The following is a 41,524-nucleotide window of genomic DNA, read 5'->3' as shown; positions in this document are numbered from 1 at the left end:
AACAAAAAAGCCCCTCGTCACAGCGAGGGGCCTTTCTTCCATCTCGATTTCCTAGGTGCAATGGCGACTACAGCTTGCGAATCTGCGAAGCTTGCAAACCTTTCGGGCCTTGCTTCGATTCAAATTGGACTTTGGCGCCTTCGTCAAGAGACCGGTATCCCGTGCCCTGGATTTCCGTGTGGTGCGCGAACAAATCCGCGCCACCGCCGTCCGGCGTAATGAATCCAAATCCCTTTTCGTTGTTGAACCACTTCACAATACCAGTCGCCATTTCATCCTCGGAGCAACGCGCATGCATACTGCATGCAGAAATAAAAATCCAATCTAGACCTACTACTGCACCCTGAGCATTTCGCCCTCGATTGCAGCAAAGTAATCGGAACCGCCAGCATAGCCGACCAGGCTGTTGTAGCCAAGATGGCATAGGGTTTACCACTGAGGGATCCATGGGTTCATGTTAGTTGACGACTAGGCACCGTTGGTTAATGCAGTTGCGAATCCGAGGGAGGAGAATTGCGCGTAATAAAATCCGCGACATACTAGTTGGGGGTGACCGTGCGTTTCGCTATCTGCCGAAAGAAGCTGGATGCTTAGAAGCAAACCGACCTGCCAGGCTCCGGCTTGTAGGAGGGCAGTGACGGACTCAGATTGTGCTGGTGAACGCCAGTCGTCGACGCTCCAGTCGAGCGTGGTGGCCTGCTGTAGCAAGGTGACAGCAACAGCGCGCAAGGCACTTGAAGACCGTGGATTGAATACAATCTGCATGATGTTTTGATGTCAGCCTAGTAGGCCTGCAGAGATAAGGGTTATCCGCGATGCTGTGTGACGTCAAATCACCGTCTGAGCACGCCGGTCTCATGGGCGGGCCACAATGCCAAAAAGTGGAACGAAAATGCTGCTTAAATCTGACATGAAAATATTTTAATTTCACGTAGACTGGTGGCGTAGTCCTTGCTACCACCCGCGTATCCTCCCTGGCGACGCGGGTTTCTTTTTTGTGCAACAGCGCACGGGTTTTTTTTCGATGTTTGACCTACACTTTCCAACCATACATTGCACTTAGTCCGGCAATTCTGCTGGGGCTGTATTGGCCATGGAAATCTACCAACTACATCTTGTTTCTTCGGGTGTAAACCTCCGATGTGTTGTTGAGGGACACAGAGTTCGCGTTCCTGTTGAAGGAAATCAAGTGAGCCTGGATGGGAAACAGCTCGAGGTTTACGGTTGCCGTACCGCAAGCGGAAGAGTGCGAACGGGACAGGTTGGACTTGTATCGGGAACCCTAGTCGAAGTCTGGTGCGATAACAACGGAATGCTCGTGTGTGCACGGGCTGATGATGTAGACCGGGTGCGTGCCGCGAAGGCGGCGCGAAAAGCGGCAGAGGAGGCCGCCTTACGGGAGCGCGAAGAGGACCTTCGCATTCGAGCACAGGCGTTTAACGCTAGCCTTGCTATTCCCATCAGGTGGGTACCCGGTGCAATCAAAAGTGAATCCAGTCGCCTGCTCGGAACGCCAGACGACGAGGGGCAGCTTTTGGCCAACAATGTTCATGTCTGGCTGAAGCAGGGCTTTCGCGACGGACGTCTGACGCGCAGCGCTGGTGATTTACTTTGCATGCGTTCGCGGCGAATCACCGAAAAGCATTTAAAGCTGCGAAAGGCGGAGGCGTATGCTGAGGTTACTTGCAGGGAATGCCTTACCGTCGCGAAGCGATGGGCGCAGCGACTGATTGATGTTACCGGGCTCGAACCGCACAACATCCAGGGCGCGCCCGTTGGGTAGTCACGCAATGTGCCGTCGCCCGCATTGACAACTGTGCGAACCAGCTCACTGCATGTCGACGGTCACCATCAAAGCAGTTTGCTTCCCACGCTGGTAGTAGACCTACAGAGCAGAATTGTCGTGGGCCCCGTCCTGTCGTTTGCGCTCTGGGCTTGCCTGCCAAGGAGAATTACCGCCCGTGCTGGTGGCTGGCAAGGACGAGCCGGTCGGTCGTGCGAACGAGGCTGCGCTAGATGAGGCACACGGACAGAAAATAGCCGGGGATTGTGTTCAAAATTCCTTCGGCGCGGCCGGAGAGATGTCTCTGCCGGAGAGGAGGGATGCATGTTGTGCTCCAATTAAATGTGCGCCATGGAACACACTTCGGGCGAGCGGCGGCCAAACGCTGAGATCATCGGTCGCAGTCTTGCATAGGGCGACCCGTTGTCAAGTAATTCGGCGGGCGCGATGTCGGCGCCAGACGTAGTTGACTGGCCGATGCCCGGCCTTGATCTGTCTGGGTCGTCGAGTAAATTGAATGCTCGGGCCAAGACCATGCCTACCGCACCGCGGCGCACACCGCAGCCAAGGTGGCCGCCGCCGGGATCTGGGCTGCGCTGCCGGTCGGAGCGCTCAATCTGATTGGACGCGCGTGATGATCGAGAGCGCGCTCTGTGTCCACCTTGGTAGAGGAGACTGTCCGTCATGATCGCGCCGCTTTTTGCTCACCGTCGTCCGCTCAGCCAACCATTCTCCGCAAGCCGATCATAGGCAAGTCAGCGGGGGTTTCCTCTGGCGCCCGCCACAGGGTGGGGCGAAGCCTATGGCTCGCTAAAGAGAGGTCCTGGCAAATAGTCGGCCCGAGGCCGGCCACCCTGCGATGCTCGCAGTAACTACTGGGTTTGACGGCGGGAAAGTGGCGAGGCCCTTGTCGCCTTCTTGGGGCGAAGTGTCCGCCCTGCCAGGTCAACCTGTGCACCTTTCGAGCGTTAAATAACAGGGGGAACGGCGCGTTCTCCCCTGTGGGTCAAAATGGCATGTCCAGGAGGAATCATGAATAAGTTCGCCGCTACCGCCATCGCCCTGTGCCTTGGCGCTGCATCCCTCGCCGCTCAGGCGCAAACCGCTGGCAAAGTCGACCCATATACGCAGGGCGCCAAGGCCGGGAAATTTGATCCCTACACCGAGGGCGCGAAGAAGGATACTGCCGAATCGCTGACCGACGCGTCCGCCCCGAAGGCCAAGCCGGCACACAAAAACAACGGGCAGACGAGCAAGAAGAGCAAGAAGGCTGCGCCGGCATCGGCAGCCGCTGCAAGCTGAGATCTCCCCGAAGCGCACGCCACTGTGCGCAGATGCTTAGGATAGGCCCGCAGCTTGCGGCCTATCCTTGTGCCTGCCTAGCCGCCCGGTAGAACTTGCTCGACCGGCGTCTACGCATGGTGTCGGGTAGTCAGTGCCAAGCCTGATCGTTCCTTGGGTCAGCCCGAGCAGCCCAACGACGGGTAGCTTCGATAACCTTACGAATAGCGCGCCGGCGGGTTCGGAAGTTCCCGTGAACGCACTAACTTCGGTAGTTACCGCCACCAACACGCTGTGCGAAGACAGTTTCCAGACGGCGAAGCAAACGGTCGAATTCGTCGAGCATAACTTCAATGGGGCAAGCAGCAGGGCATCGAAGCCGGCCAGCCAAGCCGTCGGGCATGCGTCGCGCGCCGCCAAGATATAAGGTGCACCCGTCGTCGCAACGCGGCGACACGGGTCGTTGGCAGCCACCGTGCGAACGACCTTTCAAGCCGTATCGGGGGACTGAATCCATCGAAAATTGATACATATACGACAATCATTCGAAGGGGGCACGGTGGCATCCGAAACCTACCAAGACTACACGTTACGAGGCCTCGCGAAGCCTCTCGCGGACGGAACGTTTGAAGCTTCTGGCGGCGTAGGGAAAGGCCGGCAATTGCTGCGGGACTCGGGGCCTCTCGGCTACTATCCGACCTTCGAGCTTGCTATACCCGGATGTGCGAATACGTCCCTTCACCAATGACAAAACGTAGGCCACTGATGCGCACCATAGTTGCCTTGCTCTCTCTTTGGTTGGCCGTTTTCAGTCCTGCTGCGTGGTCCGCCGCCAATAGTGTTTATCTTGAAGAGTTGACCTCGACCGAGGTCCGCGATGCCATCCACGCTGGCACGACGACGATCATCATCCCGGTCGGCGGCACAGAACAAAGCGGCCCGCACATGGCGCTGGGCAAGCACAATGTGCGGGTCAAGGTCCTGGCGGGCAGGATCGCCACATCGTTGGGCCATACACTGGTCGCGCCAGTGGTAGCCTATGTGCCCGAAGGCAGCATTACCCCACCCGTTGGGCACATGCGCTTTGCCGGCACAATTTCGGTACCGGACGACGCCTTTAAGAGCGTACTGGATGCCGCCGCGCGCAGCTTCAAGCAGAATGGTTTTGTCGACGTCGTGTTCATCGGTGATCACGGCGGCTACCAGGCCCAGCTCAAGGCAGTGGCGACGCGCCTGAATCACGATTGGGCGGCGACGCCCGCCCGTGCCCACTTCATCGGGGATTACTACCGGGTCACTCAAACCGACTACGTGCAGGCCCTCAAAGCCAAGGGGTTGAGCGATGCGCAGATCGGCGTGCATGCAGGCACGGCCGATACTTCGCTAATGATTGCCATCGACGCTACATTGGTTCGGACAGATCAAATGGCACACGATCCACGCGAAGGCGCGGCCAATGGCGTCGCTGGCGATCCGCGCGCTGCCAGTGCGGCGCTGGGTCAGTTGGGCGTCGATCTGATTGTGGCGAGAACGGTAGCCTCCATTCGCGCTGCACTGGGTGCTTCGCGCTGAGCGCGCTACTAGCATTCCATGATGTGTAGACCGAGAGATTGAGAGGTCAAGCATGCGCAAGAATCCCGTTGTCGTCGTTTCTGTCGTGGTCGCCTTATCGGCGACCGCTTGGTGGGTCGCAAACCACGCCATCGCAGCGCCGGCAAACGCATCGTCTCCACCTGGAACTTCTGCGCAGAACGACCGAGTGGCGACGGTGCCTGGCATGCCGGCCGTGCCTGACCGGAACAATCTTTACAGCGAGGCGGGCGCCGACCGCATGAGTCCGGCGGTTGCCGGTGCCCTGGAGCGCGTGTACGTGCCAAACCACACATCCAATACCGTGTCCGTGATCGATCCGGCCACGCTGAAGGTCATCGATACCTTCAAGGTGGGTATCAACCCGCAGCATGTGGTGCCCTCGTGGGACTTGCACACGCTGTGGGTAGCCAACAACGCCGAAGGTCGCCCCGATGGCAGTCTGACGCCGATCGATCCCAACACAGGCAAACCGCGACAATCGATTCGCGTGGACGACCCCTACAATATGTATTGGTCTCCGGATGGTCAATCGGCCATCGTGGTTGCCGAAGCATACAAGCGCCTAGACTTCCGTGACCCACGCAGCATGAAGCTGCAATATTCGATTGCTACGCAGCAATGCGGCGGAATCAATCACGCCGATTTCTCCATCGACGGCAAGTTCGCGCTGTTTACCTGCGAATTTGACGGGGCAGTCACCAAGATCGACCTGGTGAATCGCCGCGTCGAGGCCACCCTCAAGCTGAGCAAATACTTCGACCGGCCGGATGTCCTCGCGCTGATCGCCTCACCTGGCAAGAAGCCCGCCAAGATCCCTGACCCGAAAGAGTCTGGTGGCGAAATCTGCACCACCACGGGCATGCCGCAAGACGTGCGGGTATCGCCAGACGGCAAGGTGTTCTTCGTGGCGGACATGATGGCCGACGGCGTCCATGTGATCGATGGTGAATCGTTCAAGCAGATCGGCTTCATCGCCACCGGCATCGGCGCGCATGGCCTGTATCCCAGCCGCGATGGCAGAAGCCTTTATGTAGCCAACCGTGGCACCAACAAGATCCATGGCACGCCGGGCGGCAAAGGCAGTGTCTCGGTCATTGATTTTGCGACTCGTACCGTCACTAAGACCTGGCCCATTCCGGGGGGCGGCAGCCCTGATATGGGCAACGTCAGTGCCGATGGCCAGCACTTGTGGTTGTCCGGTCGGTTCGACGATGTGGTGTACCGCATCGACACCGCAACGGGCAGTGTCGACAAGATCAGGGTGGGTCGTGAACCGCATGGGCTGACGGTGTGGCCACAACCGGGCCGATACTCGTTGGGGCATACAGGGAACTTGCGCTAACCGGTGAGCGTGTCATGGTCAGGAGTGGATGCCGTCAGGCCCTTACGCTTACGGATTTGCTCTTTCCGCTCGTTCATGCTTTTCCTATTGCATGGGTTTCTTTCATGCGCACCGCCGCGACCACGCCTGAAAGCAAGGTCAGCACCGACACCGGCCAGATAGCCGTCGCACGCCGAAAATATCAGCGGTGATACCGACTAAGAGGGCTCTCACCGCGTAGCCAAGGTCTCGCCAGAGTCGGTAGACGCCCACTGCGGAAGCGCGCCAAGAAGGGGGGCCGCGTCGCCGATTGCGGCGAGCAAGGTCGGATAGACCATGGCCGTGCCGATTCCAAACAACACGGCACCCAGGCCAAAGACCAAGAAATCCGCTGCTACCGCGGTGACGGCAATACTCCCTGCCTGCAACCACATCCCCCACACGATCAGCCCCTGCGGCCGAGCCGGTGAGAATCTGCGAAGCGCCCCAGACTGCTGGATAGATTGCGGCGAGGATGCCGATTTGCGCCAGTGTTATTCCTGCTGCGGCAAAGACCAGCGGAGGCGCGTAGAAGAATGCGGTTCGCCGAGGTGGCGACGGCGCGCAAATGATGACAAATTGGAGGACAGGCATGAAAGTCACGACCAACGTATGCTGATCGACACCGTGCGTCGATTCATCCAGGAACGCGACAACGCCGTTCATTCAGTTGCCGTCAGTATTTAACTGAACCTTTATGCGGCGAAATTGACATGGCTCGTAGTGGCACAGTTGTAACGTCCGGAGCAAAATTCTGTCCTTGTCAACGCCATCTTTCGAAGCCTTCATCCATATCTTCGAGCGAAAGACCGAGCTGTAAGGAGGCGTGGAGCCAAGTCTTCCCGAGCGGGGCGATGCTACGGCGTCAAGATGCGGCTGTCCCCCCGTGACCGTTCGTGACAAGCCGGCTATATCCGGGCCGTAATTCGAGTGGACGCAGAACGCTTGAGGCTACCTAACCGATATCAGATCGGTATCTAAAAGATACCATTTGCCTTTCCGAGGCGGCCGGATAGGTTGCAGCGGGCGGTCCATGGCGAGAAGACGTGGAAGATTTCCAGGTAGTCACTCAACCACTGCCGTAGCGATGGCAATACATCGACGCCCGGGTTGCAAAGTCGCCGTACGCGCTCGGCGCAGCACGAGATTTTGTGACAAGCAGCGATGCCTGCTACGAAGAATTCGTGCCACGCTGATTGGGGTAGCTGCTATCATGCCGCGCATCGCGCGCGGGTGTAGCTCAATGGTAGAGCAGAAGCCTTCCAAGCTTATGACGAGGGTTCGATTCCCTTCACCCGCTCCATCGGGCCTCTAGCTCATGCTTGGTTAGAGCAGCGGACTCATAATCCGTTGGTGCCGTGTTCGACTCACGGGAGGCCCACCACCGCTTCCGTAAGATCTTCCGGCTTCCAGATGGAAATAGCGGAGGTGGATTCTGAATTAGCATGAAGCCGCCTCAGTCCTTTGCAGGCAACTCCACGCGTTCGATCTTACCCACGATCAGCCAGTAGCTCAGGATGGCCAGCAGTCCGTGGGCACCGACATATACCAGTGCGCCATTGAAGGAGTGTGTGTCAGCCACGATGTAGCCGATCACGATCGGCGTGACGATGCCGGCGATATTGCCCACCGCGTTGAACACGCCTCCGGTGCTGCCCACGATGGCGGCGGGTGCGGTGTCGGCCACCACGGTCCAGCCTAGCGAGCCGAAGCCCTTGCCGAAGAACGCCAGGCTCATCAGCGCGATCACGACCCAGTCGGTGTCCACGTAGTTGCAGGCGATCATGGTGGCGCTGAGCAACAGGCCGATGGTGATCGGCAACTTGCGCGCCATCGTCAGCGAGCCGGTGCGGCGCAGCAGCGCGTCCGACACGAAGCCGGTGGACACGCCGCCGATAAATCCGAAGATGGCTGGCACTGCGGCAACGAAGCCCGCTTGCAGGATAGTAAAGCCGCGCCCATTCACCAGGTAGCTGGGAAACCACGAGACAAAGAACCAGGTAATGGCGCTGATGCAGTACTGCGCCAGGAAGATGCCCACCAGCATGCGGCTCCGGAACAGCTGGCCGAGTTGCGCCAGCGTCGGGCCCTTGCTGCCCTTGGCGCTCCTGCCGCCGAGATGCACCAGCGCGCCGCCTTGCTCGATGTAGTCGATCTCCGCCGGCGTCACGCGCGGATGCGCGGCGGGTGCGTGATAAAGGCGATACCACGCCCATGCAAGCAGCAGCCCCAGCGCGCCCATTACCGAGAAGATATGCTGCCAGCCGAAGCGGTGATCGAGCCAGCCCATCAGCGGTGTGAACACCACCAGCGACAGGTACTGCGCACTGTTGAAGATCGCGCCGGCCACGCCGCGTTCCGTGGACGGGAACCATGCCGCGATCACGCGCCCGGACGAAGGGCCCACCGGCGACTCCATCGCACCCAGCAGGAAGCGCAGCACCAGTAGCGCCATGAAGGCAAAGGCAAACCAATGCACCATACTCATCAGCAGCGTGGTGAGCGACCACAGCACAAGCCCCAGGCCGATGGCCTGCTTGGCACCGATCTTGTCCACCAGCCAGCCGGCCGGTACCTGGCTCAGCACATAAGCCCATGCAAACGAAGAAAACAACCAGCCCATCCGCACGGCGTCCAGTCCCAGGTCCTTGCTCATATGCGGGCCTGCCACCGATAGCGTCGCGCGGTCACCGGTGCTCAGCGCCAGCACGATGGTGATCAGGGCCAGCATCAGGTAGCGGTAGCGTCCGCTGGCAACGGCGGCGACCGTCGGTTGTACAGGGGAGGTGAGTGCGGTGGCGGACGCAGGTGCCGCCGGGGTCGTGGGGGCGGATGTCATGACGACTGACATGGCGGTCTCCAATCTTGTTTGATGGCAATGGCGCCAGGCTCTATGTGCCGGCGCGTCCCGCGGCTAGGTGCTGCCGAGGCGTATTGCCTGCATGCTAGATAAGACGATCAGAAGAAGATAGCGACAGGGGGTGGCAGGGGTAGCTTGTGTCCCATTGCTTGGGAAATCTGGCGCAATTGTGCGGCTTGGGGCAGCAAATCGCCACTGCGCGCGTGACCCGAGTCACGATGTGGTAGTCGAGGAAGAGTACTGGCCACAAGGGTCAGGCTCGATGGGCTGGCTGTGATGGGTTTTCGTCGTAAGCGGCACACTTGGACGGTTCAACGCACGATTTTTTCCATATCCTGGGACGGCACGGAAGGTTTGCCGGTCTGCCCCGCATTCCACGCTTGCCGCCATCTCCCGCTTGCAGAAAAATGAACACGTGTTCATTGCGGTAGGACATACCGCGCCTCCAGCACTGAGCGACGTGGCGGCCAAGCCCCCGCACCACATACAACATCCTCATCCAAGCATTTCAGTATCCAGGAGACGCACTATGTACATCAGCGAACAGCTACTCAACCCCGACGAGCGCCGTCTGCGCCTTTCCACCCAACTCGGGGTAGAGAGCGTGGTGCTGGATAACCGCGGCACCGAGCTGGTGTCGGCAAGCGGCGGCGTCAGTGCCTGGGATGCCGGCAAGCTCACCACCTATCGCAAGTGGGTGGAGAGTTTCGGCCTCAAGCTCGATGTGTTTGCACTGGACGTGGGCTGCATCCTGCTGGATTCGCTGGTGGACCTGGAAGGCGCGCGCAAGCAGCGCGACGTCCTGGCGCAGAATATCCAGAAGGCGGCCGACGCCGGCATTACCTGCCTCAAGTACAACGTGCAGATGGTGGGCATCACCCGTACCGGCCTCAAGCCCGGGCGCGGCGGCGCGCAGAACTCCGGTTTTGTCTATGCCGAGTATTCGGCGGATGACGATCGCAAGCATTCCTACTGGGGCGTGGGCTATCCCACCAACCAGGATGAGGGCGACGCGGAGACCGCCATGCTGTGCGGGCAGAAAATGGCGCGGGATGTGCCGCCCGTTACCGAAAAGGCCGGTTGGGACGCCATCGAATTCCTGGTGGAAGGCCTGGTGCCTGCCGCCGACCACGCCGGCGTGCGCCTGGCTTGCCATCCGCACGACCCGGCGTACCCGGTGGGCGGACTCAACGGCATCGAGCACGTGGTGGGCTCCGCCGATGGCATCCGCAAGTTCCTCTCCCTCAGCCCGAGCGCCAACCACGGCCTGAACTTCTGCCAGGGCACGGTGGCCGAGATGTTCAAGGAGCCGGGCCGCGCCATGATCCCGGTGATCGAGGAGTTCGCCGCTACCGGCCGCATCTTCATGGTCCACTTCCGCAATATCCGGGGTGGCTATCTCGACTTCCAGGAAGTCTTCCCGGACGAAGGCGACGTCGATATGTTCCAGGCCATCAAGGCCTACCAGCGCGGTGGCTACAAGGGGCCGCTGTGCCCGGACCACGTGCCGGTGTCGGATCTTGACGAGAACCGTGAACGCTTCATGTCCTTCGCGCTGGGCTACACGCGTGGGCTGTTGCAGGCGGCCGGCGTGTGGTCCACACCGGTGCGCGGTTAAGCACCGCGGCGGCCAGACATGACAGACGCACAGCAGACAACCCGCAAGACGCCCGAGGATTTGCGCTCGCACCGCTGGTTCGGCAAAGAATCCATGCGCACCTTCAACCACCGCTCGCGCATGGCGCAGATCGGCTTTGGCGCGGAGGAATATCGCGGCAAGCCGGTCATCGCCATCCTCAATACGTGGAGCGAGATCAATCCCTGCCACACGCATTTCAAGGCGCGCGCGGAAGAGGTCAAGCGGGGCATTTGGCAGGCCGGCGGCTTTCCGCTGGAAATGCCGGCCATGTCGCTGGCCGAGCCATTCCAGAAGCCCAGCGCGCTGCTGTACCGCAACCTGCTGGCGATGGAAGCCGAGGAACTGCTGCGCTCTTACCCTGTCGACGGCGTGGTGCTGATGGGCGGCTGTGACAAGACCACGCCCGGCCTGATCATGGGCGCGACGTCGATGAACCTGCCGGCCATCTTCATGCCGGCCGGGCCGATGCTGCGTGGCAATGCGGGCGGCAAGACGCTGGGATCGGGTTCGGACATGTTCAAGAACTGGGCCGAGCTGCGCGCGGGCACCATCACCCATGACGACTGGGAGGAGGTACTGGGCGGAATTGCCCGCTCCCCCGGCCACTGCATGACGATGGGCACCGCCTCCACCATGACCAGCGCCGCCGAGGCCATGGGTTTGACGCTACCGGGCGCGGCCTCGATCCCTGCGCCGGACTCGCGCCACGCGCAGATGGCGGTACAAACCGGGCGGCGCGTTGTTGAGATGGTGTGGGAAGATCTGACGCCATCCAGGGTGCTCAGCGCCCAGGCGTTCGACAATGCCGTGGTATGCGTGCTCGCATTGGGCGGCTCGACCAATGCGCTGGTGCACCTGGTGGCCATGGCGCGGCGCGCCGGCGTGGCACTGGATCTCCAGCGCTTCGACGAGTTGGCCGCGACGACGCCGCTGATCGCCAACCTGAGGCCGGCGGGCAAGTACCTCATGGAAGATTTTTTCTATGCAGGCGGCTTGCGCGGGCTGCTCGAGCGACTACGCCCGCTGCTGTATGTGGATGCGCTCACGGTAAACGGCGGCACCCTTGGCAACAATATCGCCGGCGCCCCGGTGCATGACGACGACGTGATCCTGCCCCTGGAGCGTGCGCTGGTCAGCGGCGGCAGCCTTGCCGTGCTGCGCGGCAACCTCGCGCCCGACGGCGCCGTCATCAAGCCCGCCGCCGCCGCGCCAAATCTGCACCGGCATACGGGCCGCGCCGTGGTCTTCGACAGCTATGACGCCCTCAACGCCGGCATCGACGTTCCCGAACTGGAGGTCGACGCCAATAGCGTACTGGTGCTGCGCAATGCCGGACCGCTGGGCGGACCGGGCATGCCCGAGTGGGGCCAGTTGCCGATTCCGAAGAAGCTGCTGCAGCAGGGCGTGCGCGACATGGTGCGCATCAGCGACGCGCGCATGAGCGGCACCAGCTTCGGCGCCTGCGTGCTACATGTGGCCCCGGAATCCTTCGTCGGTGGCCCGCTGGCGCTGGTGCGGACAGGCGACCTGATCGAGCTCGATATCCCCGCACGCAAGCTGGAACTGCTCGTCGACGACGCCGAGCTGCAACGCCGCCGCGCCGCATGGACGCCACCGCCGCCGCGCTACCAGCGCGGCTATGGCGCGATCTTCGCCCAGCAGGTGATGCAGGCAGATAAGGGGTGCGATTTTGCGCTGTTGCAGGGGACTGAGGCGACGAAGGAGCCGGACATTTTTTGAGGCCTGCCGGTCTTGTTCGCAGGCATGCCAATGGTCGGGGTCAAATCGTGGGATTGTTCACGGAATGCGCTGCTTGTACGCGGTAATCGCGATCCACAAGGGACTGGGACGCGCTCGCTGCCCCCCTCAGGCACTCTCCCTTGGCACGATGCGAAAGCCCATGTCGATCACCCGTTGCGCCCGCCTGGCCGGCCGCGCCTGACCCTGCAGCCTGCGCAGCAGCACCTCGCCAGCCTGGCGTCCGAGTTCGCGCGGCTGTACCTGCACTGTGGTCAGGGTCGGGTAACTTGCCGCGGCCATGGCCAGGTCCGAGAAGCCCACCACGGCAACGCGGCCGGGCACCGGCCAGCCGTGTTGTCGGCATGCCAGCAGCGCGCCCACGCCGAGGATATCGTTGCTGCAGAACACAGCCTGGATGTGCGGGGCACGCGCCAGCAGCCGCGTGAATGCCTGCGCGCCGGCCTCGATCGTGGAGGGCGGCGGCAGCAGCTCCGCTTCGGCGGGTGCCATGCCAAGCTCGGCCAGTTGCGCTTGCAAGCCATCCAGCCGCTTTCGCGCGCGGGCTTCGTCGGCGCCGATAAAGCCGATGCACCTGTGCCCGCGCTCGCACAGGTATTGCGCCACCGCTGCGCCCACGCCGGCATTGGAGAACCCCACCGCCATGTCGATGGGATCGTTGGTCAGGTCCCACGTTTCCACCACCGGCAGGCCGAGGCGGCGCAGCTTGTCGCGTACGCTTTTTTCATGGCTCACGCCGGTGAGCACGATCGCATCCACGCGCCGGCCAAGGAAGGCGTCGACCAGGCCGGCCTCTTCGCGCGGGTGGTAGCTCGACTGCGCAAGCATGAGTTGGTAGCCCTGCGGCGCCAGCGCCGCGGCCAGGCCGTCCATGGTGTCCGCGAACCAGGCATTTGACAGCGTGGGGACAATGGCACCGACAATGCGCGAGCGCGTGGACGCCAGGCTGCCAGCGGTGAGATCGGGCACATAGCCGAGTTGCCGGATCGTGGCCTGCACCAGTTCGCGCGTTGCCTGCGCCACCGTCTCTGGATGGTTGATCACGCGGGATACGGTCACGCTGGCGACGCCGGCCGCACGGGCCACATCCAGCATGCGCACCGGGCCCTTGCGCGCCTGCGCCAGCATGTCGGCGGTCTTGGTGGCTTTCATGGGTGGCTGCAGTTCGCTGTGTTCGGTTCGGTCTGGTGTCGGCCAGTGCGTGCGCGCCGTCGGCGATGGAGGAGGGCGGCTCTACCGTGCGCACCACCACGTCTGGCAGGGCGCGTGCGGCGATTGCCTCGCGGTATCCTGCCAGGCGTTTCAGCGCGCGATCCTCCTTCGCGCCAATAAAGCCAAGGTAGCGGTACCCGCGCGCCAGCAAGTGTTCGGCCACGGCAGCGCCCGCAGCGCGGTTGGAGAAGCCGGCTACCATATCGATGGGGTCGTCTGTGAGGTCCCAGGTCTCTACCACCGGAATGCCGCAGCGGCGCAGCTTGGCACGCACGGCAGGCACATGGCTGACGCCCGTGAGCACTACTGCGTCCACCTGGCGGCCAATAAAGGCGTCGATCAGGATTTCTTCCTGACTTTGCCGGTAGCGCGTCTGACCCAGCAGCAACTGGTAGCCGCCCCTCTCCAGCACTTCACCCAGCCCGTCCATGGTTTCCGCAAACCAGGCATTGGAGAGCGTTGGCACGATGGCGCCGACGATGCGCGAACGCCTCGTCGCCAGGCTGCCGGCATTCAAGTTAGGCACATAGCCCAGTTGCGCAATGGCCTGTTGCACCGCGGCCAACGTGGCTGGCGAGACCAGGTGCGGATGGCTGATCGCTCGCGACACCGTCACGCGCGACACCCCCGCCATGCGCGCTACGTCCACCATGCGGCCGCTGCCCGGTGTGCTGCTGCCGGCGCTATCCGGCTGGTTCGGGTGGTCTGTATGCATTGGCTCGATGTTGGTGTTGCCTACGTCAGGCGGGCTCAACGCCGGCCTGGCTTGCCTGCTCGTTTTCCCTGATTTGCTCCGCGCGGGTCACTTATGCCGGCGGCCACCTGCAGCTTTGTCCCAGATCATGGGAATGCACGAGGCAGGCGGTGGGCGGCTGGCTTGTATTGTCGATGACGATCCCGAAAAATGGAAGCGCATCCATAAGAGCGCGCCGCAACCGATTCCTCTCTTGAAAGACCGCCGGCGCCGGGCCTCACCGAGACACCATGAACCAGCCTCTATCCCATCTCACCATCCGCCTGGCCGAGTCCGACAATGTCGTACTGGCGCGCGCCCGGATTGCCGCCGGCACCGACATTGGCGACGCCATGGCGGCGCAGGACTTCCCCGCCGGCCACAAGCTCGCCGCACGTCCCGTTCGGAAGGGCGAAGCGGTGATCAAGGGCGGATTCGCCATCGGCCTTGCCTCCGAAGACCTGCCGGCGGGCACCTGGGTGCATTCGCATAACCTCGTTGCCGACGACACCGCCACCGCGCGGCGCGAAGCGGAGGCACCCGCGGCTTCGCAGCCGCTGGTTGTCGCCGCCGGACAGCGCGCTACCTTCCAGGGCTTCGTACGGGCCGACGGCCGCGTAGCCACCCGCAATTACATCGGCGTGTTTGTGGTGGGCAATTGCGGCGCCACCGCCGCACGCAAGGTGGCCGACTGGTTCACCGAGACGCGCCTGGCGGCCTATCCCAACGTCGATGGCGTGGTGCCCTTCGTGCATGAGATCGGCTGCGGCATGGAGATGACTGGCGAGCCGATGGACCTGCTGCGCCGCACGCTATCCGGCACCATCCGCAATCCCAACATCGCCGGCGCACTGGTGATCGCGCTGGGTTGCGAGCGCAACAATATCTACGGCTTCCTGGAGCAGGAGAAGCTTGCCGTGGGGCCTGGGCTCAAGACGCTCGTGATGCAGGAAATCGGCGGCACTGCAAACACCATCGAGGCGGGCATCGCCATCATCAAGGACATGCTGCCGGCGGCCAACGCCTGCTCGCGCCAGCCGGTATCTGCGGAACACCTGGTGGTAGGCCTGCAATCGGCCGGCGCCGATGGCTTCTCTGCGGTATCGGCCAACCCGGCGCTGGGCGCGGCGGTGGATCTGCTGGTGGCGCAGGGAGGAACCGCGATCCTGTCGGAAACCGTGGATCTGGTGAGCCTGGGGCAGCGCTTCATCGCACGCGCCGCCACGCCCGAAGTTGCGGGCGAACTCGCGCAACGCATCGGCTGGTGGGAGCAGTACCACGCGGGACGCGATACCCAACTGAACCGTCGCCAGCGAGCCGACGGTGGTGCCAGCGGCCTTAGCAGTGCATTGGAGAAGGCCGCCAGCGGCGTGCAGCGTGCGGGCAGTTCACCGGTGACGGCGGTCTATGCGTACGCCAATCCCGTCACCGCACGCGGCCTGGTGTTCATGGACGCGCCCAGCTACGAGGCAGTATCCGCCACAGGCCAGATTGCAGGCGGCGCCAACCTGATCTGCCTGTCCACCGGCACGGGATCGGGATTTGGCGCGTTGCCGGCGCCGACCATCAAGCTGGCCTCCAATACGCCGACCTTCCAGCGCATGGAGGATGACCTCGATATCGATTGCGGCCAGGTGCTGGATGGCGCGGTCACCGTAGCGGAAATGGGCCAACGCATTTTCGCGCAGATGCTGCGCCATGCGTCCGGCGAGAAGACTTGCAGCGAAGCGCTGGGCGTGGGCGAGAACGAGTTCGTGCCCTGGCCCATTGGCGTGCTGGCTTAAGCCGGATCGCCGGACCGCAAAGGACAATGCCATGACGACAACGATGAATTCCAACACGCAAGATGTAGCGCGCAATCCCTTTATCCGCCTCGACCCGCAAGACAATGTCGCGGTGGCGCGCATGGAAGTGCCGGCAGGCACCGCCGTGCCCAGCGAGGGCCTTGTGACGCTGCAGCTCGTGCCTTCCGGCCACAAGGTCGCGGCCCGCTTTATCGCCAAGGGCGAGCCGGTGCTCAAGTACAACACGGTGATCGGCTTCGCCGCCGAAGATTTACCGCCCGGCACCTGGATGCACAGCCACAATATCGCCTTCGGCGACCTGGTGAAGGACTACCGCCACGGCCAGGACTACAAGCCGACCGATTACGTGCCGCCCGAACAGCGTGCCCGGTTCATGGGCATCGTGCGCCCCGACGGCCGCGTGGCCACGCGCAACTACATCGGCGTGTTCCTGGTGGGGCATAGCGGTGCCACCGTGGCGCGCAAGATCGCCAACGCGTTTGACGAGGAACGCCTGGTTGATTTTCCGAACGTCGATGGCGTGGTGCCATATGTGCACGAGCAGGGCAGTGGCATGGAGATGAGCGGCGAGCCGATGGACCTGCTGCGCCGCACCCTCGGCGGCTATATCCGCCATCCCAATACGGCCGGTGCGCTGGTAATCGCGCTCGGACACGAGCACAACGCGCTGCCGGCCTTCCTGGCCGACCAGGGCCTGCAACCCGGCCCCATGCTGAAGACGCTGGTGATCGAAGAGGCCGGCGGCACGCGCAAGGCGATCGCGGCCGGTATCGGGCTGGTGGAGCAGATGCTGGCCACGGCCAATGCCGTGAAGCGCGAGCCGGTGTCGGCCGAGCACATCACGGTTGGCCTGCAATGTGGCGGCTCCGATGGATTCTCCGGCTTGTCGGCCAACCCGGCACTAGGCGCGGCGATGGAGATCCTGGTGCGCCACGGCGGCACCGCGATCCTGTCCGAGACCTCAGAGATCTTCGGCGTGGAGCAGACCCTGACCGCCCGCGCGGTCACGCCGGAAGTCAGCCAGAAACTTGTCGACCGGATCAACTGGTGGCTCGAGTACAACAAGGGCCGAGACACGCAGATCAATGGCCGCGTCAGCCCAGGCAACAACGCCGGCGGCCTGGCCAATGTGCTGGAAAAAAGCCTGGGGGGTGCCAAAAAGGGCGGCAACGCGCCCTTGATGGAAGTCTACAAGTACGCCGAGCCGGTTACGCAGCACGGTTTGGTGTTCATGGACACGCCGGGCTATGACCCGGTCTCCGCCACCGGGCAGATCGCCGGCGGCGCCAATCTGATCTGCTTCACCACCGGACGCGGCTCCTGCTTCGGCTCGGTGCCGGCGCCCACCATCAAGCTGGCCAGCAACACGCCAATGTACCAGCGCATGGTCAAGGACATGGACATCAACTGCGGGGTGGTGATCGACGGCGAGGCCACCATCGAGCAGATGGGCCAGCAGATCTTCGCGCAGATCCTGCGCCACGCCTCCGGCGAGAAGACCTGCAGCGAAGCGCTCGGCGTGGGGCTGAACGAGTTCGTGCCTTGGCCGATCGGGGTGGTCGATTGAATCACTGATCCCTTGCTTCGGCACCTTTTACCAGCCTTCCACAAAAAATCATGGAGACAGCATGACCCACCACAGCAAACGAACCTTTCTCGCCGGCTGTGCACTGGCGCTCGCCGGCATCGTATCCGGCGCCGCCTTCGCCCAGGGCGACGCATGGCCCAGCAAGCCGGTGCGTATGATTGTGCCATTTCCCGCCGGCGGCACCAGCGACATCATGGGCCGCCTGATCGCCGAGCAGCTCGGCAAGGCGCTCAAGCAGCCCTTTATCGTCGAGAACAAGGGCGGCGCGGGCGGCACCATCGGCGCTGAACAAGCGGCCAAGGCGCCGGCGGATGGCTACACGCTGCTGCTCTCGGGTATCGGCAGCAATGCCATCGCGCACGGCATGACGCCCAAGCCCAACTATGACTCCAGCCGCGACTTCATTCAGATCTCGCAACTGATTGCCGGTCCCAATGTGCTGGTGGTCAATCCGGCGTTTCCGGCGAAGACCTTCAAGGAGTTCGTCGACTACGTCAAGTCGCATCCAGGCAAGGTCAACTACGGCGTGACCAACGCCTCGTCCGGCCACTTGGCGATGGAGCTGCTCAAGCAAACCGCGGGCCTGAACATGGTCGGCATTCCTTACCGCGGCGGCGGCCCGGCGCTGACGGATGTGCTGGCCAATCAGATCCCCACCATGTTCGTGAACCAGGACGCCGTGCTGCCTTATGTGAAGGCCGGCAAACTGCGTGCGTTAGCGGTGACCAGCGCGCAGCGCAACGCCTTGTTCCCGGATGTGCCGACGGTGGCGGAATCCGGCTATCCCGGCTTTTCTGCCGTATCGTGGGTAGGGCTGTCGGCACCCAAGGGCACGCCCAAGCCCATCTTCGACAAGCTTGAGGCGGAGATGATGAAGGCGTTCCGCCAGCCGGACGTGCGCGCCAAGCTGGAGGCCAATGGCTTTGTGGTAGTGGCGTCCAGCTCCCAGGAATACTCTCGCTTCCTGCAGTCCGAGACAGAGCGCTGGAGCAAGGTGATCAAGGAGGCGGGCATCAAGCCGGAATAAGGGCACGCGCTGCCCCCTGCGCCGATGCCGGCCGCGGGCAACAAACAGACTTCGAGCAAACAAGGACCATTCATGAGCAATACCGCCATATCCAACACCTCCTTCGCTTCACAGCAAGCCGCTGCCACGCTGCAGCCCACGGCCCAGGCCGCCGGCGACCGCATCGAATGGGTCAAGGTGTCGCTGGTCTACCTCCCGCTGGCCGCGCCGATCAGCGACGCCAAGGTGCTGACCGGCCGCCAGCGCCCGTTGACTGAGATCGCCTTTATCTTTGCCGAGATCCGCACCCGGGACGGGCATGAGGGCATCGGCTTCGGCTACTCCAAGCGCGCCGGCGGCCCCGGCATGTACGCGCACGCCAGGGAAATCGCGCCGGAGCTGATCGGCGAAGACCCCAACGATATCGCCCGCATCTGGAACAAGCTGCTGTGGGCCGGTGCATCGATGGGCCGCAGCGGGCTGACCACGCAGGCGATTGCCCCGTTCGATATCGCGCTGTGGGACCTGAAGGCCAAGCGCGCCGGGTTGCCGCTGGCCAAGCTGCTGGGTGCCCATCGCGACTCGGTACGCTGCTACAACACCTCGGGCGGCTACCTGTCGATGCCGCTGGACCAGGTACTGAAGAATATTGAAGCCTCCCGCGCCAACGGCATCGGTGGCATCAAGATCAAGGTCGGCCAGCCCGACACCGCCACCGACCTCAAGCGCGTCAAGGCGGTGCGCGAACTGCTGGGCGACGACTTCCCCTTCATGGTGGACGCCAACCAGCAATGGGACCGCACCATCGCGCAGCGCTTCGGCCGCGTGCTGGAGCAGTTCAACCTGGTGTGGATCGAAGAGCCGCTCGACGCCTACGACATCGAAGGCCACGCCGCGCTCGCGGCCTCGCTCGATACGCCGATCGCCACCGGCGAAATGCTCACCAGCTTCGGCGAGCACGCGCAGCTCATCACTGCGCATGCTAGCGATTTCGTGCAGCCAGACGCGCCGCGCGTGGGCGGCATCACGCCGTTCCTGCAGATCATGAGCCTGGCGGACTTCAAGGGGCTGAAGCTGGCGCCGCACTTCGCCATGGAGATCCACCTGCACCTGGCTGCCGCCTATCCGCAGGAGCCGTGGCTGGAGCACTTCGAATGGCTGGAGCCGATGTTCAACGAACGGCTGGAGTTGCGCGACGGCAGGATGATCGTGCCCAGCCGGCCGGGTCTTGGGTTCAGCTTGAGCGAGCAGGCGGTGGCGTGGACGGCGGACAAGGTGGAGTTCGGGGTGCGACCGTAGGCAGTCGTTGGCGATAGCGCACCAAACCATACGCCATCGGCGCGCTTCAGGGCGCGCCGATGGCGTTTGACACCCGCCTCGCGTCAGGCAGCGCCGGCGCCGCGGGTATTGACGTACAGCGCGTAGATGGAATGGCTGCTGGCCATGAACAGCCGGTTGTTCTCCAGGCCGCCGAAGCACAGGTTGGCGCAGCGCTCCGGCAGGCGAACATGGCCAATGGGCTTGCCCTTGGGGTTGAACACCATCACACCGTCCAGCGGTGCCGGGTCCACACCGGGCGCGCCGCCGCTGCCCCAGCCAGCCCAGATGTTGCCGTCCTCGTCGCACTTGATGCCGTCCAGCGCGCCGGGGCCGTTGGCGTCGATATGCTTGGTGCGGTTCGTCAGGCGCCCATCGGGCGCGACACTGTAGGCCCACACGAGCCGGTTGGGCAGGGCACGGCCCTCGATCACATAGAGCGTTTTCTCGTCCGGCGAGAAGCACAGGCCGTTCGGCCCGGCCAGGTCGTTGACGGCCTGGGTGAGCTTTCCGGTCTCGCCGTCGATGCGATAAACCGCGTGCGGCAGCTCTGGCTTGCCGATGCGGCCTTCGTAGTTGTTGCTGAGCTGGAAGGGCGGATCGGTGAACCAGATGGAGCCATCGGACTTGCAGACGATGTCGTTCGGTGAATTGAAGGGCTTGCCCGCGAAGTTGTCGGCCAGCGTGAGCACTTTGCCGCTGTGCTCGGTACGGCTGATGCGCCGCGTGATTGCGCCTTCGCAGGTGATGAGCCGGCCCTGGCGGTCGCGCGTGTTGCCGTTGGGATAGTTGGCGGGCGCGCGGAAGGTAGTGAGCTGGCCGCTGGCCTCGTCCCAGCGCATGATGCGGTTTGACGCCACGTCGCTGACAAGCAGGTAGCCGCCGTCGCCGATCCACACCGGGCCCTCGGCCCAGCGCAGGCCGGTGGCGAGCTGTTCCACGCCGGCGTTGAACAGGCGGTACTTCGCGAAGGACGGGGCGAGGATGACGACGTTGGGATCGGGGTAGCGCAGCGAAGGTGTCCACTGCGCCACGGCATTGCCGGCGGTGGCGCTGGCCGCCAGCGCGAGGCTACCCTTCAGGAAGCCGCGACGCCGTGGCGAAGCGGCGTGCTGAAGCGGAAATTCGTGCTGCTCTGGGTGACCTGAATCAGCTTGTGTCTCCATGCCCGGACTCCTTTGTCTTGATCTTGTGGGAATCAACACAATAGGAAGCTTTACGCGCGCTGGCGATGCCCGCGGGACGGGATCGCCAGCACGCTCCCAGCAAATGGGACGGTCGTGCGCGATGTGCGGGAAAACCCCGCGACCTCAAACCGTGTAGTCCACCGCCGCCCACTCAAAGTAAGGCTTCAGGTCCGTCACCAGAGCCTGGTGCAAGGGATGGAACAAGTAAGCATCCAGCGCCGTCTTGTCGTTCACCTCGGACTCCAGCACATAGTCCCAGCAGATCGCACGATCCAGCTCATTGGCGGTAAAGCGCCAGCTGCGTATGGCCGGGATCTGCGCGCCGAGGGCCGCCATGCGCTCCGCTAGCGCGGCTTCCAGCGTGGCATCCTTGAGCTTGCGCCGGAACAACACGATATGTCTCAGCATGGCACCCCCTCGCGTGCAATCAGCCAGGCCGGTGCATCTTGCAGCGCCACCGGGCGCAGGAAGCGATCGAGCGCGGCGTAACCCACCGAGGTGGTGAAGGGTTGCGTCGACGCGGGGAAGGGGCCGCCATGATGCTGGGCGGCGGTCACGGCCACGCCGGTGGGCACGCCCGCAAACAGCACGCGTCCGGCTACCTGGGTAGCGACGCGCACGAGGTCCAGCGTGGTGGCATCCGGCGTTTCGCTGCCGGCATCCACGCCCCACAGCGTCACGGTGAGCGAGCCGCCTACGGCGCGCAGCACTTGCTGTGCTTGCCCGGGTGAGTCGATCCGCACCACCAGCGCGGCGGCGCCGAAGACTTCCTCGTGCAGGCTGTCGTTGGCGATAAAGTCCGCGGCGTCGACTTCGGCCAGGTAGGGGCGCGGCAGGCCGCCGGCGTCCGCGCGCGCCACTTCACCGAGCAGCGGCTTGAGCTTGTCAGACGCGCGCCAGCGCGCCACGCCCTGGTCAAAGGCGGAGCGAATGCCGGCACTGAGCATGGCGTGCGGCGCGAGCGCGTGCAGGGCACCGGCCAGCGCGCCGACGAAGGCGTCGCCAGCGGCGTCCTTGCCGACCACGATCACGCCGGGGCTGGTGCAGAACTGGCCGCTGCCCAGGCAGATCGAGCTGGCCAGGTTTTGCGCCAGCTCCGCGCTGTTGCCGCGCAGCGCGGCCGGCAGCACTACCAGCGGATTGACAGAGCCGAGCTCGCCGTAGAAGGGAATCGGATGGGGGCGCTCTGCGGCCACCTTGGCCAGCGCGGTGCCGCCCTTGAACGAGCCGGTGAAGGCCACGGCCGCGATCGCCTCCGCCTGCACCAGGCGCACGCCGGTCTCGATAGCAGCGCCTTCGACAAAGCCGAAGATGCTGGCGGGCAGGCCTTGCCCGGCCACCACGCGTTGCGCCAGCGCAGCGGTCTTGCGCGACAGTTCCGGATGCGCCGGATGCGCCTTCACTACCACCGGGCAGCCCGCCGCGAGCGCCGCGGCGGTGTCGCCACCGAGCACCGAGAACGCAAACGGGAAATTGCTGGCGGAGAATATCGCCACCGGGCCCACGGGCACGCGCACGCGCGTCAGGCGCGGACGCCCGGCGGGCGGCGCGCCGGCTACGGCGGGATCGTCGAGGCTGGCGTGCGCGTCGCCGCGTTCCAGTACATCGGCAAAGCCGCGCAGCTGGAAGGCGGTGCGGTCCAGTTCGCCATTCAGGCGCGGCAGTTCGAGCGCGCTCTCGCGGTCGGCCAGTGGCACCAGGGTTTCGCGATCGGCTTCGAGCGCGGCGGCCAGCGCGCGCAGCAGGGCGGCGCGTTGCGCGGCGGGGCTGGCGCCCCATTGGCCGGCCACGGCGGCGGCTGCGGCGGCAGCGGCATCGATCTTCGCCGGCGTGGAGGCCGGCCAGCTTGCGCCGGTGGGCTGGCCACTGCGCGCGTCGATGGATTGCAGCAGGGAGGACATGGTCATACGCTCTTCAGGTGATAGCCGCGGCCCGCGTAGTCGAATGCCACCAGTTCGTTGATGGGCGTTGCCTTGTCGGCGGGCGAGGCGTAGTAGGCGCGGATCTCGGCGATTTTGCCGGTCTGCGGATCAAAGTCGTACCACTCGGCGCCGCGCAGCGCGGTGCCGCTCTTGTTTTTCCAGTGCGTCCATTCGATCATCGCCTCCGGGCTGTCATGGCTGACGATGAGGCGCTCGATCGTCCATTGCGAGCCGAGCGTTTCCACGCACCAGATCCATTTTTTGGCGATGGTGTCAGCTGTGCTCCAGGGTACTTCGGGCAGGCCGGCGGGGAAGTAGTGCACGGCGTCGGGCGTGAAGCAGTCCACCAGCGCGTCGTAGTCGGCCGCGTTGCAGGCGTCGAAGTAGCGGCGGATCAGCGCGGCGTGTTGCTCGGGAGTGAATTTGGCGGTCATCTTGGTCTTGTGTCCGGTTGGGCGGATTCAGCGGCTGCCGGCGGGCTTGGCGGCCGGGATCGGCGGGCGGCCGGCGGCGACCCATTCGCGATGCTGCGCGCGCGTGGCTTCGCTCGGCGGGTACAGGCCCCACAGCGCTTCGCCGGCCTGCACGCGCAATGCCAGGTAGGCTTCGATGTCGTCGCGCTTCTCGCACAGGTTGGCCATTTCCTCGGCCAGGTGGGCGGGGATCACGGTGATGTTGTCGCCGTCGCCGTGGATCACGTCGCCTGGATAGATCGCCACGCCGGCGCAGCCGATCGGCACTTGCAGGTCCGCCACATGGTGATAGGACAGCCGCGTGGTGGCGGTCACGCCCGTGCTCCAAACCGGGAAATCCATCTGGCTCAGCTCCGTGCCGTCGCGGAAGCTGCCGTCGGTGATGACCGCGCGGGCGCCGCGCATCATCATCCGCGTGATCAGCATATTGCCCATCGACGCGGCGCGGCCGTCGCGGTTGCTGTCGATTACCAGCACATGGCCCGGCTCGATCTGCTCCACGCCCACCCATTGCAGGTTGTCGGCGGAAGGCTCGGTGGTGAGGTTGCCGTAGACGTCGATGTCCTCGCGCGCCGGGATGAAACGCATGGTGTACGCGCGCCCGGCAAAAGGCTTGACCTTGGGGTTGAGCGGTGTCAGCCCGTGCAATACCGGCTGGCGGAAGCCTTTGATGTAGAGCTGCGTGGTCAGCGAGCCGCTGGTCACCTTGGCCAGGCGGTCGAGTACCGAATCCGGCACGTGCGGCGCGGGTGCACGCTGGGGGATGGTGGTAAGGGGCGGGGGAGGCGCGAAGGTGGGGTTGGTGCTCATGATGCGTGCTGTCCAGGTTGCAAATGGTCGGGGCGGCCATCGTCCCAATCAGTGGGACAAATCTGGCTGCGTGTCAGCTGTGCTGGCTGATTGCATGGTATTGAACTTCCCAGCAACTTAAAATGCTTCGCAGAGGGGCGCCCCCGCCAGACTGCTTCGTTTTTCCATATATTGAGACAAGCCACCATGTCAGTTAATCCCGGTGACGGTACCGGCGCAATTGAGAAGGCCATCGACGTGCTCGAAGCCGTGGGTGCCAACCCCGGCGGCATCAGCCAGTCCGACCTGACGGCGCAACTCGCGCTGCCGCGAACCACGGTGTACCGCCTGCTGGCCACGCTGGTGGCCCGCCGTATGCTGCGGCGCGATCCGCTGCGCAAGGTGTACCGGCTGGGCTTTCGCTGCTTCGAGATGGCGCGACAGGCCTATACGATGCCGGACCTGGTGGCCGCCGCCTCGCATGAGATGCGCGGCCTGCGCGACCTGACCGGCGAGACCTGCTACCTCGCCACGCTTGATGGGCTGGAGGTGATCTCGCTGGAACGCTGCGACGGCGCGCACAGCGAGCGCTCCGCGGCGGTGCTGGGCCAGCGCAAGCCGGTTCACTGCACCAGCCAGGGCAAAGCCATCCTTTCGGCCATGGCGGGCCCGGCGCGCGACGCCATTGTGCGTGAACTCACGCTTAAGGCGCTCACGCCGCTCACTATTACAGACCGGCGCCGCCTCAACGCGGAACTCAATATCACCGCCGCGCGCGGCTACTCCATCGACGACGAAGAGATCGTGCTGGGCGTGCGCTGCGTGGGTGCGCCCATCGTCGACCCGGAGGGCGTGGTCCGTGGCGCGATCAGCGTGGCCGGCCCGGCCTACCGGTTGACACGCGCGCGGCTGGAGCTGCTCGGGCCCGAGGTGGCGCAGGCCGCCCGCCGCATCGGCGCGCAACTCGAAGGCGTGCGCCTGCCCGCCGGCGATGCTTCGGTAACGGCGGTGCCTGGGCCGTGGGCATTCCAAGGCGCGCATCCGCTGTGGTGCGCGCGGCGTCAGCGGCTGTACTGGGCCGATGTGCTGGCGCCGTCAGTGCGCGTGCTCGACACCACGCAGGAACCCGCGCGCGATGAGCAACTGGTGCGCCTGGAAGCGCCGGTGACCGGGTTGCTGCTGCGTGGCGACGAAGTGTGGGCCATGCATGAGGGCGGCGCGGCGGCTATCGCGAGCGACGGCACCCGACGTCCGCTGGAAGGCTGGTCCCGCGAGCCGTTGCAGGCTTGCTGTGAGGGGGGCGAGGGCAGAGGCTATGGCGAGCAGGCCAACGCGGTGTGGGCTGCGACGGAGTCCGCCGAGGGTGGCTCTGCGGTGGGTCTACTGCGAGCCGACGGCAGCCTCGATGCGCACTGGCATATTGGCGAAGCCGTGCAGGCGCTATGCTGGAGCGCGGCGGACGAAACCCTCTATGCCACCACGCCGACCTCCGGCGCCATCCTGATGCTGCAGCCTGGCTCAACGGCGGTGCGTCGCCTTGCCAGCATGCCGCCCGGCGCGGGCAAGCTGAGCGGGCTCGCGCTGGACAGCAATGGCGGCATCTGGACGGCGCTATGCGAAGGCTGGAGCGTGGTGCGCTTTACGCGCGACGGCACGCTCGACCGCGTGGTCGGCATGCCAGTGCCCTGTCCCAGCGACGTTGCCATTGGTGGCGCCAATATGGACATCCTCTACATCACCACCTCACGGCAACAGGTGCCGCTGGAAACGCTGGCCAAGGCGCCACAGTCCGGATGCTTGTTCGAAGTAAAGGTTTGAATGGGATTAGCGCCTGTCCCCGAGGACAGTAGCGCGCGTGAAATCTTCGATGTTATCCAGCAGCGCATCAAGGGCTTTGCCGGCTCCATCGACATCTCCCTTGGCGATAGCGCCGGCAACGTTGGCATGCAGCTTAGCCATCATCGGTAAATCGGCCGCTTCCTTGTAGTGCAAATACCAGAAGCGCCGGGATAGGCCGTGCATCAAGCGCATGGCGCCTTCGGCGAACTCATTGCGGGCGGCCACGAGGCACAGCTCATTGAACTCGCGATCCGCGCGCACAAATGAGACATCATCGCCGACTCTTGCTGACTGGGCAAACTCTCGGGCTAAACGCGTGAAGTGCTCGCGCTGCTCCGGCGTGGCCCGGCGCGCTGCGCTTCTGCAAATCAGGCGCTCCACCTCGCGCCTTGTCTCCAACAAACGCAATTGCTTTCCGACATCGATCGGTGGAATCAACAATCCGCGCTGCGGCAGCACGATGATCAGATGCTCACGGGCGAGCCGCTGGATGGCCTCTCGAATGGGAGTGCGCCCTATGCCTGTCAGCTCGCTGAGCTGCAACTCGGAGATTGACGTACCGGGTGCCAACCGCAACGTGACAATTGCTTCCTCGATCTGTTCGTAGGCCAGATCAGTCAGCCGGCCGCGTTGTCCCGCAACGTTGTCGGTCGTGTCATCCGGCTCTGGGGGCGCGGCGGCCTTGGTACGAGATGGAGTCTTGCCAGTCATTGCTGCTCATTCGAATTCGCGAGATACCAATTGTATATGAGTCGTACGCATCCATGACCGAGCTCTTGCGTTTCTCTGGTCGACTGCTATGATTCATCTAATATATTAGTTGTGTGGAGTGAGGCATGGATGTCATTTGGGTGGGCGCGGGTCCGGCCTTGGTGGTCGCCGTGCATGGCATACAGGGCACACGCGCGGCGTGGCTGCCGCTTGCGCGTGAGCTGCAGGACACCTGCACCTTTGTGCTACCGAACCTGCCTGGGCGCGGGCGCGCTCCCGGGCCTTGTTCCCGTGCAGACTGCACCTTGGCGGCGTATGCCCGGGAGCTCCAACGGACCATTCAAGTGCATGCATCGGGTCGTCCTTTTATCCTCGCCGGCTGGAGTATGGGCGTATCGGTGGCATTGGAATACCTCTATGGGGGACACGCCAATCCTGACGCACCTGCACCGTGTGGACTGATCCTGCTTTCCGGTACGTCGCAACTGAATGCAGTGTCGTGGTTCGAGTCGTTTGCGCCGGATTCCCTGATGGAAGAGATTGCCGCTCGAGAGCTCAGGCTGGGGCTGACGGAAGCCGCAGACCACACCACGGTGGCGTGGACCTGGCAGGCTCTGCGTGCCACGGACCAACGCCCAGGTCTTGGTGCAATCGATATACCGGCCGTCGTGGTGCATGGCAGCCATGACGATGACTGTCCTGTCGCGCATGCCTTTAACCTCGCAAACGGCTTGCCCAATGCGGAATTGACGATGCTCGATGGTGGCGGCCATAGCTTGCTTACCCAAAACACAGCCCAGGTTGCCGACGCGATTCGAAAGCAGTTGGATCGACTAACGCGTTGGCCTGCCAGGCCCTCATCCGTTTCCCCACTGGAGTTGCCATGAGAGTTGAAGATCTTGTCTATTTCTGTGCACCGTCACGACTGATCATGGGGGCCGGCACACGAGCGCAGTTGCCGGAGTTGCTCCAGCACCTGGGCTATCGTACCGGGCTGCTAGTCACGGACACCTACTTCACCACACATATGCCGTGGGTGAGCGAATATGTAGAAGCGGCCCGCGCGCGAGGCGTCGAGACCCTTGTTTATGACGGTGGCATGGCGGACCCCACGACCAGGCTGTGCGATGCGGCCACTGCCGATGTCCGCCGCCGACTGGGCGGCCGCCAACTTGACCATATCATTGCGCTGGGCGGCGGCAGCAACATCGACTTGGCCAAGGCACTTTGCCTGACCCTGCCCGCCGGGCGGCCGATCTGCAATTTTGTCGCCGCAATCGACAGCGCGACCGCAGTGCTGCCTCTGATCGCACTGCCCACTACGGCAGGTACCGGTTCCGAGGCAACGCCCGGTGCGATCCTGGTGGACCCGGACAATGCCACCAAAGTCGCAGTGATGGACAACCGCTTGCGCCCCGGCATCGCTCTCATCGATCCCGAATTTACCTATAGCTGCCCAGCGCGCGTCACTGCGGATGCGGGCATCGATGCGCTGACGCATGCCATTGAATCCTTTCTCACCTTGGATTCGGCAAAGTTCAATCGCGGTGGTCACCCTGACCCGGGCTACAGTGGCCGCAACGCGTTGACGATGCTGTTTGCGCGAGAATCGATCCGGCTGTGCGCCAGGTACTTGCTGCGCGCCTATCAAGACGGCAAGGACACTGAGGCACGCGTAGGAATGTGCTACGCAAGTCTCTATGCCGCCTTTTCGTACGGAAGTGCGGGATTGAATGCCGTGCATGGCATTGCATACGGCGTCGCCGGAATCACGCACAAGTCCCACGGCAGCACTAACGCGGTAGTGCTGCCATATGTCCTGGATGCCCTCCAGCATGAGCGCGCGGCGGAACTGCTGGAGATCGCAAGAATGTTCGGCATCGAGGAGACGGACGAAGCCGAGGCCATCGCCCGGCTGCCACACGTCATCCGGGCGATGGTAGAAGCTGTGGGGATCCCCGGTGACCTGGCCTCGTTCGGCATTCCGGAGTCACAGCTTGTCGCACTGACGGCGGACGCGCTCGCCGTGACCCGCCTGGCCAAGGCATTCCCGGTTGCCGACGTATCCTCACGCTACTCCAGCATTATCCGCGGTGCCTGGCGCGGCGAATTTTCCAGTTCGTTCTGTCCCTCTCAAGCTGCTGCGGGCGGCGCGCTACGCGCGGTTTAACGCTTCTCCGGGCGCCACGTCCCGCAGCTCTGGTACCTACGTAGTTTCCCTAGCAAGTACGTTTATTATTTGAATGCTACTACAATCCATCTAATATATTAGATCAGGCGGCACGCCAGGAGGCCGTCGTACCCAAGGAGACAGACATGGATATGTCAGCAGGCGCCCTCAAGATAGAGGCGGGCATCGCTGCTCGCCTCGAACGCTTACCAATGACCGGATATCAGCGTTCGCTATTCGGCATCATCGCCACCGCGTGGTTTTTTGATTCAATGGATTTGGGCCTGATGACGTTTGTCCTCGGCTCGATCAAGGCGGAATTCGCGCTCACCGCTGCCCAGGCGGGCCTGCTGGCCAGTTCGAGTTTCCTCGGTATGTTTCTTGGTGCCGCAATCGCGGGCCTGCTGGCCGACCGCTTCGGTCGCAAGCCCGTCTTCCAGGTAAGTATGGTCTTCTGGGGGCTCGGCAGTCTGATGTGCGGGTTCGCCGATAGCGTAACGGCGCTGATGCTCTGTCGGGTACTGCTTGGCTTTGGCATGGGCATGGAGTTCCCGATTGGCTTATCGATGGTCTCCGAGATCGTGCCGGCGAAGAGTCGCGGTAAGTACGTGGCCATTCTGGAAGGGTTCTGGCCCATCGGCTTCATTGCAGCCGGCGCGCTTACTTTCATTTTTCTGCCCATCGTCGGCTGGCGCGGAATCTTCATTGCACTATCACTGCCTGCGGTCTTTGTATTCGTGGTGCGCCGCCGTGTTCCCGAGTCTCCGCGCTGGCTGGAAGATGTCGGTCGCCGCAGCGAAGCCCACGCTGTCATGGCAGGCATCGAAGCTCACGTCCAACGTGCATGGGGACGCCCATTGCCGGCTGTCTCGGACATCTACGCGCCACCTCCGCAAGTGTCCAACCGCAAGGCACGCTTTGTGGAAATCTGGCAGGGACCTTACGCGCGCCGCACCATCATGCTGTGGTCCGTCTGGTTCTTCGCGCTACTTGGCTATTACGGACTGACTACCTGGCTGGGAGCACTGCTGCAACAGGCCGGTTATGCCGTGACCAAGTCGGTGCTCTATACGGTCTATATTTCCCTCGCCGGCATTCCTGGATTCATGTTTTCCGCATGGCTGCTGGAGAAGTGGGGGCGCAAGCCAACCTGCGCTCTCATGTTGCTGGGAAGCGCTGGCGCCGCGTTCCTCTACGGCCAGGCGGCCGTGCATCGCGTTCCAGTGGAGCAACTCATTGCGGCTGGTCTTTGCATGCAGTTCTTCCTGTTCGGCATGTGGTCAGTTTTGTACGCCTACACCCCGGAACTCTATCCCACGCGCTCGCGTGCCACCGGCTCCGGCTTCGCGTCATCCATCGGTCGCATTGGCTCCTTAGCCGGACCATACCTCGTTGGCGTGCTGCTGCCTTTGGCCGGGCAGGGGGGTGTATTCACACTGGGTGCGCTCTCCTTCGTCGTAGCGGCGCTGGCGGTCCTCGTATTGGGTGTGGAAACGAAAGGGCGGGCACTCGAAGACGTCTCCCACTAGCCGCCCTGAGCAACTGCGGCGGAACCGCCCCTGGCTTGCCAGGGGCTTTTTTATGGGCCGTTGCAACGCTGCTGTCGCTGCGTTGCATATGCCGATTCTGCCTTTGACTTTTTTCTATATCCTACTAATATGTTAGTAATGTATTAGTTGAGCAGAAGCGCAACGATTGCCCCTAAGGACGAAGGAGACCAACCATGATGACCGAACGCCAACGAAAATTCCGAGAACAGTACAAGGCCGACATCAGCCCGCTATATAACGGGCTGCTGCACATCACCGTGATCTATGGCGTCGGTATCGCGGCGCTGTACTACGCGCTCACGCATCTTCAAGGTGCTAGGTGGGAGTGGGCGTTGGTCTTGCCGGTTTTCCTGGCAGGCAACTTCGTCGAATGGTATATGCACCGCTATGTAATGCATCGGAAAATCGATGTGTTCGCGCTCCGCGCGATCTACGACCGCCATACCCGGCAACATCATCAGTACTTCACCGACCAAGACGCCACGATCGACACCACGCGTGAGTTTCGTATCGTGTTCTTTCCCTGGCGTGTGCTGATCACCCTCGGCGTAGGCGGCGGCGGCCTTGGCTACCTGACTGCGCTCGTGATCAACACCAACGCGGGCTACATTGTCTTTCTAACAATGGTCGCTCAATACCTCATCTACGAAACGTTCCACTACTGTTGCCACGTGCATGGCAACTGGTTCGTGCGAAACATGCCCTTCATCAACACCATCCGCCGCCACCACACTGCGCATCACAACATGGGCATCATGATGAAGTACAACATGAATCTGACGTTCCCGATCGCCGACTGGTTCATGGACACCACGGACTTGCGCCGCGGCTTGCTCGGCCACCTCTTTAACGGCTCCAGCGAAGAGCACGTCAAGGACGAACTGAAGCCCATTATCAACAAGTTCCGCACGGACCATTCACGCGTAACACTCGACGGTCCCGATCTCAGTGAAGACGAGCGCCGCGTCATGGCGGCCTGATTCCTCGATCGTGCAGGGCTTCGTGAACAGGTACAGGCAGGGCATCTTGGCGCTCGCCTGTACCGCTTCTGTCCCACCGAGTGCTGAAAGTGGTAGGGGGTTTACCGCATTTCCTTATACAGAAGTCATGATTCTTCCCGCAGTGCTTGAATAGTGAGCGCGGCGTCCATGGTTCGCTGCATGCCGATCCAAATCGTCTTAGCGCCGGGCTCGCCATCGCTCTTGCGCCCAAGGAACCCACCCAGGGAAGCAACCAGCCGAATCATCTGATTGAGCGTGACCGGTGTCTTCGGGCGAGCTTTCTTGGCAAGCACGTATGCTCCCCGAATTTCGTCGGCGTCGAAGAACACGGACGCATCCAGATCCGGGCAGGTTCTGCCCAACCGCATCAAGCGGGCAATGCGCCACGCCACCACCATATACAACGCCAAGGCCCGCTCCACACGATCCATGTGCGATAGCTGTAGCGCTTCGACCTTGCAGCCAGTCTTCAGGACATGGAAGAACATCTCAATCTCCCACCTGGCCCGATACCATTCAACCAGCTCGATGACCGCATCGGCATCCTGTGCTTCACGGTTCGTCAACAGCCGCCAAACCACTGGCTTGACGCCTGCGGGCGCTCCGATCTCCCTTGCCTCTACACAGGTGAGCTCCGCGCCGACCAGACCCGGCAGCTTCACACGTTTTGCGCGTAGCTCCTGTTTGACCTCGCGCGCCTTCTGGCCTGCACGCCCTGGCAAGATAAAGGTGATTTCCCCAAGTACCGGGCTGGCTCCGACGCTATCCCACAACTTGCCGCCCTCGGCAAGGTTGCGGTTGTGTTGGCTGCGGATCAGCCAGTCGGCCGGCCGGCCAAGTTCCTGGGCGCGCGCCATCAACTCAGCGATATCACCCTCGCGGTCCGTCACATACACCAGCCGTGTCTGGGGCAATAGCACGGCTTGCTCCGCAACCCGTTCATACCCTTCAATCCAGCGTACGCTTTCCTTGATCCCGCCGCGGTTTCCGTCGGCGTCCTTTGGCTCGCGAGCCCACATCCAGGCATCGATCACCCCAAGCGGTTCACGGTCAGGCGTCACCGCGTAGGTCGGATGCAAAAACATACCCCGCTGGGCTTCGTAGCTCAGCGGCCCCAGTCCCTCCATTTCCTGGCCATTGAAGTTCAGCTCGGTCGAATCAGCGATGCACAGCACCACCGGAAACTGCGCGGCCCTCGCTGCAGTGCGCTCCCAATGGGGCTGCATCACGTCCCGCCAGTCGATCTGCTCATTGCCGAGAAACCGATACGCCCCAATGGTTTGCGACCAGTCATCGCATGCGCCAGGGATGCTCGCCGTAGGCATGGCCGCAAACCGCTTGAGCAATTCCTTGGCGCGCCGATCCCGCCGCGGATCACCAAGATCCAGACTCTCAAATTCCTCGTCCACCCATGCCCCCGACTCGTTGCCCATTGCTGCCTGAAAATGTAAGAGTAAACGCGAGTCTGGCGAAGTTAACAACCCCTTACCTCGAAATTTCCGCGGCCTCAGGCTCCATACCCCGCTGCGGAGGCGGTCCTACTTCTGTATAAGGAGATGGGTTTACCGTGTCAGTGGTAAATCCAGATAGCCCAGCAACGCCTGACCGTGGCCCACTTACAGGCCGCTGGCCGCTTTACCGGGCCGCCAGCGCCCCCAGTTGCCTGACGCCGTCGGCTAGCCCGGGCGACGCGATGGTCTTGTCTTCAGCGTCGCAACGGGGCCACAGCTTTCGCGCGGCTCGAAGCTGGTAGGCAGCAAGACCGGGGTAGTCTGGTGCGGGTCTTTGATTTGATCGATCAACACCTCGGCGGCACGTTGGCCCAGCAGCGCGGTATCACGCAGCACGGTCGCGATCGGCGGATCGTACATCCGCGACAAGGCGACGTCGTCGCAGCACACCAGCGACAACTGATCGCCCAAGCGCAAGCCGCGCTTGCGCACGGCACGCAAGGCCCCTTCCAGCAACTGGTTGCCACCGAGAATCACCGCAGTGGGCGGATTGGCGTCCGCCAGAAAGCCTTCCATCGCATTCTCCCCATGCTCGGGCGACAGGCTGCCGGAGTCGACCATCACATCAGGCAACAACCCCTCCGCTCGAAAGGTGTCTTCCACTGCGCGGATCCGTTCACGGGACGGGCGCACATTCTGGCCGACCGCCAACCCGATGCGCCGGTGCCCTTGCCGCAGCAAGTACCGCGTGGCTTCTCCCATGCCGAGGTAATGATCGGAGAGCACATAGTGCACATCGAGATCGCCGGCCATGGCGCGGTCGATGACTACCACCGGAGCGGTGGCGCTCGCAAGTGCCGCAAGTGTTGCGGCATTGTCTTCCAGTGCGGGCAGGACGATCAAGCCGTCGACCTGCCGCTGCAGCAGCACTTCTATGCGCTGCGCATCCACGTCTGGCGCCCCGCCCGAATTGGTCAGGAGGATGGAATAGCCCGCCGCGCTCAGCACGCTTTCCGCGCCCCCGACGATCGACGCCAATAGGGGATTGGTGATGTCTGACCCGACGAATCCAATTGACTTGGTGGTCCGCCGGCGCAGGTTTTGCGCCATGAGGTTCGGCATGTAGCCGAGTTCGCGCGCCGCCTGCATCACCCTCTCAGTCAACTGTGGGCTGGATCCCGGCTGGCCGGAAAGCACCCGCGACACGGAAGCGATGCCGACACCAGCGCGTTCGGCAACCTCCTTAATGCCGGCGCGCCTGGTTGCGGAAGAAGTTGGCTTGTTGCTCATTGGGGCGATTATTCAACTCTGCTCTTGACGCACCGAAGTATGCCATCTATTCTTTGGAAACGTTTCCGGAAACGTTTCCAATCTCAGAAACTACCGCGGCGAGGCTGTCAGGCCGTTGGCACTACAGATCCGCCCTCTCCAAAGCGTCGGATCGGCAATTCAGCAATTGAAAGGATCAGAATGAGGATCACCAAAGTCGAGGCCCTGCATGTCGGGCAGTTCATGTTTGCCCGTGTCAGTACGGACGAAGGCATTGTCGGCGTCGGCGAATCCGGCGCCTGGGGCCAGCTTGAGGCCTCAGCCGCGGCCATCCGGCGCTTTGCGGAATACCTGGAAGGGAGGGACCCGTTCGAGATCGAGCACCACTGGAACGTGATGCACCGGTTCGGGTACTTCCAGGGCATCGCCATCAACTCGGCCATCTCCGCGATCGACATCGCCCTGTGGGACATCAAGGGCAAGGCGCTGAATGTGCCCATCTACCAGTTGCTGGGCGGGCCGGTGCGCACCAAGGCACGCATCTACGGGCATATCTACGAGAGCAGCATCGAAAAGATCCTAGTGGAATGCAAAGCCAAGATGGAAGCGGGCTTCACCGCGTTCGGCCACCTCAACCCCTTCCTCGATGAAGGCAACGACCAGATCTACTTCAAGACGCATATCAAGAAGATGCGCGATGCCATCGACAACGTGCACCGCATGCGGGAGGTTGTCGGCGACCGCGTGGACCTGCTGATCGAACTGCATCGCCGCCTGACCCCGGCGGAGGCAGTGGTGTTTGCGCGCGGCATCGAAGACACGCATCCGATGTTTATCGAAGATCCGATCCGGCCCGAAGGCCCGGATGGTATGACGCGCGTCGCCGAGAAGATCCATATTCCCATCGCGACCGGCGAGCGCTTTACCTCTATCTATGAGTTTCAGGCCCTGCTCAGCCGCAATAGCGTCGAATACGCGCGGGTGGATCCCTGCGTCTGCGGCGGCATCACCGGCGCGCGCAAGGTGGCCGCCATGGCGGAGGCCCATCATGTGCAGGTGGTGCCGCACAACCCGCTCTCGCCGATCGGGCTCGCCGCCTGCCTCCAGTTGGACGCCGCCATTCCCAACTTTGCGATCCAGGAATACGCCACGGGCTTCGAGGCCGGCATCTTCGAATCGCGGCCGGAACACCTTGGCACCAACATCGTGGACCGGGTTCCGCTGCCGCTCAACGGCTTCGTCGACATCCCCACCGGCCCGGGACTCGGCATGAACCTGGTGCCGGATGCGCAGAAGATCCGGCCGCCGCTGTCCAAGCCGATCTCGATGCGCCCACATCTCGACGGCTTCGTCGTTGATCAATAAGCGCACCGAAGCGTTGGGCGGTTGCAAGCGCCGCCCTCTTTTCACCTACCTGCCCTGACATGCGGTCGCCCTCGCGCCCGCCTCGATCCGGCAGGGCAGCAGTGCCCAGAAAACCAGCACGGGCACGGAAGCCGTCGCCGTAGCGGCTTCCCACTCATCAAAGCGGCGTCAGTTCGCGAAGCCCCAGGAGACAAGCAATGAAGACCCTATCCATTCTCGGCCTGCTGTTCAGCGCGGTCTGCGCTGTCCACGCTGTCGGCGCCCAGGCTGCCGAAGCCTATCCGAACAAGGCGGTGACAATCGCCGTGCCGTATGCGCCGGGCGGCTCCACCGACTACGTCACCCGGGCCGTCGCGCGCTATATGGGTGAGGCGTACCAGCAGCCGTTTCTCGTCGAGAACAAGCCGGGCGCAAGCGGCACGATCGCCATGGCCTATGTGGCCAAGGCGGAGCCGAACGGCTATACGCTGATGGCCACCGAAATGACGACCACGATCGTTCCCGCCCTGTTCCCGAAGCTGTCGTTCGATCCGTTGCGCGACTTCATGCCGATCGCGCAATTCGCCGAGGCGCCCTATGTGCTCGTGGTGAATCCGAAAGTACCCGCGCATAACCTGAAGGAGCTGATCGAGTACGCGAGGCAAAAGCCCGGCAAGGTGACGTTCGGTTCAGGCGGGCCAGGCAGCGGTCCCCATGTCGCCGGGGAACTGCTCAAGTCCGTAGCAAGAATCGAAATCAGCCATGTCCCATACAAAGGCTCCGGGCCGGCTTTGAATGACCTGCTTGGAGGCCAGATCGACATCCTGATTACCGCCGCGCCGACCGTGGCCGGCTTCATCGAGTCGGGCAAGCTGCGCGCCATTGCCGTGGCAAGCGACAAGCGGATTCCGATGATGCCATCGGTGCCTTCCTCGGCCGAATCAGGGGTGCCGGAGTTCAAGGTGAGCAACTGGTTTGGCCTCACGGCGCCGCGCGGCACACCGGTGGACGTGCAAAAAAGCCTGCATGCGAAGGTGAGGGAGATGCTGAAAAATGCCGCTATGCTGAAGAACCTCGAATCCGCCGGCGCACTCCCGGCCGAACTTGGCCCGGAGGATTTCGGCAAGAAGATCGCAGCCGAGGCGCAACGCTGGAACAAATTGCTGAAATCGACCGGGGCCAAACTGGACTGAGCGGGCGCAACGCCTACGCTGCGGGGCCGCGCCTTGCTGTCCGACGAAGCGGAGTAACCTCAGTTCGACTTTCTGTGCCACACGTTCAGGCCGCGAAGTGTCAGGAATCGGGCCGGTCGGTGGGTTTCGTGCCCGCGGTCAGCAACAAGGTTGCAAAATCGATGCGGCGGGAGATGCGTCGCCGCAGTATGTTGCACCGTTATGAGCATGAGGTCAGGCGCTTTGCCGGACACATTCATGGCATCACGCGCGTCACGAGGCGGGAACACGCTAGGTCGAGGCGCTCGAGCGGCAGTTGCAGGAGTTGCGTACCCAATTCTCGACGGACCTGGAGCGCACCCGCGAGCAGGTGGCCGTCGCGCAGGAGCGGGCCAGCGCCACCGAGCGCCGCGCGAGATCGACCAGGAGCGCACGCTGCGCCAGAAGGGCGAGCAGGCAGTCGCGGATCTGCGCGCCGAACTGGCGGCCGTGCAGGCGCGGGCGCAAGACGCCGCCGTGGTCGGCGCCGAGGAGCGGACGCGGCTGCAGGCCGAGCGCGACACGCTCAACCGGCAACTGGCGGAGGCAGAGCAGGTGCTCGGACGAGGGCAGGCGACACAAGAAGGGCTGCGGGCCGAACTGGACGCGGCGCTGCGGCGGGCCGAGCGCGCGCAAGCCGAGACCACCGCGACCCGGCACCTGATGACGGCCAGGCGCCGGGCGCCCGCGACGCGCACCAAGTTCAAGACCCGGGGCGGCCTGAGAGGGGTGTCCGAGGGCGAGATTTGTCCACCACGCGATCTTAGGATTTGATTAAAATTTAAGCAGGAAGGCCACCTTGTCCTCCTGCCGGCGCGGATCTCCACAGCAGCCATCCCCGGAACAACCTTGACGTCCCATGTTCCCGAACGACGGCGCGTCGCTGGATCCTTCGCCTCCTCAAATCTATTCACCTGCATCATGTCGATCGAAATTGAGCGCGCGGAAGATTTGTCGCGATAGGTCAATGATTACGAAGTGATCACGCGGTGAATAGAAGGGGGCGAGCGCCACTTCTATTCCTCTCATTCATGATAACTGGCGAGGAGCACACCGATGACGAATCGAACCTTTAGAACCGAACATGACCTCCTGGGCGATCGCGAGGTCCCGGCCGATGTCTATTACGGTGTACACACGCTGCGTGCGGTAGAGAACTTCCCGATCACGGGCACCCCGATCTCGATCTATCCGGAGCTCATCAAGGCGCTGGCTTATATCAAGCAAGCTGCCGCGCTGGCCAATCATGAACTGGGCCTGCTCGATAAACCCCGCTGCGATGCCATCGTCAAGGCGTGCGCGGAGTTGCTCGGTGGCAAGCTCCACGAGCAATTCGTCGTCGACGTGATACAGGGCGGCGCCGGCACTTCGACGAACATGAACGCGAACGAGGTTATCGCCAACCGCGCTCTGGAACTGCTGGGCCACCAGAAGGGCGAATACCAGTACCTGCATCCGAACGAGCAGGTCAATATCAGCCAGAGCACCAACGACGTCTACCCGAGCGCCCTCAAGGTCGCGACCTGGTTCGGCATCCTGGGCTTGGTGGACGCCATGGCGGTGCTGCGAGGGGCGTTTGAGCGCAAGGCGGAGGAGTTCAAGCATGTCCTGAAGATGGGGCGCACCCAGTTGCAGGACGCTGTGCCGATGACGCTGGGCCAGGAGTTCAGCACCTATGCCGTGATGCTCGGCGAGGACGAGCAGCGGCTGCGCGAAGCGGCCCTGCTGATTTGCGAGATCAATATGGGCGCCACCGCGATTGGTACCGGCATTACCGCGCCACCAGACTACGCACCGCTGATCCTGAAGCGCCTTAAGGAAATCACCGGCATACCGCTGATCACCGCGCCGAACCTGATCGAGGCCACGCAGGACTGCGGCGCCTTTGTGCAATTGTCTGGCGTACTTAAGCGAGTGGCAGTCAAGCTTTCCAAGACATGCAACGACCTCCGCCTGCTTTCCAGCGGCCCGCGCGCCGGCCTGGGGGAGATTAACCTGCCGCCCATGCAGGCGGGGTCGAGCATCATGCCCGGCAAGGTGAATCCCGTGATCCCGGAGGTGGTCAACCAGATCGCGTTCGAGGTCATCGGCAATGACATCACCGTCAGCTTCGCCGCCGAAGCCGGACAACTGCAACTGAATGCATTCGAGCCGATCATCGCGCACAGCCTGTTCAAAAGCGTCAGCCACCTGCGGAACGGTTGCCTGACTTTGGCCGAACGGTGTGTCAACGGCATCACCGCCAACGAGGAGCGCTTGCGCACCACGGTGGAAAACTCCATTGGCATCGTGACTGCGCTGAACCCCTACATCGGTTACGCCAACGCAACGGCCGTCGCGCAGGAAGCGCACGACTCAGGCGGCAGCGTGTACGAGATCGTGTTGCAGAAGGGCCTGCTTTCCAGAGAGGAACTCGACAGGATCCTTCGTCCGGAAGTGCTGACACAGCCTACGCCGCTGAGCCTGGCTCCGCGGGCCAAGTGATCCTAGGCACGGCATATCCGGCTCCGCGAGAAATCTAAGCAAACCGCCCGCCAGACTAGGATCTGAATCGTTGGAGACGTTCTGGACGTGCTGGCCATCCGGTCGTGCTTGTCCCTTCGCGGCTAGCCATCGTCGCCATGTCTCGGGAGGTACGAGGCGCCGCCGCCCTCGCCGTCATCGGAAGCGGTGGCGGCCAAATAGCCCGACGGCAGTTACAGAATCGTTTCCGGCAACGCACATCTAATGGCCGCCACCCAACTGAAAAACAGGCGCGCACTAGTCAAGGATGCAGGCACCGGGAGAATACTGCACGTGCACCGAGTCGATGGTCGACTGTATTCGAAGAATCGCAGTATGCGCTGGGCGCGGCGACCCGCGAGTCCATCGACAATGCCAAAGATCGCGGCCGCTGACGCAGCACCGGGCCCGGGGTGCCGGAGACCAGCGTCCGGTGTGTGGTCTGCGGGCACGTTTCCGCCGGCAGGACTCGCGGGCGGGGCAAAGGGGACAGAAGCTTCTGCTACCCCGCCGCCACAAGCAGGACGGGCTGCCCTAGCCAGGCTGGTAAGAACGCGGAATGCATTGATGTCCAGCAGCAAACATTGGGTTCGGACCGGTCCAAAGCGACATAGGCCTTCTCCCGTGCCCGACGAAATGTCACTCCCCGGATTCGGCACCATCGAGCTGTGCGAGATCCCCACTGACGCGATGGTGCGCCGATCAGAAGGCCATAACTACCGGATCGTGTCGGGGAAATAACGACTCCAGGCCGCCCTCCGCGTGACCGGCCGCGCTGGTGACGGACGCCGTTACCCATGAGCCGTTGCACGTCCATGACATCGACGGCAAGTTGTTTGCCATTCCGTCCGGAGACAGCCATGCTTGCTTGCTTTCGCCAAGGGGCGCTGGTGCAAATTTGAGGGGGCCAATACAGGGACGGTTAGATGGCGGGGGTGTTACCCAGGAATCTTCCCGACGATGAGTGGCGAACAATGAACATACGAACACTAATCACCATTGCCGGCCTGAGTGCCATGCCTGCTGCGCTTGCGGCAGGGCCCCAGAAATGCACGATCGAGGGTCACTTCGCTCGCTTTGTAGGGAATACTCAAGAACATCTGTTTGTAAATGGTAACTGGGCCTTTATGCGGGTCTACGCCTCGATCGACCCGTCCGACCGGCTTGATGACCGGAATCACCGCCAAATCCGGTCGCAGAGTTTTCGGGTTGTGGTGACCGACCCTCCCAGTGAGGAGCTGTACCACTTCGATCTCGTTGACCAACTTGGCGAGGTGGCATTCCAGGGCTTTGCTTATGCCTGTGATCCAGGCGATCACTACGACCAATCCACGACAGGGCACTGGCGACGGCTGCCAATGGGCGGCAATCCATCGAAATCGAAGCTGCAACTCGATCGATCGGACCCGGCGAACAACCGATGAGTCGCGAGGGCTTTTTCATTTAGTAGTTGTTCATCGGGCGCGCCCGTCCCCGAAGGATGAAGCGCGCTTGCGGTCAGTGCCTTGCAATTGGATGGGGATAAGATGGCACGTGGTGTCGGCAACGAGGTCGGCCCGTCCTTGGTGCCCCGAGCCCGTTTAGTAGTTGGACCCGCAGCCCTGCGAGCACCCCGAATTGCGACCAAGGGTGGTGACACCCCGAAACACGCCTAGTAGATTTCGACAACGAGGGCTGCTGCCGATGCCGTTGACTCTGGCAGGAGGTTCCATGCAAGTACTCTATCCCCGCTGTGCCGGGCTGGACGTGCACAAGGACACCATTGTGGCCTGCGTGCGCTGCGTCTCGGCGCCCGTGCACCAGGAAGTGCGTAGCTTTGACAGCACCACCAGCGGGCTGCTGGCGCTGGCCGACTGGCTGGCGCTGCACGGCTGCACCCATGTGGCCATGGAAGCCACCGGGGTGTATTGGAAGCCGGTGTGGCACATTCTCGAGGGCAACTTCGAGTTGGTGCTGGCCAACGCCCAACATATCCGCAACGTGCCTGGCCGCAAGACCGACGTCAACGACGCGATGTGGATTGCCGATCTGCTCGCCCATGGCTTGATCCGATCGAGCTTCGTGCCACCGGCCGCCACCCAGGAGTTGCGCGATCTCACGCGCACCCGCAAGCAACTTGTGCGCGAGATTGCCCAGCACAGTCTGCGCATCCAGAAAGTCCTTGAAGACG

33 protein-coding genes, 2 tRNA genes and 2 pseudogenes (1 of these 37 only partly in view) are annotated in these 41,524 nt (G+C 63.0%); 23 read left to right on the top strand and 14 right to left on the bottom strand.

Going from position 1 to position 41,524, the window contains the following annotated elements; genetic code table 11:
* Positions 1-67: 67 nt before the first annotated feature.
* Positions 68-271: a cold-shock protein gene (locus ACZY0R_RS42760; protein WP_488867795.1), complete on the bottom strand. Its 204-nt coding sequence runs from the start codon at positions 269-271 to the stop codon at positions 68-70.
* A gap of 822 nt (positions 272-1,093) precedes the next feature.
* Between ACZY0R_RS42760 and ACZY0R_RS42755 the strand changes: the two genes are divergently transcribed.
* The 7 genes from ACZY0R_RS42755 (at position 1,094) to ACZY0R_RS42725 (ending at position 7,401) form a co-directional block, all read left to right on the top strand.
* A complete protein-coding gene (locus ACZY0R_RS42755; RefSeq protein ID WP_488867793.1) occupies positions 1,094-1,783 on the top strand; it encodes a hypothetical protein in 690 nt (229 codons plus the stop codon).
* 1,032 nt (positions 1,784-2,815) lie between these two features.
* Positions 2,816-3,085: an amino acid ABC transporter permease gene (locus ACZY0R_RS42750; protein ID WP_488867791.1), complete on the top strand. Its 270-nt coding sequence runs from the start codon at positions 2,816-2,818 to the stop codon at positions 3,083-3,085.
* A gap of 232 nt (positions 3,086-3,317) precedes the next feature.
* On the top strand, positions 3,318-3,491 hold the full coding sequence (locus tag ACZY0R_RS42745; protein ID WP_488867789.1) for a hypothetical protein: 174 nt from the start codon (positions 3,318-3,320) through the stop codon (positions 3,489-3,491).
* A gap of 338 nt (positions 3,492-3,829) precedes the next feature.
* Positions 3,830-4,636, top strand: coding sequence for a creatininase family protein (locus ACZY0R_RS42740; RefSeq protein ID WP_488867787.1), 807 nt, complete (start codon positions 3,830-3,832; stop codon positions 4,634-4,636).
* A gap of 52 nt (positions 4,637-4,688) precedes the next feature.
* Entirely contained in the window at positions 4,689-5,999 is a 1,311-nt protein-coding gene (locus ACZY0R_RS42735) for a YncE family protein (protein ID WP_488867785.1), read from the top strand.
* 1,247 nt (positions 6,000-7,246) lie between these two features.
* Positions 7,247-7,320 (top strand) — tRNA-Gly (locus ACZY0R_RS42730).
* Between the two features lie 2 nt (positions 7,321-7,322).
* A tRNA-Ile gene (locus tag ACZY0R_RS42725) sits at positions 7,323-7,401 on the top strand.
* 72 nt (positions 7,402-7,473) lie between these two features.
* Here the strand turns inward: ACZY0R_RS42725 and ACZY0R_RS42720 are convergent.
* On the bottom strand, positions 7,474-8,868 hold the full coding sequence (locus ACZY0R_RS42720; RefSeq protein WP_488867783.1) for an MFS transporter: 1,395 nt from the start codon (positions 8,866-8,868) through the stop codon (positions 7,474-7,476).
* A gap of 538 nt (positions 8,869-9,406) precedes the next feature.
* On the opposite strand from ACZY0R_RS42720, the gene ACZY0R_RS42715 reads away from it, so the two are divergent.
* Positions 9,407-10,495, top strand: a complete 1,089-nt coding sequence (locus ACZY0R_RS42715) for a mannonate dehydratase (protein ID WP_488867781.1) — start codon at positions 9,407-9,409, stop codon at positions 10,493-10,495.
* An 18-nt stretch (positions 10,496-10,513) separates the two neighbouring features.
* The gene (gene araD, locus ACZY0R_RS42710) at positions 10,514-12,256 is read left to right on the top strand and encodes an L-arabinonate dehydratase (protein ID WP_488867779.1); all 1,743 of its coding nucleotides are present in this window, start codon (positions 10,514-10,516) and stop codon (positions 12,254-12,256) included.
* A gap of 126 nt (positions 12,257-12,382) precedes the next feature.
* On the opposite strand, the gene ACZY0R_RS42705 is transcribed toward araD, so the two are convergent.
* Positions 12,383-13,426 (bottom strand): LacI family DNA-binding transcriptional regulator, encoded by a 1,044-nt coding sequence (locus tag ACZY0R_RS42705; RefSeq protein WP_488867777.1) that lies wholly within the window; start codon positions 13,424-13,426, stop codon positions 12,383-12,385.
* A gap of 109 nt (positions 13,427-13,535) precedes the next feature.
* Positions 13,536-14,120, bottom strand: a pseudogene (locus ACZY0R_RS42700) (LacI family DNA-binding transcriptional regulator); the annotation flags it as partial.
* A 350-nt stretch (positions 14,121-14,470) separates the two neighbouring features.
* On the opposite strand from ACZY0R_RS42700, the gene ACZY0R_RS42695 reads away from it, so the two are divergent.
* The 4 genes from ACZY0R_RS42695 (at position 14,471) to ACZY0R_RS42680 (ending at position 19,917) form a co-directional block, all read left to right on the top strand.
* Positions 14,471-16,003, top strand: a complete 1,533-nt coding sequence (locus ACZY0R_RS42695; protein WP_488867775.1) for a UxaA family hydrolase — start codon at positions 14,471-14,473, stop codon at positions 16,001-16,003.
* Positions 16,004-16,034: 31 nt separating this feature from the next.
* Positions 16,035-17,591, top strand: a complete 1,557-nt coding sequence (locus tag ACZY0R_RS42690; protein WP_488867773.1) for a UxaA family hydrolase — start codon at positions 16,035-16,037, stop codon at positions 17,589-17,591.
* Positions 17,592-17,652: 61 nt separating this feature from the next.
* Positions 17,653-18,639, top strand: coding sequence for a Bug family tripartite tricarboxylate transporter substrate binding protein (locus ACZY0R_RS42685; RefSeq protein WP_488867771.1), 987 nt, complete (start codon positions 17,653-17,655; stop codon positions 18,637-18,639).
* A gap of 72 nt (positions 18,640-18,711) precedes the next feature.
* The gene (locus tag ACZY0R_RS42680; RefSeq protein ID WP_488867769.1) at positions 18,712-19,917 is read left to right on the top strand and encodes an L-talarate/galactarate dehydratase; all 1,206 of its coding nucleotides are present in this window, start codon (positions 18,712-18,714) and stop codon (positions 19,915-19,917) included.
* 83 nt (positions 19,918-20,000) lie between these two features.
* On the opposite strand, the gene ACZY0R_RS42675 is transcribed toward ACZY0R_RS42680, so the two are convergent.
* The 5 genes from ACZY0R_RS42675 to ACZY0R_RS42655 all read right to left on the bottom strand — a co-directional run bounded on the left by ACZY0R_RS42675 (position 20,001) and on the right by ACZY0R_RS42655 (position 24,327).
* Positions 20,001-21,101 (bottom strand): SMP-30/gluconolactonase/LRE family protein, encoded by a 1,101-nt coding sequence (locus ACZY0R_RS42675; RefSeq protein WP_488867767.1) that lies wholly within the window; start codon positions 21,099-21,101, stop codon positions 20,001-20,003.
* Between the two features lie 144 nt (positions 21,102-21,245).
* Positions 21,246-21,530: a Dabb family protein gene (locus ACZY0R_RS42670; protein WP_488867765.1), complete on the bottom strand. Its 285-nt coding sequence runs from the start codon at positions 21,528-21,530 to the stop codon at positions 21,246-21,248.
* Positions 21,524-23,029, bottom strand: coding sequence for an aldehyde dehydrogenase (NADP(+)) (locus ACZY0R_RS42665; RefSeq protein ID WP_488867763.1), 1,506 nt, complete (start codon positions 23,027-23,029; stop codon positions 21,524-21,526). The genes ACZY0R_RS42670 and ACZY0R_RS42665 overlap by 7 nt, the downstream gene beginning before the upstream one ends.
* Entirely contained in the window at positions 23,026-23,478 is a 453-nt protein-coding gene (locus ACZY0R_RS42660; RefSeq protein WP_488867761.1) for a nuclear transport factor 2 family protein, read from the bottom strand. Before ACZY0R_RS42660 ends, ACZY0R_RS42665 begins: the two co-directional genes overlap by 4 nt.
* A gap of 27 nt (positions 23,479-23,505) precedes the next feature.
* Positions 23,506-24,327 (bottom strand): RraA family protein, encoded by an 822-nt coding sequence (locus ACZY0R_RS42655; RefSeq protein ID WP_488867759.1) that lies wholly within the window; start codon positions 24,325-24,327, stop codon positions 23,506-23,508.
* A 186-nt stretch (positions 24,328-24,513) separates the two neighbouring features.
* On the opposite strand from ACZY0R_RS42655, the gene ACZY0R_RS42650 reads away from it, so the two are divergent.
* The gene (locus ACZY0R_RS42650) at positions 24,514-26,124 is read left to right on the top strand and encodes an IclR family transcriptional regulator domain-containing protein (RefSeq protein ID WP_488867757.1); all 1,611 of its coding nucleotides are present in this window, start codon (positions 24,514-24,516) and stop codon (positions 26,122-26,124) included.
* A gap of 6 nt (positions 26,125-26,130) precedes the next feature.
* Here the strand turns inward: ACZY0R_RS42650 and ACZY0R_RS42645 are convergent, their stop codons facing one another.
* Positions 26,131-26,856 (bottom strand): GntR family transcriptional regulator, encoded by a 726-nt coding sequence (locus ACZY0R_RS42645; protein ID WP_488867755.1) that lies wholly within the window; start codon positions 26,854-26,856, stop codon positions 26,131-26,133.
* A pseudogene (locus ACZY0R_RS42640) lies at positions 26,853-26,909 on the bottom strand (helix-turn-helix domain-containing protein); the annotation flags it as partial. The gene ACZY0R_RS42645 and the pseudogene ACZY0R_RS42640, both read right to left, overlap by 4 nt.
* A 72-nt stretch (positions 26,910-26,981) precedes the next feature.
* On the opposite strand from ACZY0R_RS42640, the gene ACZY0R_RS42635 reads away from it, so the two are divergent.
* The 4 genes from ACZY0R_RS42635 (at position 26,982) to ACZY0R_RS42620 (ending at position 31,556) form a co-directional block, all read left to right on the top strand.
* Entirely contained in the window at positions 26,982-27,743 is a 762-nt protein-coding gene (locus ACZY0R_RS42635; RefSeq protein ID WP_488867753.1) for an alpha/beta fold hydrolase, read from the top strand.
* Positions 27,740-29,026, top strand: coding sequence for an iron-containing alcohol dehydrogenase (locus ACZY0R_RS42630; RefSeq protein WP_488867751.1), 1,287 nt, complete (start codon positions 27,740-27,742; stop codon positions 29,024-29,026). The genes ACZY0R_RS42635 and ACZY0R_RS42630 overlap by 4 nt, the downstream gene beginning before the upstream one ends.
* A 146-nt stretch (positions 29,027-29,172) precedes the next feature.
* Positions 29,173-30,555 (top strand): MFS transporter, encoded by a 1,383-nt coding sequence (locus tag ACZY0R_RS42625; protein WP_488867749.1) that lies wholly within the window; start codon positions 29,173-29,175, stop codon positions 30,553-30,555.
* 194 nt (positions 30,556-30,749) lie between these two features.
* Positions 30,750-31,556 carry a fatty acid hydroxylase family protein gene (locus ACZY0R_RS42620; RefSeq protein ID WP_488867748.1) on the top strand — a complete coding sequence of 269 codons (807 nt, stop codon included), beginning with the start codon at positions 30,750-30,752 and terminating at the stop codon, positions 31,554-31,556.
* 125 nt (positions 31,557-31,681) lie between these two features.
* Here ACZY0R_RS42620 and ACZY0R_RS42615 read toward each other — a convergent pair whose 3' ends face one another.
* Together ACZY0R_RS42615 and ACZY0R_RS42610 are read right to left on the bottom strand one after the other, a co-directional pair.
* Positions 31,682-33,010 carry an IS4 family transposase gene (locus tag ACZY0R_RS42615; RefSeq protein ID WP_267602784.1) on the bottom strand — a complete coding sequence of 443 codons (1,329 nt, stop codon included), beginning with the start codon at positions 33,008-33,010 and terminating at the stop codon, positions 31,682-31,684.
* A gap of 243 nt (positions 33,011-33,253) precedes the next feature.
* Positions 33,254-34,318 (bottom strand): LacI family DNA-binding transcriptional regulator, encoded by a 1,065-nt coding sequence (locus ACZY0R_RS42610; protein WP_488867745.1) that lies wholly within the window; start codon positions 34,316-34,318, stop codon positions 33,254-33,256.
* A 180-nt stretch (positions 34,319-34,498) separates the two neighbouring features.
* Between ACZY0R_RS42610 and ACZY0R_RS42605 the strand changes: the two genes are divergently transcribed.
* Positions 34,499-35,662 carry a mandelate racemase/muconate lactonizing enzyme family protein gene (locus ACZY0R_RS42605; RefSeq protein WP_488867743.1) on the top strand — a complete coding sequence of 388 codons (1,164 nt, stop codon included), beginning with the start codon at positions 34,499-34,501 and terminating at the stop codon, positions 35,660-35,662.
* A 197-nt stretch (positions 35,663-35,859) separates the two neighbouring features.
* A complete protein-coding gene (locus tag ACZY0R_RS42600) occupies positions 35,860-36,834 on the top strand; it encodes a Bug family tripartite tricarboxylate transporter substrate binding protein (RefSeq protein WP_488867741.1) in 975 nt (324 codons plus the stop codon).
* A gap of 270 nt (positions 36,835-37,104) precedes the next feature.
* On the opposite strand, the gene ACZY0R_RS42595 is transcribed toward ACZY0R_RS42600, so the two are convergent.
* On the bottom strand, positions 37,105-37,488 hold the full coding sequence (locus ACZY0R_RS42595) for a hypothetical protein (RefSeq protein ID WP_488867740.1): 384 nt from the start codon (positions 37,486-37,488) through the stop codon (positions 37,105-37,107).
* A 420-nt stretch (positions 37,489-37,908) separates the two neighbouring features.
* Between ACZY0R_RS42595 and aspA the strand changes: the two genes are divergently transcribed.
* The 3 genes from aspA to ACZY0R_RS42580 all read left to right on the top strand — a co-directional run.
* Complete coding sequence (gene aspA / locus ACZY0R_RS42590) at positions 37,909-39,336, top strand: aspartate ammonia-lyase (protein ID WP_488867739.1); 1,428 nt, start codon at positions 37,909-37,911, stop codon at positions 39,334-39,336.
* 992 nt (positions 39,337-40,328) lie between these two features.
* Positions 40,329-40,778, top strand: coding sequence for a hypothetical protein (locus ACZY0R_RS42585; RefSeq protein WP_488867737.1), 450 nt, complete (start codon positions 40,329-40,331; stop codon positions 40,776-40,778).
* A 286-nt stretch (positions 40,779-41,064) separates the two neighbouring features.
* Positions 41,065-41,524, top strand: partial view of an IS110 family RNA-guided transposase gene (locus tag ACZY0R_RS42580; protein ID WP_488867735.1) — the 5' end (the start) only. Its footprint extends 767 nt past the window's final position; 460 of the gene's 1,227 nt are visible here — the first part of the coding sequence; the start codon lies at positions 41,065-41,067; the stop codon falls past the right edge of the window.

The sequence above is a fragment of the Cupriavidus sp. F041 genome (genome assembly GCF_057814235.1).
This window is presented reverse-complemented; position numbering and strand designations above follow the sequence as displayed.

Bases quoted from the DNA above. Each gene is read 5' to 3' on its own strand.
- ACZY0R_RS42680 (WP_488867769.1), top strand. From the start codon at position 18,712: ATGAGCAATACCGCCATATCCAACACCTCCTTCGCTTCACAGCAAGCC.
- ACZY0R_RS42755 (WP_488867793.1), top strand. From the start codon at position 1,094: ATGGAAATCTACCAACTACATCTTGTTTCTTCGGGTGTAAACCTCCGA.
- ACZY0R_RS42585 (WP_488867737.1), top strand. From the start codon at position 40,329: ATGAACATACGAACACTAATCACCATTGCCGGCCTGAGTGCCATGCCT.
- ACZY0R_RS42670 (WP_488867765.1), bottom strand. From the start codon at position 21,530: ATGCTGAGACATATCGTGTTGTTCCGGCGCAAGCTCAAGGATGCCACG.
- ACZY0R_RS42600 (WP_488867741.1), top strand. From the start codon at position 35,860: ATGAAGACCCTATCCATTCTCGGCCTGCTGTTCAGCGCGGTCTGCGCT.
- aspA (WP_488867739.1), top strand. From the start codon at position 37,909: ATGACGAATCGAACCTTTAGAACCGAACATGACCTCCTGGGCGATCGC.
- ACZY0R_RS42685 (WP_488867771.1), top strand. From the start codon at position 17,653: ATGACCCACCACAGCAAACGAACCTTTCTCGCCGGCTGTGCACTGGCG.
- ACZY0R_RS42635 (WP_488867753.1), top strand. From the start codon at position 26,982: ATGGATGTCATTTGGGTGGGCGCGGGTCCGGCCTTGGTGGTCGCCGTG.
- ACZY0R_RS42665 (WP_488867763.1), bottom strand. From the start codon at position 23,029: ATGACCATGTCCTCCCTGCTGCAATCCATCGACGCGCGCAGTGGCCAG.
- ACZY0R_RS42740 (WP_488867787.1), top strand. From the start codon at position 3,830: ATGCGCACCATAGTTGCCTTGCTCTCTCTTTGGTTGGCCGTTTTCAGT.
- ACZY0R_RS42715 (WP_488867781.1), top strand. From the start codon at position 9,407: ATGTACATCAGCGAACAGCTACTCAACCCCGACGAGCGCCGTCTGCGC.
- ACZY0R_RS42750 (WP_488867791.1), top strand. From the start codon at position 2,816: ATGAATAAGTTCGCCGCTACCGCCATCGCCCTGTGCCTTGGCGCTGCA.
- ACZY0R_RS42675 (WP_488867767.1), bottom strand. From the start codon at position 21,101: ATGGAGACACAAGCTGATTCAGGTCACCCAGAGCAGCACGAATTTCCG.
- ACZY0R_RS42605 (WP_488867743.1), top strand. From the start codon at position 34,499: ATGAGGATCACCAAAGTCGAGGCCCTGCATGTCGGGCAGTTCATGTTT.
- ACZY0R_RS42720 (WP_488867783.1), bottom strand. From the start codon at position 8,868: ATGTCAGTCGTCATGACATCCGCCCCCACGACCCCGGCGGCACCTGCG.
- ACZY0R_RS42630 (WP_488867751.1), top strand. From the start codon at position 27,740: ATGAGAGTTGAAGATCTTGTCTATTTCTGTGCACCGTCACGACTGATC.
- ACZY0R_RS42645 (WP_488867755.1), bottom strand. From the start codon at position 26,856: ATGACTGGCAAGACTCCATCTCGTACCAAGGCCGCCGCGCCCCCAGAG.
- ACZY0R_RS42690 (WP_488867773.1), top strand. From the start codon at position 16,035: ATGACGACAACGATGAATTCCAACACGCAAGATGTAGCGCGCAATCCC.
- ACZY0R_RS42655 (WP_488867759.1), bottom strand. From the start codon at position 24,327: ATGAGCACCAACCCCACCTTCGCGCCTCCCCCGCCCCTTACCACCATC.
- ACZY0R_RS42735 (WP_488867785.1), top strand. From the start codon at position 4,689: ATGCGCAAGAATCCCGTTGTCGTCGTTTCTGTCGTGGTCGCCTTATCG.
- ACZY0R_RS42695 (WP_488867775.1), top strand. From the start codon at position 14,471: ATGAACCAGCCTCTATCCCATCTCACCATCCGCCTGGCCGAGTCCGAC.
- ACZY0R_RS42625 (WP_488867749.1), top strand. From the start codon at position 29,173: ATGGATATGTCAGCAGGCGCCCTCAAGATAGAGGCGGGCATCGCTGCT.
- ACZY0R_RS42610 (WP_488867745.1), bottom strand. From the start codon at position 34,318: ATGAGCAACAAGCCAACTTCTTCCGCAACCAGGCGCGCCGGCATTAAG.
- ACZY0R_RS42615 (WP_267602784.1), bottom strand. From the start codon at position 33,010: ATGGGCAACGAGTCGGGGGCATGGGTGGACGAGGAATTTGAGAGTCTG.
- ACZY0R_RS42620 (WP_488867748.1), top strand. From the start codon at position 30,750: ATGATGACCGAACGCCAACGAAAATTCCGAGAACAGTACAAGGCCGAC.
- ACZY0R_RS42760 (WP_488867795.1), bottom strand. From the start codon at position 271: ATGGCGACTGGTATTGTGAAGTGGTTCAACAACGAAAAGGGATTTGGA.
- araD (WP_488867779.1), top strand. From the start codon at position 10,514: ATGACAGACGCACAGCAGACAACCCGCAAGACGCCCGAGGATTTGCGC.
- ACZY0R_RS42660 (WP_488867761.1), bottom strand. From the start codon at position 23,478: ATGACCGCCAAATTCACTCCCGAGCAACACGCCGCGCTGATCCGCCGC.
- ACZY0R_RS42650 (WP_488867757.1), top strand. From the start codon at position 24,514: ATGTCAGTTAATCCCGGTGACGGTACCGGCGCAATTGAGAAGGCCATC.
- ACZY0R_RS42705 (WP_488867777.1), bottom strand. From the start codon at position 13,426: ATGAAAGCCACCAAGACCGCCGACATGCTGGCGCAGGCGCGCAAGGGC.